At 59.3% G+C, this 57,369-nt stretch carries 54 protein-coding genes and 1 pseudogene (1 of these 55 cut by a window edge); 27 read left to right on the forward strand and 28 right to left on the reverse strand.

The window, feature by feature from the left end:
• Positions 1-97 precede the first annotated feature (97 nt).
• The 5 genes from RGM2987_RS20855 to RGM2987_RS20875 all read left to right on the forward strand — a co-directional run bounded on the left by RGM2987_RS20855 (position 98) and on the right by RGM2987_RS20875 (position 7,089).
• The gene (locus RGM2987_RS20855) at positions 98-1,015 is read left to right on the forward strand and encodes an alpha/beta hydrolase (RefSeq protein WP_245144715.1); all 918 of its coding nucleotides are present in this window, start codon (positions 98-100) and stop codon (positions 1,013-1,015) included.
• 51 nt (positions 1,016-1,066) lie between these two features.
• Positions 1,067-2,989, forward strand: coding sequence for an NAD(P)/FAD-dependent oxidoreductase (locus tag RGM2987_RS20860; protein WP_245144716.1), 1,923 nt, complete (start codon positions 1,067-1,069; stop codon positions 2,987-2,989).
• Positions 2,990-3,098: 109 nt separating this feature from the next.
• Positions 3,099-4,607, forward strand: coding sequence for an aldehyde dehydrogenase family protein (locus tag RGM2987_RS20865; protein WP_245144717.1), 1,509 nt, complete (start codon positions 3,099-3,101; stop codon positions 4,605-4,607).
• Between the two features lie 11 nt (positions 4,608-4,618).
• A complete protein-coding gene (locus tag RGM2987_RS20870) occupies positions 4,619-5,923 on the forward strand; it encodes an oxygenase MpaB family protein (protein ID WP_245144718.1) in 1,305 nt (434 codons plus the stop codon).
• Positions 5,924-6,033: 110 nt separating this feature from the next.
• Complete coding sequence (locus RGM2987_RS20875; protein WP_245144719.1) at positions 6,034-7,089, forward strand: outer membrane protein transport protein; 1,056 nt, start codon at positions 6,034-6,036, stop codon at positions 7,087-7,089.
• Positions 7,090-7,145: 56 nt separating this feature from the next.
• On the opposite strand, the gene RGM2987_RS20880 is transcribed toward RGM2987_RS20875, so the two are convergent.
• The 6 genes from RGM2987_RS20880 to RGM2987_RS20905 form a co-directional block, all read right to left on the reverse strand.
• Positions 7,146-8,192, reverse strand: a complete 1,047-nt coding sequence (locus RGM2987_RS20880) for a class I SAM-dependent methyltransferase (protein ID WP_245144720.1) — start codon at positions 8,190-8,192, stop codon at positions 7,146-7,148.
• A gap of 192 nt (positions 8,193-8,384) precedes the next feature.
• A complete protein-coding gene (locus tag RGM2987_RS20885) occupies positions 8,385-9,647 on the reverse strand; it encodes an OprD family porin (protein ID WP_245144721.1) in 1,263 nt (420 codons plus the stop codon).
• 94 nt (positions 9,648-9,741) lie between these two features.
• Positions 9,742-11,394, reverse strand: coding sequence for an AMP-binding protein (locus RGM2987_RS20890; protein WP_245144722.1), 1,653 nt, complete (start codon positions 11,392-11,394; stop codon positions 9,742-9,744).
• Positions 11,391-12,137, reverse strand: a complete 747-nt coding sequence (locus tag RGM2987_RS20895; RefSeq protein ID WP_245144723.1) for a nitroreductase — start codon at positions 12,135-12,137, stop codon at positions 11,391-11,393. The genes RGM2987_RS20890 and RGM2987_RS20895 overlap by 4 nt, the downstream gene beginning before the upstream one ends.
• Before the next feature lie 42 nt (positions 12,138-12,179).
• Positions 12,180-13,523 carry an MFS transporter gene (locus tag RGM2987_RS20900; protein ID WP_245144724.1) on the reverse strand — a complete coding sequence of 448 codons (1,344 nt, stop codon included), beginning with the start codon at positions 13,521-13,523 and terminating at the stop codon, positions 12,180-12,182.
• A 257-nt stretch (positions 13,524-13,780) separates the two neighbouring features.
• Positions 13,781-14,794, reverse strand: a complete 1,014-nt coding sequence (locus RGM2987_RS20905; RefSeq protein ID WP_245144725.1) for an AraC family transcriptional regulator — start codon at positions 14,792-14,794, stop codon at positions 13,781-13,783.
• Positions 14,795-15,004: 210 nt separating this feature from the next.
• Here RGM2987_RS20905 and RGM2987_RS20910 point away from each other — a divergent pair, with 210 nt between their 5' ends.
• Positions 15,005-15,463, forward strand: coding sequence for a MaoC/PaaZ C-terminal domain-containing protein (locus RGM2987_RS20910; RefSeq protein WP_245144726.1), 459 nt, complete (start codon positions 15,005-15,007; stop codon positions 15,461-15,463).
• Positions 15,464-15,519: 56 nt separating this feature from the next.
• On the opposite strand, the gene RGM2987_RS20915 is transcribed toward RGM2987_RS20910, so the two are convergent.
• The gene (locus tag RGM2987_RS20915) at positions 15,520-16,140 is read right to left on the reverse strand and encodes an NADPH-dependent F420 reductase (protein ID WP_245144727.1); all 621 of its coding nucleotides are present in this window, start codon (positions 16,138-16,140) and stop codon (positions 15,520-15,522) included.
• 154 nt (positions 16,141-16,294) lie between these two features.
• On the opposite strand from RGM2987_RS20915, the gene RGM2987_RS20920 reads away from it, so the two are divergent.
• Positions 16,295-16,747 (forward strand): helix-turn-helix domain-containing protein, encoded by a 453-nt coding sequence (locus RGM2987_RS20920; protein ID WP_245144728.1) that lies wholly within the window; start codon positions 16,295-16,297, stop codon positions 16,745-16,747.
• Positions 16,748-16,756: 9 nt separating this feature from the next.
• Here RGM2987_RS20920 and RGM2987_RS20925 read toward each other — a convergent pair whose 3' ends face one another.
• Together RGM2987_RS20925 and RGM2987_RS20930 are read right to left on the reverse strand one after the other, a co-directional pair.
• Positions 16,757-17,659 (reverse strand): LysR family transcriptional regulator, encoded by a 903-nt coding sequence (locus RGM2987_RS20925; RefSeq protein ID WP_245144729.1) that lies wholly within the window; start codon positions 17,657-17,659, stop codon positions 16,757-16,759.
• Between the two features lie 82 nt (positions 17,660-17,741).
• Positions 17,742-18,959 (reverse strand): MFS transporter, encoded by a 1,218-nt coding sequence (locus tag RGM2987_RS20930; RefSeq protein ID WP_245144730.1) that lies wholly within the window; start codon positions 18,957-18,959, stop codon positions 17,742-17,744.
• Positions 18,960-19,242: 283 nt separating this feature from the next.
• Here RGM2987_RS20930 and RGM2987_RS20935 point away from each other — a divergent pair, with 283 nt between their 5' ends.
• The 4 genes from RGM2987_RS20935 (at position 19,243) to RGM2987_RS20950 (ending at position 24,484) form a co-directional block, all read left to right on the forward strand.
• Complete coding sequence (locus RGM2987_RS20935) at positions 19,243-20,523, forward strand: c-type cytochrome (RefSeq protein ID WP_245144731.1); 1,281 nt, start codon at positions 19,243-19,245, stop codon at positions 20,521-20,523.
• Complete coding sequence (locus tag RGM2987_RS20940) at positions 20,520-20,993, forward strand: (2Fe-2S)-binding protein (RefSeq protein WP_245144732.1); 474 nt, start codon at positions 20,520-20,522, stop codon at positions 20,991-20,993. The genes RGM2987_RS20935 and RGM2987_RS20940 overlap by 4 nt, the downstream gene beginning before the upstream one ends.
• Positions 20,990-23,227, forward strand: a complete 2,238-nt coding sequence (locus RGM2987_RS20945) for a molybdopterin cofactor-binding domain-containing protein (RefSeq protein WP_245144733.1) — start codon at positions 20,990-20,992, stop codon at positions 23,225-23,227. Before RGM2987_RS20940 ends, RGM2987_RS20945 begins: the two co-directional genes overlap by 4 nt.
• 144 nt (positions 23,228-23,371) lie before the next feature.
• Positions 23,372-24,484 carry an alkene reductase gene (locus RGM2987_RS20950; RefSeq protein ID WP_245144734.1) on the forward strand — a complete coding sequence of 371 codons (1,113 nt, stop codon included), beginning with the start codon at positions 23,372-23,374 and terminating at the stop codon, positions 24,482-24,484.
• A gap of 55 nt (positions 24,485-24,539) precedes the next feature.
• Here RGM2987_RS20950 and RGM2987_RS20955 read toward each other — a convergent pair whose 3' ends face one another.
• Positions 24,540-25,433, reverse strand: a complete 894-nt coding sequence (locus tag RGM2987_RS20955; protein WP_245144735.1) for a LysR substrate-binding domain-containing protein — start codon at positions 25,431-25,433, stop codon at positions 24,540-24,542.
• A gap of 88 nt (positions 25,434-25,521) precedes the next feature.
• Here RGM2987_RS20955 and RGM2987_RS20960 point away from each other — a divergent pair, with 88 nt between their 5' ends.
• The gene (locus tag RGM2987_RS20960) at positions 25,522-26,448 is read left to right on the forward strand and encodes an EamA family transporter (protein ID WP_245144736.1); all 927 of its coding nucleotides are present in this window, start codon (positions 25,522-25,524) and stop codon (positions 26,446-26,448) included.
• Between the two features lie 61 nt (positions 26,449-26,509).
• Here RGM2987_RS20960 and RGM2987_RS20965 read toward each other — a convergent pair whose 3' ends face one another.
• From RGM2987_RS20965 to RGM2987_RS20975, 3 genes are all read right to left on the reverse strand, one after another.
• Positions 26,510-27,037, reverse strand: a complete 528-nt coding sequence (locus tag RGM2987_RS20965) for a hypothetical protein (RefSeq protein WP_245144737.1) — start codon at positions 27,035-27,037, stop codon at positions 26,510-26,512.
• 148 nt (positions 27,038-27,185) lie between these two features.
• Positions 27,186-27,461 (reverse strand): hypothetical protein, encoded by a 276-nt coding sequence (locus RGM2987_RS20970; RefSeq protein WP_245144738.1) that lies wholly within the window; start codon positions 27,459-27,461, stop codon positions 27,186-27,188.
• 219 nt (positions 27,462-27,680) lie between these two features.
• Positions 27,681-27,971, reverse strand: coding sequence for a DUF3077 domain-containing protein (locus RGM2987_RS20975; protein ID WP_245144739.1), 291 nt, complete (start codon positions 27,969-27,971; stop codon positions 27,681-27,683).
• A gap of 692 nt (positions 27,972-28,663) precedes the next feature.
• On the opposite strand from RGM2987_RS20975, the pseudogene RGM2987_RS20980 reads away from it, so the two are divergent.
• Positions 28,664-28,954, forward strand: a pseudogene (locus tag RGM2987_RS20980) (transposase); the annotation flags it as partial.
• 438 nt (positions 28,955-29,392) lie between these two features.
• On the opposite strand, the gene RGM2987_RS20985 reads toward RGM2987_RS20980, so the two are convergent.
• From RGM2987_RS20985 to RGM2987_RS21010, 6 genes are all read right to left on the reverse strand, one after another.
• The gene (locus tag RGM2987_RS20985) at positions 29,393-29,611 is read right to left on the reverse strand and encodes a hypothetical protein (RefSeq protein WP_245144740.1); all 219 of its coding nucleotides are present in this window, start codon (positions 29,609-29,611) and stop codon (positions 29,393-29,395) included.
• Complete coding sequence (locus RGM2987_RS20990; protein WP_245144741.1) at positions 29,604-30,014, reverse strand: hypothetical protein; 411 nt, start codon at positions 30,012-30,014, stop codon at positions 29,604-29,606. Before RGM2987_RS20990 ends, RGM2987_RS20985 begins: the two co-directional genes overlap by 8 nt.
• Entirely contained in the window at positions 30,011-30,175 is a 165-nt protein-coding gene (locus tag RGM2987_RS20995; protein WP_245144742.1) for a hypothetical protein, read from the reverse strand. The genes RGM2987_RS20990 and RGM2987_RS20995 overlap by 4 nt, the downstream gene beginning before the upstream one ends.
• A 279-nt stretch (positions 30,176-30,454) precedes the next feature.
• Entirely contained in the window at positions 30,455-31,072 is a 618-nt protein-coding gene (locus RGM2987_RS21000) for an alpha/beta fold hydrolase (protein ID WP_245144743.1), read from the reverse strand.
• Between the two features lie 184 nt (positions 31,073-31,256).
• The gene (locus tag RGM2987_RS21005; RefSeq protein WP_245144744.1) at positions 31,257-31,703 is read right to left on the reverse strand and encodes a DNA methylase; all 447 of its coding nucleotides are present in this window, start codon (positions 31,701-31,703) and stop codon (positions 31,257-31,259) included.
• Positions 31,700-33,175, reverse strand: a complete 1,476-nt coding sequence (locus RGM2987_RS21010; RefSeq protein ID WP_245144745.1) for an MBL fold metallo-hydrolase — start codon at positions 33,173-33,175, stop codon at positions 31,700-31,702. The genes RGM2987_RS21005 and RGM2987_RS21010 overlap by 4 nt, the downstream gene beginning before the upstream one ends.
• Positions 33,176-33,337: 162 nt before the next feature.
• Here RGM2987_RS21010 and RGM2987_RS21015 point away from each other — a divergent pair, with 162 nt between their 5' ends.
• Positions 33,338-33,838, forward strand: a complete 501-nt coding sequence (locus tag RGM2987_RS21015; protein ID WP_245144746.1) for a hypothetical protein — start codon at positions 33,338-33,340, stop codon at positions 33,836-33,838.
• Between the two features lie 192 nt (positions 33,839-34,030).
• A complete protein-coding gene (locus tag RGM2987_RS21020; protein WP_245144747.1) occupies positions 34,031-34,459 on the forward strand; it encodes a DUF2628 domain-containing protein in 429 nt (142 codons plus the stop codon).
• 63 nt (positions 34,460-34,522) lie between these two features.
• Here RGM2987_RS21020 and RGM2987_RS21025 read toward each other — a convergent pair whose 3' ends face one another.
• From RGM2987_RS21025 to RGM2987_RS21040, 4 genes are all read right to left on the reverse strand, one after another.
• Positions 34,523-35,509, reverse strand: coding sequence for an MDR family oxidoreductase (locus RGM2987_RS21025; protein WP_245144748.1), 987 nt, complete (start codon positions 35,507-35,509; stop codon positions 34,523-34,525).
• Positions 35,510-35,572: 63 nt separating this feature from the next.
• The gene (locus RGM2987_RS21030; RefSeq protein ID WP_245144749.1) at positions 35,573-36,574 is read right to left on the reverse strand and encodes an NADP-dependent oxidoreductase; all 1,002 of its coding nucleotides are present in this window, start codon (positions 36,572-36,574) and stop codon (positions 35,573-35,575) included.
• Positions 36,575-36,800: 226 nt separating this feature from the next.
• Entirely contained in the window at positions 36,801-37,256 is a 456-nt protein-coding gene (locus RGM2987_RS21035; protein ID WP_245144750.1) for a DUF2147 domain-containing protein, read from the reverse strand.
• Positions 37,257-37,281: 25 nt separating this feature from the next.
• Positions 37,282-37,686: a hypothetical protein gene (locus RGM2987_RS21040; RefSeq protein WP_245144751.1), complete on the reverse strand. Its 405-nt coding sequence runs from the start codon at positions 37,684-37,686 to the stop codon at positions 37,282-37,284.
• A gap of 104 nt (positions 37,687-37,790) precedes the next feature.
• Between RGM2987_RS21040 and RGM2987_RS21045 the strand changes: the two genes are divergently transcribed.
• Positions 37,791-38,474, forward strand: coding sequence for a TetR/AcrR family transcriptional regulator (locus RGM2987_RS21045; protein WP_245144752.1), 684 nt, complete (start codon positions 37,791-37,793; stop codon positions 38,472-38,474).
• Between the two features lie 30 nt (positions 38,475-38,504).
• Here RGM2987_RS21045 and RGM2987_RS21050 read toward each other — a convergent pair whose 3' ends face one another.
• Genes RGM2987_RS21050 through RGM2987_RS21065 form a run of 4 tightly spaced genes read right to left on the reverse strand, consistent with a single transcriptional unit; the run spans position 38,505 to position 43,548 of the window.
• Positions 38,505-40,091: a GMC family oxidoreductase gene (locus RGM2987_RS21050; RefSeq protein WP_245144753.1), complete on the reverse strand. Its 1,587-nt coding sequence runs from the start codon at positions 40,089-40,091 to the stop codon at positions 38,505-38,507.
• A 49-nt stretch (positions 40,092-40,140) separates the two neighbouring features.
• Positions 40,141-41,670 carry an AMP-binding protein gene (locus RGM2987_RS21055; protein WP_245144754.1) on the reverse strand — a complete coding sequence of 510 codons (1,530 nt, stop codon included), beginning with the start codon at positions 41,668-41,670 and terminating at the stop codon, positions 40,141-40,143.
• Positions 41,651-42,577 carry an alpha/beta fold hydrolase gene (locus tag RGM2987_RS21060; RefSeq protein WP_245144755.1) on the reverse strand — a complete coding sequence of 309 codons (927 nt, stop codon included), beginning with the start codon at positions 42,575-42,577 and terminating at the stop codon, positions 41,651-41,653. The genes RGM2987_RS21055 and RGM2987_RS21060 overlap by 20 nt, the downstream gene beginning before the upstream one ends.
• Positions 42,574-43,548, reverse strand: a complete 975-nt coding sequence (locus RGM2987_RS21065) for an enoyl-CoA hydratase/isomerase family protein (protein ID WP_245144756.1) — start codon at positions 43,546-43,548, stop codon at positions 42,574-42,576. The genes RGM2987_RS21060 and RGM2987_RS21065 overlap by 4 nt, the downstream gene beginning before the upstream one ends.
• Before the next feature lie 287 nt (positions 43,549-43,835).
• Between RGM2987_RS21065 and RGM2987_RS21070 the strand changes: the two genes are divergently transcribed.
• From RGM2987_RS21070 to RGM2987_RS21105, 8 genes are all read left to right on the forward strand, one after another.
• Positions 43,836-44,690, forward strand: coding sequence for an SDR family oxidoreductase (locus RGM2987_RS21070; protein ID WP_245144757.1), 855 nt, complete (start codon positions 43,836-43,838; stop codon positions 44,688-44,690).
• 46 nt (positions 44,691-44,736) lie between these two features.
• Entirely contained in the window at positions 44,737-45,414 is a 678-nt protein-coding gene (locus RGM2987_RS21075) for a Crp/Fnr family transcriptional regulator (RefSeq protein WP_245144758.1), read from the forward strand.
• A gap of 201 nt (positions 45,415-45,615) precedes the next feature.
• Entirely contained in the window at positions 45,616-46,857 is a 1,242-nt protein-coding gene (locus tag RGM2987_RS21080; protein WP_245144759.1) for an outer membrane protein transport protein, read from the forward strand.
• Positions 46,858-46,982: 125 nt separating this feature from the next.
• Entirely contained in the window at positions 46,983-47,990 is a 1,008-nt protein-coding gene (locus RGM2987_RS21085) for an aldo/keto reductase (RefSeq protein WP_245144760.1), read from the forward strand.
• Positions 47,991-48,263: 273 nt separating this feature from the next.
• A complete protein-coding gene (locus tag RGM2987_RS21090; RefSeq protein WP_280640013.1) occupies positions 48,264-49,277 on the forward strand; it encodes a response regulator in 1,014 nt (337 codons plus the stop codon).
• 3 nt (positions 49,278-49,280) lie between these two features.
• Positions 49,281-50,234, forward strand: a complete 954-nt coding sequence (locus RGM2987_RS21095; RefSeq protein WP_245144762.1) for a sensor domain-containing diguanylate cyclase — start codon at positions 49,281-49,283, stop codon at positions 50,232-50,234.
• Positions 50,235-50,718: 484 nt separating this feature from the next.
• On the forward strand, positions 50,719-51,507 hold the full coding sequence (locus tag RGM2987_RS21100) for an SDR family oxidoreductase (RefSeq protein WP_245144763.1): 789 nt from the start codon (positions 50,719-50,721) through the stop codon (positions 51,505-51,507).
• Between the two features lie 142 nt (positions 51,508-51,649).
• A complete protein-coding gene (locus tag RGM2987_RS21105) occupies positions 51,650-52,231 on the forward strand; it encodes a TetR family transcriptional regulator (protein ID WP_245144764.1) in 582 nt (193 codons plus the stop codon).
• A 380-nt stretch (positions 52,232-52,611) separates the two neighbouring features.
• Here the strand turns inward: RGM2987_RS21105 and RGM2987_RS21110 are convergent, their stop codons facing one another.
• On the reverse strand, positions 52,612-53,646 hold the full coding sequence (locus tag RGM2987_RS21110; RefSeq protein ID WP_245144765.1) for an alpha/beta hydrolase: 1,035 nt from the start codon (positions 53,644-53,646) through the stop codon (positions 52,612-52,614).
• 339 nt (positions 53,647-53,985) lie between these two features.
• On the opposite strand from RGM2987_RS21110, the gene RGM2987_RS21115 reads away from it, so the two are divergent.
• The 3 genes from RGM2987_RS21115 to RGM2987_RS21125 form a co-directional block, all read left to right on the forward strand.
• Positions 53,986-54,459 (forward strand): (2Fe-2S)-binding protein, encoded by a 474-nt coding sequence (locus RGM2987_RS21115; RefSeq protein WP_245144766.1) that lies wholly within the window; start codon positions 53,986-53,988, stop codon positions 54,457-54,459.
• A 12-nt stretch (positions 54,460-54,471) separates the two neighbouring features.
• The gene (locus RGM2987_RS21120; RefSeq protein WP_245144767.1) at positions 54,472-56,709 is read left to right on the forward strand and encodes a xanthine dehydrogenase family protein molybdopterin-binding subunit; all 2,238 of its coding nucleotides are present in this window, start codon (positions 54,472-54,474) and stop codon (positions 56,707-56,709) included.
• 71 nt (positions 56,710-56,780) lie between these two features.
• Positions 56,781-57,369, forward strand: partial view of a PatB family C-S lyase gene (locus tag RGM2987_RS21125; protein ID WP_245144768.1) — the 5' portion only. 560 nt of this gene lie beyond the right edge of the window; 589 of the gene's 1,149 nt are visible here — the first part of the coding sequence; its start codon is at positions 56,781-56,783; its stop codon lies beyond the right edge, outside the window.

Genomic DNA, 57,369 nt, shown 5'->3' on the forward strand with positions numbered 1-57,369 from the left:
TCGATTTGAATACTTCGTTAGTTGGCATTTCCCAAGCGACAAGTAACCGATTTGTTTTCATTGCACTCGTATTTGCAAGCGTTCCAAGGAGTACGTGATGTCGTTGGATATTGAATCTACCGAATTAATAAACTCGCTGATCCAGCTGGGTCTAAAGCCTATTCATCAAATGACCCCCGCTGAGGCGCGTAACGTGATGGCTTTTGCCCGCTCGGTTACACAAGAGCCTGCTATGTACCGCGTTGAAGATGTCCAGCTGGACACTGCCCGCTTGCGTGTCTATGTCCCCACTGAAGTCACTCGCGGCGTGATTTTGTACATCCATGGAGGCGGATGGGTATTGGGCGGGCTGGATGACTTCGACCACTTTGCTCGCTTGCTGGCGAAAAAGTCCGATTGCACGGTGGTGTTACTTGAATATCGCTTGGCGCCGGAGTTTCCATTCCCCGCGGCGTTGTTGGACATTGAGCTCGCACACCAATGGATAACGGACCAACGCCACAATTTGACCGGCCTGGATCGCCCTCCTCTGATCATCGCCGGTGACAGTGCCGGAGGTAATCTGGCCGCAGTCTCTGCGCAACGGGCGAGCAAGCGTGGCCTGCCCCGCTGGGATGCGCAGGTCCTGATCTACCCCGTCACCCAGTCGAATCTCGATATGCCCGGCTACCACGCCTCGGACCGGCAGTTGCTGCTCTCTCGGGAGGATATGCGTTGGTTTTGGAACCATTACTTGGCCGATGCCGGGCAACGTGCACTCCCCGCCGCCTCCCCGCTCGCCACAGACGATCTGAGAGGACTGCCACCGGCGATTGTAGTTACGGCCGAATTCGATGTGCTGCGCGAAGAAGGACAAGCCTACGTCGACCACTTGCAAGCAGCCAGCATCGAGGTCAGCCATAAGTGCTTCGATGGGCAGATGCATGGATTCATGACGTTCCTGACATTGCGCGCCAGTACGCAGGCGCTCGACTGGGTCGCCGATCAGATTGGCCGGCGACTGGACGCGCTCTGAACGCCCCCTGGTGTTGAGCACCGCCACCTAATAATAAGACCAGGTACAGATATGAATATTTACAACCGAACGCTTTCGATCCAGGCCCTTGATGAGCAAACGCTGAGATCCCATCTGGGCGAGGCTGACCTTCCAACACTGCTGATGTGCGTCGCTCATTTGACTGGCGATCTGAGCCTGCTCAAGCCCGCATGGAAGCCTGTGTTGGTAATGGGCGCCCCGCAAAGCGCACTGAGCGAGACCCAAGAGCAAGAAGTGCGTGAGCTGTGCGTGGAGAAACTGATCGAGTTCAGAGATAGCGGTCGTCCGGTTCCAACGCGCCCGACCAATGACGAACTGTTCACCATGATCACTTGGCTGATGGGACCGGGGGTGGAAGCCTATCTACCGATAGTGGCTGAGGAAATGGTCAACGCCGATGAAGACCTGCGTGCGCCGAGCTGGAACAAAGTACACGTTGCACCCGGGCGTGACTTTAAGGTTGTGATCATCGGTGCCGGTGAAAGTGGCTTGGTCGCAGCCTTGCGCTTGAAGCAGGCAGGGGTTGCGTTCGTGATTTATGAAAAAGGAGACGATGTAGGAGGCACCTGGCGTGAAAACAACTATCCGGGGTGCCGCGTCGATATTCCAAGCGTCGCCTATAGTTTTGCGTTCGCGCGAGCCACTTGGGACGACCATTACAGCCCTGCCCCACAGGTCTTGAGCTACCTTCAGGAAGTAGCTCGGCAGAACGGTTTATATGAGCACATCGTATTTAATGCTGAAGTAACCGATGCCCGTTGGAATCAGGCCAGCCAGCATTGGAACATCAGCATTAACCAGCCAGACGCAGCGCAGGAAATTGAGGCCAACGTGGTGATTTTTGCCGTCGGCCAGCTAAACCGCCCGTTGATTCCGGCGATACCCGGAATCGAAAGTTTCCAGGGGCAAGCATTTCACTCGGCCCAATGGGACCATGACACCGATTGGACCGGCAAACGCGTGGCAGTCATCGGCACGGGCGCCAGCGCGGTGCAGTTCATTCCCCACTTGGCTAGTACCGCCGCGGACCTGAAGGTATTTGCACGCACCAACAACTGGTTGTTGCCGACGCCCGATTTACACGAGCGCGTTTGCGCAGGAGCAAAGTGGCTGCTGGACAACGTGCCCAACTACAGCCTGTGGTTCCGGGCAACAGCGATTCTGCCACAATCCATCGGGTTTCTTCACGCCGTCACCGTTGACCCGGATTACCCCCCTACCGAAAAAGCGGTCTCTGCGATTAACGAACACTTGCGTCAAGAACTGGGCGGCTGGATGGAGGCGCAAATTGCCGACCGCCCTGATTTGCGTGATGCCTTGATCCCTGATTCGCCGGTTGGCGGCAAGCGCATCATCCGTGACAACGGTACCTGGATTGCGACACTCAAGCGCGACAACGTACGCCTCATCCGCGAACCGATCGAATCGATCAATCCTACGGGCATCTGCTGTGTCGATGGGACAATGCATGAGTTCGATCTGATCGTCTACGGCACTGGCTTCCAAGCTTCAAAGTTCCTGATGCCTATTCGGGTGACGGGGCGCGACGGTATCGATCTGCACACCGAATGGAAAAGCGACGACGCACGCGCCTATCTGGGCACGACCGTTCCAGGATTTCCCAACATGTTTTGCATGTATGGCCCTAATACCGGCTTGGTGGTCAATAGCACGATCATTCAGTTCTCAGAATTCACGGCGACCTATATCACCGATGCGATTCGCCTGTTACTTGAAGGTGGACACAAGAGCATGGAGGTGAGGCAGCACGTCTTCGAAACCTACAATCAGCGAGTCGATGAAGGAAACCGCTTGCGGGCCTGGGGCTTTTCCAAAGTCAACAGTTGGTACAAGAACAGCAAAGGCCGAGTCACCCAGAACTTTCCTTTCGAAGCGGCAGAGTTTTGGCGGCGAACCCATCAAATTGAACCCAGCGATTACCTGCTTTCCTGAAGCAGTGCGCTTACGCCGACAGCAATAAATAGGCATTAGCTGAGTGCGCTTATATGCATGGGCGCGGTGTTTCATCGTGGGCGGACCGCCACGATTTGCGAGGTATCCGATGAATACGAAAATAGAGCGTAGTGCGCTCGATGCCATTGGCGCCGAATCCCGGCGTTTTATCGAGTCATCCAAAGGACATTACATTAATGGTCGCTGGCATCGCCTCGGCGAAACGTTTGCAATTATTGATCCCTCGACCGAGCTGCAAATTGGCCAGTTGTATGAAGCCGATGCCGATACTGTCGAACAGGCAGTAGCTGCAGCCAGCGCCGCGTTTGAGGAGGGTTCTGCGTGGCGCACAATAGTGCCGTGTGAGCGCGAAATACTTCTGCACAAGCTTGCTGATGCGATTGCAGCAGACCGCGATACGCTGGCTGATCTTATCGCCATCGATCTAGGCCTGCCAAAAAGCGCCGCGTTAGCGTTTGAAGTTGCAAAAGTGATTGATGTTTTCCGCTACTACGCCGGTTTCCCCAGCAAGATCACAGGTGAAACCCTTGATATCGACCGGGCAATGGGGGACGCGGAATTTTTTGCCTATACCACTCACGAACCGGTCGGCGTCGTCGGTGCGATCCTGCCGTGGAATGCACCGTTATTGGTGGGCGCTTGGAAAATAGCGCCAGCCCTCGCCGCAGGCTGCACACTGGTGGTCAAGCCTGCGGAAGACGTTTCGCTGGTGATATTGCGACTTGCGGAACTGGCAAGTAACGCCGGCCTGCCAGATGGGGTGCTCAATGTTGTAACCGGCTGCGGCGCAGTGACGGGCCAAGCACTGATCGAGAACAGCGGAATCGATAAGTTTGCGTTCACAGGTTCAACTGACATTGGAAAGCGTATCTACAAAGCCGCAGCCGACCGCCTGGTGCGCGTCAGCCTTGAGCTCGGCGGGAAAAACCCCGTTATCGTTTTGCCCGATGTCGACATAAATGCGATCGCCCCGGCGTTGTGCATGGCTGCCTTCGCCAACTCGGGACAAATATGTGTTTCAGGCTCGAAAGTCATGGCCCACGCCTCGATTGCAAAGGACCTGGTTAAAGCAATGGCGTCATTCGCGGAGACGCTGGTGCCGGGTTCCCCATTCGACACTGACACCATCATGGGTCCGGTATGTTCGAAAAAACAATTCGATCGGGTGATGGCTTATATCAGGCAGGGCGAAGAGGAAGGAACATTAGTTGTCGCACAACAGCCGCCGACATCCCCTGGCTTCTTCATTAGCCCCACGATCATCACGGAACTTCCCCCACAGTCCAAGTTGTTGCACGAAGAAATTTTCGGCCCGGTGATTACTGTCGAAACCTGGACCGATGAGCGTGACGTTATCCAACAGGTGAATCGCTCGGCTTATGGACTTTGCGCCACGATCTGGGGCAACCACCACGGCAATGTGCAGAGACTCGCGAAAAGGCTTCGCACCGGCACGGTGTTCATCAACTCCCCAGCCTTCCCGCCCGCCAATATTCCCACCGGAGGATTTCGCCAATCTGGGGTTGGACGGGACCTGGGTAGAAAAGGTCTCGAAGGTTTTCTCGAACCGAAGTCCGTTATCGCTCGCATCAACTGAGGAACTTGATCATGTCCATGCTTGCAGAAAAGGATCGTGAGGTTGAAATCGCCTTGGATGAGAAATTCTTGTCCATGGGTGTAGGCAGAACAGCCCCACCGGGTGGTTTTTTGTACCCGGAGGCGTACGGCGCCAAAGCCGGCAACGACTTGCGCAAGGCTTTCAAGATGGTCACTGGCGTGAGTGCCACTTATGACGACAAGCAAGCCTTCAGGATTGCCATGTCGGGCTGGGTCGGAGATCCGTTGTCCGACACGGCAATCCTCAAGATTCGCCGGGAAGGTCGCGATGTACATGCTGTCATGCAAAGCTTTTTGAATGAGGGCATCAAGGGGGTCGCCAATGCCCCCGAAGAGCTGGAACAGATCTGGCAGCAAGTCAGCACGCCACCCCAATGGCTCGACTGGAAGCGTATTGAGAACGGAGCCAGGATATATCGCCGATTTGGCGTGGAAGGCCACAGGTATCAGGGCATCGGGTCATTGGATATGTACCGAGTTCTGTCGATTGCCAGAACCTTGATGTCAACCGGTCAATATGCCGACGATACTGCCTACAAGCGCTACCTGCTGACATGCAACTTCTGGACTCAGATTTCCGAGCCTGAGGGCATGAAGACATTCAGCGAGGGCTGGAAGGTAACACTGAGAGTACGCTTGCTGCATACATTGATTCGCCGCGCAGTATTCGGCTCCCCTCGCTGGGAACCCGAGCAGTTCGGGATGCCGATCAACCAGAGCGGCATGTTGACCGCGCCGCTGATTTCATCGGTCATGATGTGTAAGTCCTTGCAGATACTGGGCTACAAAGTGACTGATGAGGAAGTCGAGGATGTGATTCATCTCTGGCAGTATGTGGCGTATGTCATGGGCTACCAGCAGGACAATGTTTTCCCCTCGGACATCAATGGCGCGGTGCAGGCCATGCACGACTCGTTGTTGTTGAATCCTCCAAGCGAGGACCCGGATTGCATTCGACTCGGCCAATCTTTCTTCGACAGTTTCAAACCCGACAAAGATGCGGGCTTTCTACAACGCGCCCGTCAATGGGTCGACTACAAGATCGGCATTGCCCACTCCGCGTTTTTCGTGTCGCCAGACACTCGCAGGGCCATGGGGGCACCCAACCCGTGGTTCTGGGCAGCGCTTTATGTGTCCACCCAGTTTCCGAAAAATCGCATCCAGGATCTGCGTCGCTTGCGTAGCCCTGCCTATGCATCGGCACTGGATGAAAAAGTTCGCGCAGCGCGCAGACACTGGCTTCAAACCCAGCTCACGGACGCGGACATGAACTACCGGCCAAAATCAAAGTACTGACACGCGTTGCTGCAGTTAAAAATCTTCAATCAATAGACAGCCATAAATAAGTTCAGAACTTTTTCTGAGCCGACCCATTTCATTTATAACCATAAAAAGAGAATGAAAAAATGAAACGCTCTACTTGTGTGCACGTGTTTTTGTATCTTTTTCCTGGCGCCGTTTATGCCGGCGGGTTTGACGGACTGGCCCTTGGTGTGTCGCCGATATTTGAGTCTGGCACTTATGCCGAGCTGACCCACCACTGGATCAGACCCGACATAGAAGGCACCGACCCCGCTGGCAACAAGACGGGGAATCTGGTCAGGAGACTGGACAGCACCAGTGGCGCATTCAAATTCGATGTCAATGATGACTTTTCACTGGCGCTGTTGACCGACGAGCCTTATGCCCGCAGTCCCTACTATCGCGAAGGCCCAGCCCAGGGACTCAAGGCTTCGTATAAGAGTCGCGACTGGACGATCATTGGTCGTTACAAGCTGACGCCCGAGTTGAGTCTATTTGGTGGGCCATTCTCGCAATCCCTGGAGATTGCCGCCCACCTTCCTCAGCAGTTGACCGGGATTGAATACTCCCTGAAGTCCGATCCGGATACCCGTTATGGCTACACCGTGGGGATGGCCTATGAACCGGCCCCGTTTACCCGCGTCTCCTTGACCTACAAATCGAAGGTCCAGCACAAGATAGACGGTACAGAGAACGGAATGGATTCAACCATCCGGCAACGCACGCCTGAGTCAGTGGCATTGGATGCGCAAATGCCAATCAGCCAGAATACCCTGCTGTTTGGGTCGGTATATTGGGCCAAATGGACCGGGGTATCGCTTGCTCCTCCGGTGTACACGGCGACATTCGGTGCGCCGGTCAAGGTTTTCGAGCACAACACCATCCGCTACACGCTGGGCGCTGGATATCGTATCAACGACAGCGCGACACTGATTGGCGCTTTTATCTATGAAAAAGAGAACGAAGGATTCTCGCCACTCGCCCCCACCTCTGGCGTCAAAGCCCTCAGCTTGGGACTGAAATACGACGTGGGTCACGGCTTTAATATCACCCCCATGGTGACCTATAACAAGTTTGGGGATATGTCGAGTCCGGTATTTGGCGAGTATCGAGATAACTCGATGACGATTTATACATTGAAAACAAGTTATCAATTCTAGTTACATTCGGGAACGTGCACGGATTTCCAATCCGTGCACGACAATCCAGCAAGCCTTTACTTGCGAGCCTCCAGTATCAAATTGAACGGTGTTTCAGCCGCACGGCGCAGTTGGGTGAACCCTGCGGCATCAAACACCTCACGCAACCTCCCCTCCCCAGCCTGCGCTCCCAAACCCAGCCCCACTTCCTGGGACAACGAATTCGGCGTGCAGATGAACGTGGAGGCGGCGTAGAACAGCCGTCCGACGGGGTTTATGTTCTCGTCGAGTGTGTCTTTGGCATAGGGCTCGACCAGCAGCACCGAGCCGTCGGCCTTCAGGGCTCGATAGGCGTGCTGCGCGGCGCCGACCGGGTCGCCCATGTCGTGCAGGCAATCGAAGTAGCAAATCAGGTCGTAATCGTCACCGGGAAAGTCCTTGGCGGTGCTCTGGGCGAACGTAACCTGCTCAGAGACGCCAGCCTCCTGGGCGCGCTGCGTGGCGGTGGTGATGGACGGTGCGTGATAGTCGAAGCCGACGAAGCGCGACGCCGGGAAAGCCTGCGCCATCACGATGGTCGAAGCGCCGTGCCCACATCCGACGTCCGCCACGCGGGCGCCGGCGGTGAGTTTTTCCACGACACCTTCCAGCGCCGGCAGCCACTGCGACACCAGGTAAGTCTTGTAGCCGGGTCGGAAAAATCGCTCGGTGCCGCTGAACATGCACGGATGGTGCTCCCCCCACGGCAGTCCGCCGTCACCGCGCATGGCCGCCACCAACTTGTCCTTGTCGTGGAACATCGACGCCACCACCATCACGCCCCCCGCCGCGTACACCGGCGAATCCTCAATCGCCAGGGCCAGCGCTTGTTCTTCGGGTAACACGAACTGGCCGTCGCGGTGCTCCATGTAGCCGGACGCCACGTGAGCGCTGAGCCATTCTCGAATCAGCCGCCCGTTGCAGCCGGTCCTGTCGGCGAGCTGCTGGGGCGTTATCGGTTGGCTATCGGCCATGGCCTTGTACAGCCCGAGTTCATCGCCCAGGATGACGTTGGCGAGCATAGCCGAGGCGCCCATATCGGACACCAGCTTGCCCATGAACTCATTAAGTTTTGCCTCGTCCATTACGTACCCTCCTGTGAGAAGGCCACCGTCGACACGGGCATGCAGGACCTGAAAACTGTTGCGGTGGTCGGATGGATTGGCCTGCGGCCTTGATCACCGCAGGGAGAATCAGTCTAGTCCCCGACAAGCGCTTACGTTATCTGACGCGACGCCCGGCACCGCGGCGTCGCGTTCGTCCTTGCTGTGCTGCGATCAGAAACTCATCGTATAACGCAGGATCAAGCGGTTTTCGTTGGCACTGTCAGCGTAGGTCGAACGGTTGGTGGAGTTGCGCCATTGAACCCCCAGGCCCTTGATCGGCCCGCTCTGGATGACATAGGCAATATCAGTTACACGCTCCCATTCCTCGCCGTCCTGTCCCTCGGCCCGCAATGCCGCCGCTTGCCGGGTGCTCAGCAACGTGGGGTCGACGTCGTCACCTTTTACGTACCTCAGGGTCAGGGTCAGCCCAGGGATGCCGGCACTGGCGAAGTCATAGTCGTAGCGGGCAAACCATATCCGTTCATTCGGCGCCGTGAAGGTACTCACCAGCGACTCGGCAAACAGATAGGTGTCGCTGCCGTTCACGAAGGCAAAGGGCGTGTCTCCCCAAGCTTTCTGGTAGCCGCCGCCAATGGTGTGGCCTTTCAGGCTGTAGGCGAAGTAACTGCTCAATGTGCGGTTATCCACTTCGCCCAGGCTTTCATTTCCGCTTTCCCTGGCATCGAACACGCGCACGTCGGAAATGATCGCGCCGGTGGGCAATGGCTGATTGAGCTTCAATCCATAGAAGTTCGAGCGATAGAGATCCTCCAGTTCGGCGACGTGATAGCTCAATGTCAGGGTCGGGAGGACTTTGTAGTCCAATGCCAGGTAGTCGAAATGATCGGCCTCGGCAGCGCGGTAACCAAACGCGGTGAGGGATTCAAAGTCAGTGGAATTGCGCTGCCTCACGGCGTTCACCCGAATCGCAGAAACCGTCAGCGAATCGACGTCGTTGGACACCAGCGAGCCACCACGGAACACCTGAGGCAACAGTCGACTGTTGTTGCTCCATAACAGCGGCATCAGCGGGCTGAGGCCGCCAATCCGCAAGTCGCTCTTGCCCATGCGTGCCTTGGCCGTCAGGGTGTATTTACCGTATTCATCCTCGACGTTTCGCTGCCTGTTGTACGCCAGCAGGCCCGAACCGGTTCGATCGCTGCTGGAGTCGAGCTTCAGTCCAAACAGCCCCTGGGCGTCCAGGCCGAAACCGATCGTGCCCTCGGTGAAACCAGACTGGAGATTGAGAATGAAACCCTGCGCCCATTCGTCTCGCTTGTTCTGTGCAGCGCCCTCATTACGATAGTCGCGGTTGTAGTAGAAGTTTCTAAGCTCCAGGCTCCCTTTAGCATCATTGATGAAATCGGCGAACACCAAAGGGGTTGATGTAAGTGTTGATATTCCAACCAGGACCACCACAGGGGATTTCGACATACAGGCACCTTTTGTTTTTGTTGTGTGCGTGAAAGCCTGCCGCCTGAATAGGCGGCATCAATTTTTTTGAGGTCGGTGACCTACCCGCTCGTACTCAGCAGCCGGAAGCCAGGCGCATGATCGCCTCCTGGCTGCCGGCACGTTCGCGCAGCAGGAATTTCTGGATCTTGCCGGTGGCGGTTTTTGGCAATTCGATGAAAATCACCCGTCGCGGGCATTTGAAACGGGCCAATCGGCCCTGGCAGAAGCCAATGATTTCCTGCTCCGTTGGCGCAGGCACCCCGGGCTTGAGCTCGATGAACGCACAGGGCACCTCGCCCCACTTGTCGTCCGGTTGAGCGACCACGGCGGCGTGCAGCACCGCGGGGTGGGCATGGATCGCTTCCTCGATTTCGACGGAGGAGATGTTTTCACCACCGGAAATGATGACGTCCTTACAGCGATCGGTAATCTGGATGTAGCCGTTGTCGTGAACCACCGCCACGTCGCCGGTATGAAACCAGCCGCTGGCGAAGGCCTTTTCGGTGGCTGAGGGGTTTTTCAGGTAACCCATCATCACGGTGTTGCCGCGCATCATCAGCTCTCCGGTGGTTTGACCATCATGCGGGACCGGCACCAGCGTCTCGGGATCAGCGACCATCAAGTCTTCGAACACTGCGCCACGGGCGCCCTGGCGCACCCGCAACGCGCATTGTTCAGTCTCGGACAGGTCATTCCAGCCGTCCTGCCAGGTACAGCTGACCGGCGTCCCGGAGACTTCGGTGATGCCGTACACATGATCCACATCGAAGCCCAGCGCCAATACCGCTTTGAGCACGGTGGCGGGTGGTGGCGAACCGGCGGTCAATACCCGAACCCGCGTCTTCAAGGGTGCGCGCCCGGCGGTGTTCGCAATCATCGCCATGACAATCGGCGCGGCACAGAAATGGTCTACGCCGTGATTGTCGATAGCCTCGAATACCGTCTCTGCGGTGACCTTGCGCAGACAGATGTGCGTCCCGGCGGCCGCGGTAATCGCCCAGGTAAAACACCAACCGTTGGCGTGGAACATCGGCAGCGTCCACAAGTAGCGTGGCGCCCGTGACAGCGGCCAGTTGGTCATTTGCAACAGGCTCATCAGATAGGTGCCGCGATGGCTCGCGACCACGCCCTTGGGATCGCCCGTGGTGCCGGAGGTGTAGTTCAAGGCGATCGGTTGCCATTCGCTGACGGGCCAGGCACCGGCGAAATCGGGATCGCCCTCGGCCAGCAGACTTTCGTAGTCGGTTTCCCCGATGGCGGGCGCCAGCGGTGCCAGGTGATCGTTGATATCAATCACAACGGGGCGCTGTTCAACCAGTTCAAGGGCTGCGCTAGCCAGCGCTGCATACTCGCGATCCACCAGCAGCAGTCTGCACTCGCCATGCCGGAGGATGAAGGCAACGCCCTCGGCATCCAGGCGGTAATTGATGGTGTTCAGCACCGCGCCTGCCAGGGGAATTCCGTAGTGCGCTTCGAGCATTGCGGGCGTGTTGGGCGAGAGGATCGAAACCGTGTCGCCCTCCCCCAAGCCCCTTCTGGACAGGGCTGAAGCCAGGCGGTTACAGCGTTCCCGAGTCTCGACCCAGGTTCGCCGCAACTCACCATGCACGACGGCGTGCCGTTGTGGATGCACCAGGGCCGCGCGGTCGAGGAATCCAAGGGGCGTGAGCGCAAGATGGTTCGCCGCGCTGCGATCCAGCCCGCTGTCGTAGGTAGCCGATTTCATAGGACTGTCTCCTTATTATTATGGTGAAAGGTGGTGAACGCGCTGACCGGCTCTCGATCAGTGACCAAGGAGTTTTCAATGCTCGTTTCGTCGGCGTAACCCAGGCTCATCCCGCACACCAGCATCTGGTCGGCTGGAATCTCCAGCACCTGCGCGATCACATCGTGATACTTCAGGAACGCGGCCTGCGGACAGGTGTGCAACCCTCTGCCACGGGCAGCAATCATCACGCTCTGCAAAAACATCCCGTAGTCCAACAGGCTGCCTTGCTGCAGCACCCGGTCGATGGTAAAAATCAGGCCGACCGGCGCATCGAAGAACTTGTAGTTGCGGCCATGCTGCTGGTGCATGCGCCGCTTGTCTGCTCGGGTGATGCCCAGCAGGCTATAGAGTTCCCAGCCGACCTTACGGCGTCGGTCGATGTAAGGCGTGACCCACTCACGGGGGTAGTACTCATAGGCGTCCTGCAGGTGTTCGTTCAGTGCCGGATCACTGTCGATCGCGTCAATGGCCTTTGACAGGCGAGCCTTCACTTCCCCGGTGACCACATGGACCCGCCACGGCTGCATGTTCACGCCGGTGGCGCAAAAACGTGCGACATTCAGGATCGCTTCAATGTCGGACCGCGGCACCGGCGTCGGCAGGAAAGCCCGGATACTGCGACGCGTGGTAATCGCCCAATCAACCGTCTGGCTCAATAGCTGTGGCGAGAGCGGCGGTGGTAATACGCGGTTTATCGTCATGTCTTTCTGGCTCGTTTTCTTGAGAAGCGAAGAAGCATGGGTTCAACTGGACGGCACTGGGGCCTTTCTCGCCTGGGTTGAGTCCGCACGTGACTGGTTGATCAGGGTGACAGCACCTGCGCCAATGAGGCCGGCCACGCTGATCGCCATGAAGTTGTGCTCCAGCGGCAGGTTCAGTGACACCAGCCAGCCGATCAGCACTGGCGCGACAATGGCGCCGATCCGCCCGACCCCCGAGGCAAAGCCAACGCCCGCCGAGCGGATGGTCGAGGGATAGAAATCACCTGCGTAGGCGTAGGCCAGCAACTGAGTGCCCAAGGTCGACGCCCCCACCACGAACACAACCCCGAACAACAGCGTCGTCGAGCGCGTGAAGCCGAGTAACGTGAGGGCAACCGCGCCGACGATGTAGAAACACACCAGCACGTACTTGATGTTGAACCGGTCGCCCAACCAGCCTCCACCAAGGGCTCCGACGATCGCCCCGACGTTGAACACGATCACGAAGTTGAGTGCCGACCCCAGGCTGAACCCGGCCATCGCCATCAGCTTGGTCAGCCAGGAATTGAGGGCGTAGACCATGAACAGACCAGTCATGAAGGCAGCCCAGATCATCACGGTGCTGGGACCCCGTCCGTCCTTGAACAGGTTTCGCACCGGTGTGTCCTGCTTACCCAGCACCGCCGGGTTGCCGACCATTTCAGTCTGCTGGCTCAGAGGCAGCGTCGGTTCCAGGCGGCTGGCGATGGCGCGCAACTCATCCTGACGGCCGTTTTTCAGCAGATAGCCGATCGAGTCGGGCATCGTTTTGAGGATGAACGGAATCAGCAGCACCGGCAGCGCAGCGATGTAGAACACCCATTGCCAGCCATGACTCTCAATCAGCTGTTTGGACGTCACCGCCACCAGGATGCCGCCGACGGAGTAGCCGGCGAACACCAGGGTTACCAGGCGAGTGCGTTGTTTCAACGGCGCGTACTCGCCCATTTGCGCGGTGCAGACTGGCAGCACCCCGCCTATGCCTAGTCCTGCGATGAAACGCATGACGCTGAAGCTGACCGGGTCATGGGTAAAGCCGGCTCCCGCGGTGAAAAGGCTGAACAGCGCCACGCAGAAGGCGATCATTTTCGGACGGCCTATGCGATCGGCCAGCGTCCCGAGGAAAATCGCTCCGAGCATCGTACCGAAGAGCGCCGAGCCAGCCATGATGCCGGCACTGGTGGGGTCAATCTTCATGTCTTGCATGATGGCCGGCAGCGCCGCGCCAACAATCGCCAGGTCATAGCCATCGATCACCAGGATCAACACACACCAGAAGAGAATCAGCCCGTGAAAGCGATTCAGTTTTGACTCGCCCGCCAGGGCGTAAACGTTCACCGGTTGCATAGCGTGTCCCCTTCATTTTGTTTTTGTTGTGAAGTGCACTTGGGTCGCTGCATGCGCCCAGCTACTGGCAAGGCGCAACAACGCGCAGCCATCCAGTCAAGGCAAGATGGATGGGCTGCTGGTGGCGATCATAGGATTGGCGGCACGCGCAGCCCATGCCCGTGGACATCGTTTTGAATGACCGTTCTGGGCAGTCTCGGGGGCCGTGGGAAGGGAAAGGGACAAGCCCGGCAGGCGCCGGGTATTGGACGTTGACGCTACTGATCGAGTGTCCGGCGATAGGCGCCCGGGCTGACGCCGGTCCATTTCTTGAAAGCCCGGTGGAAGGCGCTGGTTTCCTGGAAGCCGGTCTGGGCCGCGACATCCGTCACCGTCAGGTCTGCCCGACACAGCAGGTTGATTGCGATGTCGCGGCGCAGATTGTCTTTCAGACGCTGGTAGCTGACGCCCTCGGCCTGTAATCGGCGTTGCAGCGTCGAGTAGGAGATTCGCAGGGCTTTGGACATCGCCTCAAGCTCGGGCCACTCTTCCGGGCTTTGCCCGCGTAGCCGCTGGCGGATCCGGGCGCTGATGCTGTCGTCGTTACGGTACTGCACAAGCAGGCTGGCCGGTGACTCCTTGAGGAACGCCGCCATGCTGGCTGGCGTCTGGGCGACCTTCAGTTCCAGAAAGCTGCGCTCGAACACGACCTGGGACACTGGAGCGCCAAACCGCAGGTTGTCACAGAAACGCATGCGGTAATCACTGTCGTCTGCTGGCCGTGGCGGGCGCAGGTCCAGTTGCTGGATGGGGATGCGCCGATTACCCAGCCAGCACAGCAGGCCATGCACCAGGATCAGCCAGGTGCCGTAGCAGAAAAGCCGCCGTTCCACGCCGTGGTCCTGGATGACGATCACCGCAGACTCTGCGTCGCAAATCAGCTCACCATACACGTCATCCAGAATCGCCCGCAGCAACGCCAGCATCCGCCGCAGGGCTTGACCCAGCGTCTCGCAGTTCTGCGAAACCTGACACATCAGCTTGAAACTGCCACGCCGCATAGGATGGCTGTCGATCGCGAAAAACTCATCGTCCAGCGCATCGGACAGGGCCACCCACAGCCGCGAAAACGCCGCCGCCGATACGCGCGCGTTGGGCGCCTGCAACAGCTCTGGATCGATCTGGGCCTGTTGCAGAACCGCTGACACGTCCAGCCCACGGGAGCGTGCCCCCAGCAGTGCCTCATGGACCAGTCCGATTGAGGTTGTTCCCTTGTCTGGGGAGAGCGACATGAAGTCTCCGTATGCCGGGTCCGCACCTTCACGGTGTTGCGCGAGCGGGTCTTCCAGCGTCGCACGTTTTTATAGTCGCACCAATAATCAACGAAAAACCAATGTCCTTGGGTGCCCTTACGCATCAACCGTGGTGAGGCCGTTGAGCATTGCTGGCGAGCGCCGCTGGTGAAACACTCAAATCAAAAACCTGCGAGACCAGAGGCTTCTATGAATACGAAGGCACTCTACTGGGAAGATTTCAGCCCCGGCAACGAATGGACCGCCGAACGTCCACAACCGGTGAGCCGCCAGGAAATAATCGAATTTGCCCTGATGTTCGACCCGCTGGATATCCATATCGACCCCGAACAAGCAGCGCGCGCTCCATTGGGCGTACATTGCGCAAGCGGTGTGCATACGTTCGCGATGGCGCAGAGGATGTTGTGCGACGCCTTTTTCCTGAAGACGAACCTGGTGGCCGGCGGAAAATTCGAAGCGTTAAAGCTGCTTCGACCGGTTCTCAGTGGTGACCGCCTGCGTTTGATATCACAGGTCCTGAAGGCCTATCCGCATACCCGTAAGCTAGATCGCGGCTGGGTGGTTTTCAAAGTCGAAGTCCTCAATCAGGACCAGAACGCTGTGCTGACCTACGAGACTGACGTGCTGATCATGCGCCGTCCGGCATGATCATCGCGACGGCCACAACGCCAGGAAGGTCATTGTGAGCCGCCACGCCCCTGCGGTCAGTCGATCGTCGGTAGGCGGAACCGTTCACTGAAGGTCAGGTTGACCCCGACAAGCGCTCCGCCGGTCTGCTGGAGTCGGCCGCCCTCTGCCAGGGAACCCAGATCGAGGCTGTAGAAACCGATCTCCTCGATCAGTTCGCTCACCACTTTCTTGGCCCCAGCATCGTCCCCGGACACGAAGAACGCCGTCTTGGGCTTCGACGCCGAAAAATCCGACATCCAGATCATCGGAATGGTGTTGAACGCCTTGACGACCTTCGCTCCCGGCGCGAGATCGGCGACGATCTCGCTCGACGTCCGACCGCTGATGTCGCCAAGCATCAACGGCTCAACACTGGCGACACGGTTGGTGGTATCCACGAGCGTGCGCCCTCTCCAGTCGCCGACTGAAAACAACGCTTTTTGTACATCCCACCATTTGACAGCAAGCACGACAAGGTCCTGTTCTGCTGCTTCCTTTGCCGTACCGGCCGTCGCGCCGGAACCCAACTCCGCAACAAGGCCGGCGAGCGACTCAGGCCCGCGGGAGTTGCTAAGTACAACCTGGTGACCTACCGATAGGACGTGTTTGGCGATTGTTTGGGCGACAGGCCCAGCGCCGATAAAGCCGATTTTCATTTTGAGTATCCTTGCTGAGAGATTAGTTCGTTGACCGTCGAGGCGACCTGATCGCGAGCCAAGACGTACGAGCTATCCTTCGCTTGTTACTTGCAAAATACAAGTGATAAGCAAAAATTTACTTGCTTGACGCAAGTGATGCTAAGATCGCGCCATGAAAAAAACCTGTAAAAGTGACATCCGGTCGCATTGCGCGGTGAACTATGGCGTGGAGATTTTCGGCGACCGATGGTCGCTGCTGATCGTTCGCGACATGATTTTTGTCGGCAAAAAGACCTATGGGGAATTTCTGAAATCGGAAGAGCGAATCGCGACCAATGTCCTCGCGTCCCGCCTTGTTCTGCTTGAAGAGCAAGGCATCCTCTCGAGAAAGCCCAGCCCCGACGACGGGCGCAGGGATTTCTACACCCTGACCGAGAAAGGCCTGGACCTCATACCGGTGGTGCTCAACATTGTTCTTTGGAGCGCCAAGCACGATTCGGAGTCGTACATACTGCGCCGCGCGGAGTTCCTCGCTCGACTGAGTGAAAACCCGATACAGGTGAGCGAAGAGGTGAAGGCGCTGGTGCGCAATGGCGGGTGTATCTTTGCTCAGGGCAGCGACTGAGTGACCAGGTTACCCCGCCCTGAGCACCTCCTCCAAAAACTCAATAAACACATTGATCCGGCTCGACCCGCGATGATTCGGCAAATACAGCGCATTGATGCATCCACTGGCGCTGCCGGGGTTGACCTCGTATTGCGCCAGCAGCCGAACCAACCGTCCCTGGGCAACGTCATCACGCACCAGCCAGTCGGCGAGCAGCGTCACCCCGCCGCCGGCGATAGCGGCCTCGCGCAAAATGTCGGCGTTGTTGCTGTGCAGTCGCCCTTGTACATTCAGTTGGACGGTTTCGTCATCGGCCTGGAACGTCCAATGCAGGTGCGAGCCGCTGTAATCGAAGCGCAGGCATTGGTGCTCCAGCAGGTCGTGGGGATGGCGCGGTGCGGGGTGGTGCTTCAGATAGTCCGGACTTGCCAATACCCAACGTTGAAAAGCCCCGACCCGTTTGCTGACGATGTCTTCGCTGACCACCGTGGAGCCCAATCGCACCGACACGTCGATCTGCTCGCTGAGCAGATCGCTGACTTGGTCACTCAGTGACAGGCTGATTTCCAGGCCTGGATAACGTTCAAGCAGACGGTTCAGGTGCGGGGCGATGATGCGACGGCCAAACTCCACCGGTACGCTGACCCTGAGCCGGCCTTGCACCTCGCTGCCACGGTCAGCGACGAAGGCATCGGCCTCATCGACGGCGTCGAGGATCGCCACGGCTTTGTCGAAATAGCTTTGCCCAGCGGCGGTCACGCTGATGTGGCGGGTCGTGCGGTTGAGCAGGCTGGCGCCCAGTTCCTGCTCCAGCCCCGCCACCTGGCGCGTCACCGAAGACGTCGACAGGCCGAGTTTACGCGCTGCCGAGGAATAGCCGCCGCAGCGTACGGTTTCGACGAACATCTTCAGTGCCAGCAACTTGTCCATAAGGGAATTCCGATCGAAAGCAAACGGTGACGATTGTGCATCACCGTCCGCTTGTCGTCTTGTCCCATGCAACGTCATCGGGTTATTGGCCATCAACCGGCGCTGCTGTGAACTGACGCGAAAGAAATATCACCAGCGCCAGGGCTGGGACCGCAGCCACCAGTAACGCCGACAGGCTCCAGCCAAAATGTTCATAAAGCGCAGTGGCGACCAGCGAACCCAATGCGCCGCCAACGAAGATACTGGTCATGTACACCGAGTTGAGCCTGGCCCGGCTGTGTGGGTCCAGGGCATACACCTCACGCTGCCCGAGCACCATGCTCAACTGCACGGCAAAGTCCAGCAGCACCGCACACACCACCAGCCAGACATAACCGCTGCCCGGCAAGGCGGCGATCAACAATGAAACCGGGGCCAGCAGCAAGGCCACCAGGGTGCCGATGCGAGCGTGACCGGCATCGGCCAAGCGACCGGCAATCGGCGCGGCCACGGCGCCCACCGCGCCGACCAGGGCAAAGATCGCCACTTGGGTCTGACTGAAACCGTGGTTGCGCATCAGCTCGATGGGCGCGATGGTCCAGAACAAGCTGAAGCTGGCGAACAACAGGCCCTGGTACAACGAACGCTCGCGCAGCACTGCATAGCGTTTGGCCAGGGCAAACACTGAACCGATCAACGCACCATAACTGGCCTGATGCGTCGGCACGCGACGCGGCAGCGCCACAGCGGTGATCAGCGCAATGACGGCCATCAGTGCCGCGGCGCTGAAGAACACTCCGCGCCAACCGAACGCTTCCACCAGCAGGCTCGATACCGGCCGCGACAACAGGATGCCCAGCAGCAGGCCGCTCATGATGTTGCCCACCACACGGCCACGTGATTTTTCAGGGGCCAGGTGCGCGGCCAGCGGCACGAGGATCTGCACGGCCACCGAGGTCAGGCCGATCAGCAGCGAAAACACCAGGAACATCGACGGCGAATGGGACAACCCGGCGCACAGCAGGCTGGCGCTGGCCGCCAGGGTGAAACCCACCACCAGCCGACGGTTTTCCAAAAGGTCCGCCAGTGGCACCAGCAACAGCAGGCCCAAGGCGTAGCCAAATTGCGTGAGCGAGACGATCAGGCTGGCATTGGCGCTGGACAAGCCGATCTGCAGCGCGATCAGTTCGACGATGGGTTGGGCGTAGTAAAGGTTGGCGACCACCGCGCCGCAGCAAAACGCCAGGAACGCGACCATCAGGCCGGAGAGTGAAGCAGTCGATTGGGGATCGGCCGTGGCCGCAGGATTGCCCGTGAGCATGATGACACCTCGTCAATGGGAGAAAGTGTCTGCAAGGCTACGCACGCGCTCGGCGTTGGAGAATCCACGGTTCGAGCAACTGACTGATGCGCCGCACGCAACGAATCCAGGCGTTGCTTTTGGCGCAACGGGCCTTTGCGCGAAGTGCCGATACTCGGTTGCGCTGCCCTTCCCTACTCTGGATCACCTCGCCCCCAGGGTCATTCAAGGAGCTTGCCGTGATCTCGAATCAATCGTTTTTCACCTCCCCCGGAAAGCCCCCCTGCATCAGTGGCACATCCGCATGAACAGTCAATGGTTGAAATCCAGGCAGGTTTTGACTGCACTGGCCGCCCTCGCCCTGCTCGCCTCCACTGCTGCGGTGCTGCTGATGTGGCGTCCAGCATTGGCACCCATCGAGCGCCCACATACCTTCGACCGGGCGCAACTGCAACGCGGCGCCCGAGTGGTGGAAGCTGGCGACTGCGCGGTGTGCCACACCCGCCCCGGCGGTCAATACCTGGCTGGCGGGCTACCGCTGGTGACGCCTTTCGGCACGCTCTACAGCACCAACATCACCCCCGATCCACAAACCGGGATCGGCCAATGGTCCCTGCAAGCCTTTGAACGGGCGATGCGTGAAGGTATATCCCGCGACGGCCATTTCCTCTACCCGGCTTTTCCGTACGTGCACTACCGGCGCATGAGCGATGGCGATCTGGCCGATGCCTACGCCTGGTTGATGAGCGGCCCTGCGGTGCACGCCCCGGCGATGGAAAACCGCATGAACTTCCCAATGAACATTCGGCCCCTGGTGTCGTTCTGGAACCTGCTGTTCCTGCATGGCGAGCCGTTGACGCCTGTTGTCCAGCAGTCTGACGCCTGGAATCGCGGTCGCTATCTGGTTGAAGGTCCCGGTCACTGCGCAGGTTGTCATTCGCCGCTGAACCTGATTGGTGCCGAGAAATCCGGCCAAAGCCTGGCAGGCGGCAGCGTGGACGGCTGGGATGCCCCATCACTGCTGGGCTTGGCGCGCCAGGCCGATGGCTGGAACAGCGAGCAACTGGTGCGTTACCTGCGCGGCGAAGTGGTGAGTGGTCATGGTACGGCCGCCGGCCCGATGCGCCCGGTCAGTCTCAGCCTGGCTCGCTTGCCGGCCAGCGATGTCGAGGCGATTGCCAACTACCTGCTGAGTCTGAAAACCAAGCCAGCGGTAAAGGAAATTTCGTCGATACCGGTAGAACCCGATGCTGCCGAGCAGGCCTCGGGCGCTCTCGTATTTGCTGGTGCCTGCGCCGGGTGCCACGGCCCGGCCGCTCCGATGCGCGAAATCGATGAGCGTCCGGCGCTGGAGCGCACCTCTGCGTTACGCGCCGCCAGTTCGCGCAACTTTCTCAAGAGCGTCCTAGAAGGGCTGCCGGCCAATCCAGGAATGCCCGGCCCGGTCATGCCGCCCTTCGCCGCCAACCTCGATGACAACCAGCTCAAGGCCCTCGCCGCTTATCTGCGCCACCAGGCCAGCCCCGGCCAGCCCTGGACGGATCTTTCTTCTACTGTCGACGCGATACGCAAGGAGACGAAATGACCCACGTCACGCTCAACGTCAACGGCTCGGACCATGCCCTGGATCTAGAACCGGACATGCCTTTGCTCTACGCACTGCGCAATCACCTCGGGCTCAATGGCGCCAAATACGGTTGCGGCCTGGGCCAATGCGGCGCCTGCACGGTCATTGTCGATGACCGTCCGGTATTTGCCTGCCTGACACCCTGCGCTGGGCTTGAAGGCAAGAAAGTCCGTACCGTCGAAGGCTTGGGGTCCGCCGAGCAGCCCGGTGACCTGCAACAGGCGTTCATCGACAAGCAGGCCGCGCAATGCGGCTACTGCATCGCCGGCATGCTGATGCGGGCCCAGTCGCTGCTGGAGCGCAACCCCACGCCGGACGAGTCAACCATCCGCGAGCACATGGCGGGGAATCTGTGCCGGTGCGGCACCCATCTGCGCATCATCGAAGCCATCAGCCTGGTTTCAGGACAAAACGGGAGCGCAGCATGAAGCCCCATCCCGAAGTCGATCTGGGGCGCCGGGCGTTTCTGCGTGGAGGCGCCTTGCTGGTGGCCTTCAGTCTGTTGCCCGTCACTCGCAAGGCCTGGGCGGACACCGAAGTCGACACGCTGGGCACCGTGGTGCTGGCCCCCGAACTCCCTGGCAGCCTGCGCACCAACCCGTTCCTGGACGCGTGGATACGGGTCGATGCCGAAGGCATTACCGTCTACACCGGTAAAGCCGAACTGGGCACGGGCGTGAAAACGGCGCTGCTGCAAATTGCCGCCGAGCGCCTGGATGTGGCGCCGTCGGCCATCCACATGCTCACCGCCGACACCGCGTTGTCCCCGAATGAGGGCTACACCGCAGGCAGCCATACTATTTTCGACAGCGGCACTGCGTTGTTCAACGCGGCGGCGCAGGTTCGTCAGTTGCTTCTGGAATCGGCCGCACGTAACTGGAACACCACAGCGGCTTTGCTGACCACTCGCGATGGGCTGATCGAAGGACCTGACGGTCGACGCATGCGCTACGCCGATGCGGTAAAAAACGTCGATCTGCACCTTTATGCCAAGGCCGAGTCGCCCGTGCTGCCGCCGGCGCAGTTCAAACTGATCGGGCAATCGGTGCCGCGCCTGGATATTCCGAGCAAGGTCAGCGGCGGCGCCGCTTTTGTCCAGGACATCCGCTTGCCCGGCATGCTCCATGCCCGCGTCATCCGCCCGCCTCGCCCGGGTTGTCACCTTGAGGCGTTTGACCAGGCGTCGATCAAGTCGATGGCCGGCGTCATGCAGGTCATTCGTGACGGCAACTACCTGGCCGTGGTGGCCCGGGATGAATGGCAAGCGATCAAGGCCATGCGCAGCGGTTATGAGTCGGCGCACTGGAGCGGTGGGCAAGCGGTCCCCGACTCGAAGAACATCCACGCCCTGCTGAAAAAACTGCCGGCGCGCCGTTACCCCATCAGTGCCCAGGGCACGCCAAGCATCACCACGGGCAAACAGTACAAGGCGCAGGTCACCAAGCAGTACCTGATGCACGGCTCCATCGGCCCGTCTTGCGCGGTGGCCTGGTTCCAGGACGGCACGCTGACTGTCTGGACCCACACCCAAGGCGTCTTCCCACTACGGGCCGGTATTGCCGAATTGGTTAACTTGCCTCCCGAGCGCGTGCGCTGCATCCACACCGAAGGTTCCGGTTGCTATGGCCACAACGGCGCGGACGATGCGGCGGCGGACGCGGCGCTGATCGCCATGCGCATGCCCGGCACGCCGGTGCGGGTGCAGTGGATGCGTGAACAGGAGCATCTCTGGGAGCCGTACAGCTCGGCAATGGTGACGCAAGTCGAGGCCAACCTGGATGAACGCGGGCGCTTGCAGGATTGGGCCTATGAGCTGTGGACCACACCGCACAACGAACGGATCGTCAACGCCGGCCGGTTACTCCCCGCCCGCCTGCTGCCCCGCCCCTTCGTGAGCGCGCCATCGATGCCGATTGCCCAACCCGAAGGCGACGGCGACCGCAATGCCGTGCCGCTGTACACGTTGGCCTCCACCCGCATCGACATGAACTTCGTCACCGCGATGCCGTTTCGCACCTCAGCGATGCGTTCCCTGGGCGCCCATATCAATATCTTCGCCATCGAAGCCTGCATCGACGAACTGGCGGCCCAGGCCGGGACCGATCCAGTCGCCCTGCGCCTGGCGCATCTGCAAGACCCTCGGGCCCGGGCGGTGATCGAGCGAGTTCGCGACGCCATCGGCTGGCCGCAAAAAAGCCCCGAGCCAGGTTCCGGCATAGGCTTCGCTTTCGCCCGTTATAAAAACATCATGGGTTACTGCGCCCTCGCTGTTCGCCTGCAAGTGCATCCACAGACCGGCGAAGTGCAGATCGAACAAGTCGTCACGGCGGTGGACGTCGGCCAGATCGTCAACCCCGACGGCCTGCGTAACCAGGTCGAAGGCGGCATCCTGCAATCCACCAGTTGGACGCTCTATGAACAGGTCACTTACGACGCTGGCGGCATTCGCAGTTATGACTGGAGTGGTTACCCGATCCTGCGTTTTACCCAAGTACCCAGGCAGGTCGATGTGCACCTGCTCGATCAGCCAGGGCAGCCCTTCCTCGGTGCCGCGGAAATCGTTCAGGGCCCCATGGCCGCCGCGATCGGCAACGCCGTGGCGAACGCCACCGGTCGGCGCTGGTTGAGCCTGCCACTGACTCGCGCCGAGCAAGCGTCCTGATGCCAGGAAAGCACCTGCGGCGTTGCGTTTGACGCAATGCAGCGATGAGTCTTGCTCGGATTATCACAGGCCGCCATGTTGATTAACTTAGGGACCAACCGGTGCACCGCCGCACCGCTCACTCTGTCCGAACTGGAGAACACCATGACTCAGCACTTGTTCCAGCCCATCGCCCTGGGCCCTTACACCCTGCCTCACCGCGTCGCGATGGCACCACTCACACGCTCCCGCGCCGGGCAACCGGGCGACATTCCGACCAGCATGAACGCCGAGTACTACCACCAGCGTGCCAGCGCTGCGCTGATCATTACCGAAGCCACGCAGATCTCCCGACAGGGCCAGGGTTATGCCTGGACGCCGGGCATCTACAACGAGGAACAAGTCCAGGCGTGGCGCCAGATCAGTGATCGGGTGCACAACGCCGCAGGGCTGATCTTCATGCAACTCTGGCACGTGGGCCGCGTCTCGCACCCCAGCTTCCAGCCCGACAACGCCCTGCCCGTGGCGCCCAGTGCGTTACCCGTGCCAGGCAAGACCTTCATCGTCGACGAAAACGGCGCCGGCATCTGGGGCGATGTACCGGTGCCGCGGGCGCTGGAGGCCGAAGAGATTGTCGAGATCGTCCGTGACTACCGAACCGCCGCCCGTAACGCAATCCGCGCCGGAATGGATGGCGTGGAAATCCACGCCGGCAATGGCTACCTGCTCGACCAATTCATCAACAGCAACAGCAACCATCGTCAGGACGGCTACGGCGGCAGCATCGAAAACCGTGCACGCCTGTTAGTGGAAGTGGTTGCGGCGGTGAGTGATGAAATAGGCGCCGAACGTGTGGGCGTTCGCCTGACCCCGATGGGCCGCTTCATGGGCATGGGTGACGAAAGTCCGGAAGCTACGTTTGGCTACATCGTGGGCGAATTAAATCGCTGGAAACTGGCCTACCTGCACTTGGTCGAACCGGCTGTGGTCGGCACCGTCAAGGACGAGAACTTCGACCCACGCTGGGATGCGATCATCGGCCAGTTGCGCCAGCAATGGCATGGCGTGCTGATCATCGCTGGCGGCTATGACCCCGCCTCCGCTGAGCGGGCGTTGAAGGACGGCCGCGCCGACATCATCGCGTTCGGCCGGCCATTCCTGGCGAACCCGGACTTGCCACGACGGATTCGTGAGGGGCTGACGCTGAATACGCCGGATCCGACGACTTTTTTTGGCGGTGATGAGCGAGGCTATGTGGATTATCCAGCTTATTCGTAGCATACGGTGCAGAGCACGAACGGCCTGAACCGGAAGGCGTGTTGGCAAAACGTCTTCAGGTTTGGTTCGCTTCCCGTGTGAGGAAGTTTTCAATGTCCTCGCTCAGAAAATCCAACAGTACACGCTGCGCCGAATTTTCGCCTTCCTCCAGGTTGGAGGTGAACAAGCCAAAATCCGCGTATGGCGCCGGCGGCAGGCCTTCCCTGGCACTTAGAATCCTCATCGAATCGTGGCGCACATGCCCCGTCAGCATGACCGCCACACCCAATCCACCCTCGACCGCCGCTTGAATCGCCAACAGGCTGGTACTTTTACACGCGATGCGCCAAGGGATCCTGGCCCGATTCAAGGCCGCGAACGCTTTGTCCTGCCATGCACACGTGCCAACAAATGCAATCACCGGCAGAGGCGTCTTGCGCCAGTCGATCTTCAAGTTTCTTGAACCGACCCAGCGCAGTGGCTGAGTCCAAGTCTTGACTGCAGAGGCGTCTATCACACCCGGATCACCGATCACGATGTCCAGCTCTCCCTGGGTCAGCATTCGGGATAACGCCTTGCTGGAATCCACGATCATTTCCAGGACCACATCCTCGTAGCTGGCGCAAAAGCGTTGCAGTACAGCGGGCAAGCGCCCCACAGCAACGTCCTCCAGCAATCCCAGGCGAACCGTACCCGACACATGACCGTCGCTAAGCAGACGCTGGGCATCCGCCCCCGCCTCGAGGATACGTTGCGCATAGGGCATCAACATCTGGCCCGCCCCCGTCAACGTGGCGCCTCTGGGGGAGCGTTCCAGAAGACGCTGCCCCAACAGCTCCTCCAACCGCCGCAATTGCATGCTCACCGCAGCCTGGGTCCGAGAAAGTTTATGTGCGGCCGCGCTCACGCTGCCGGTCTCGATAACCGTCACGAACGCTCTAAGCAGATGGCTATCCAGATCACGCAGCATAAAAATCCCTTAAGCCAACATAAATACTATTAGATTTGTTTATGGCCGCCATCCTACTAGAGTCAGGTTTTCAATTGGAGTCAATAACGTGAACGAAAGCGCAGCGACCGGCCCACTAGCGTCTCCCTTGCCCTCGGTAGAGGACAAGGTTTCGTTGCAGCCTGCCAAGGCTTCGAAAGTCAATCTGATGGCTGTGCTGATGGCGGTGATTGCCATGTGCTCTGTGCAATTGGGCGCCGCCCTGAGTGCGCCAGTCATGGAAACTTATGGGTCCGTCAGCACCACCTGGTTACGCCTGTGTATCGCCGCCCTGTTATTGGCGGTCGTGGTACGCCCTTCGGTCATGCGCTACACCTGGCAACACTGGATCGCAGCCACCGGGCTGGGCGCCGCCATGGCCTGCATGACCTTCTGCTTCTTCGCCGCCATCGCCCATGTGCCCCTGGGCCTGGCCGTTGCCATCGAGTTTCTCGGACCACTGTGCGTAGCAGCCGTAGGCCTGCGCAAGGGCTGGGGCCTGCTGTGGCCCGTTCTCGCGGCGACCGGGATTGTGCTTATCGCCCGACAAAATGGCGATTGGACGGCGGATACACTGGGCCTGACGCTGGCGGCAGGCGCCGCATTGGGATGGGCCGGCTACATCTTGCTGATGAAGCGTGTGGGAGGTCTTTTCAAGGGAACGGAGGGATTATCCACCGCACTCATCGTCGCCGCGCTTCTGGCGACGCCGTTTGGCCTCATGGAAAGTGGTGGGCATGTCCCGTTGGAGCAACTGTTTTATGTAAGCGTTCTGGCTCTCTTGGTTCCTTTGGCGCCCTATGTGCTGGAGCTGAATGCGCTACGCCGGATGACCACCTCTGCGTTTGGCATCTTGATGAGCCTGGAGCCTGCGATTGGTGTATTGGCTGGGTTCTTGATCCTGCAGCAGTCGATGTCAGGGTTGCAGTGCCTGGGGACTTTGCTGGTGATAGGGGCGAGTGTTGGGGCTTTGCGGTCGCCTGGGAAGACCCGCTGAATTAGTCTGAACATGCAGGAATCGGCCGCCACCCTATCAAGATGATCTCGAATGTTTTGTGTCACGTCTCGCTACTGGAGACACCAAATGAATTAGCTTGAGCGGTGCTAGGCGATACAGCCATTTCCAAGGCAATTCTCGAATAATTCACACCGCCATCAGCAGCCGGTTGCTGCTTTAACTCATCTAAAGCATAAACAACACTAGCTCTACGGCCGATCTTAAAAAGTTCAACATCACGCTTATCATTCACATAGATGCCTACATTGATTACCGTGCCATCACCAAGCTTCAAATCAAGCATATTATTTGCCTCAATTTTATCTTGGCCTGCGACATATACCCGCAAAACAATGCCAGAAACGAAGACGAGTGGCATTCTTCGCTGGTGGAGATTATCCCACCACGCCGATGACCCGAAAAGCCCATAGGTTCCTTTAAGTCCCATAAGTGGTTTGTTTTCATCCAATGTCAAATTTTGAGTCAGCACCAATCTATCTTGATTCACTTCCAAGTCACGCTTTAGACAATAAACCAACCTCAAACATTGACCATCCTTATTTAAGCTCAAAAAATTTGACGAAATCAACAGTCACCTCCTCTAAACTTACATCCAGCTGTGTTAGAAGCCTACAGCAGCACCAGTCCATTATTGCTCCCCCGCCCAGGGCTGTAAAATTTTCTATATTAAATAGCTTCAGACAATAGATTCCACCTTTTTCGCTAAGGTATGTGATTTATCCTAAGATCAATTTCCAGCTTCCACTTCTTGCCTCATCTTTCGATAAATTCATGACGTCCCTGGTCTCAAGAGCTTTTTGGTCAAGATTCGATTGTTGATTTAGCATGTCGCGTACGCCGATTATAGTTAAAGTCTGGCGAACTTCACTACCGGAAACCAGATAAAACTGTTTGCCTATGATATCGGTATTTGAGCTAAAGCCTTTACACACCAGAATCGTAACTCCGCCTAGCATCTCAAATTTTTCTGTTACGCTTATTTTAGTTTTCAATTATTAGAATCCATACTTCCCAGAGCTGTAAGATTTTGGTATTGCAGATTTCAAACCTAACATGCCTTGATGCCTGATCGGAAAGTATTTTACGCAAATCTCGGGGGGGGGGCGGGGACAAACCACGATTTTAGTTCCTGTATCGGTCCGCTCATATCGTGGTCTACCCCGTTTTCTCCCCGTTCCGGCGAATCTAATACCTGCTGTCTCGGTTTGTCATTAGCTATTGGAGCGCTTTGATTCCTCAGGCCTAACCGTCATGACTTTCACCACATCATCAATCACTGCTTTGCTCATCTCCATTAAATAATGAGCGGCCCAAGCATGACGATCCGTTTTCCGTTCGAAAGTTGCGTCCTCTGCAAGCCGGTAGGCGAGATGCAGGAGATCTGATGCTTGTTGCAACGCTTCATTTAACGGAACACCGCCGTTAACGCGGAACAGCGGACGGTCGGAGCAATAATGGAATGGGGTGTAGCCAATGGTTTTTGCATCTGCCTGTTCGGTCATTTGCTATCTCCACTGACTAAGATGCAGCGGGACCGCGATACAGAGCTGCGGAGCAGATGAGGCTGTTTTCTTAATCTATTAATATGCATTTTTCAACTCCCTTGATTCGAAGAGCTGCCGTATCCGTTACCAAGCGAATGGGTGGCAGCTGTGCGCAGGTTGGTAAACCGGGGAATCAAGGAAACCGGCACGTCAAAAGACGTCCCACGCACAGCTGCCATAAAACAAAATCGCAGGCCTGAAAGCCTGCAATCCTGTCCGTGCACTGTTACGCCTTATTCCACCGGGTTACCAAGCCCGGTCGCTGAATGTGCAGCGACATCCAAAGCGTAACGCGACAGAAAACCTCCGGCGAGAGGCTTAGGGCCAGAATAGTGCTTTTGGTGGGATTTTCAGAAGTTTCCTACGTGAGAGCCCAATATTCGGAGAAGCAAGGCCCGAGGAAACGGATGCCCCTCAGGCCCTCAGGCGCTTTCTTCAATGAGCTTTGAACGAGCGCTGGAGAAACTACTTGCGCTCGACGCAGCACTCGGGAGGACTCCCTCAGGATCTGTCCCCCTTCCCTTTCAGCAACCAGTTCCCAGGCTGCATCGGGAATTTCGTACCGTTTCGCCATCGTGGCCTCCTGCCTTCGATGGGCGCGAACGCTACCAAATATCAGTGTTCAAGTGCGGTGACGGCGGCTTCAAAGGATTTCGTACAGAACCTACGAAGCTGAAGCTCTGCGTCGCTACTGTGACCGTTACGGATGCAGCCGGTCGTCCCTCTGCGATCCATGAAATGCAAACCCAAGCCCGGCTTGCCTCGCTTGTCTGATCGGCCAAATATCGGCAGCGAAACATCATCGAACGCATGTTCGACTGGCTGAAGGAAAGCCGCCGCATCGTCACACGCTTCGACAAGATCGAGAAAAGTTATGCAGCGATGGCCTCGTTAGCTTGTGCCATGCGGTGTTGCGACATTCCTTTTCATGCAGTGCCTAACTCTTCAGGAAGACCTCGACGTTTACCACTCCAGTCTTGCGATCAACTCGGGTTCGACTAATCACCTTTGCGTACAACGGCTGCTCGGAAGGAATGTATATCTCAAACACGCCCTCGCCCTCGGTTTCGAATTTCCCCAGCGTCCAATTGGACTGATCCTCTTTCGACGGTTCCGGATACTCACTTAACGCCAGACGCATAGCCTCCTTAGCGATTGGCTCCATTTCATCCAAGCTCATCAACTTCTTTGTCACCATGGCTTCCACCCATTCAAGCTATCACCGTTCGGCGGGTGACGAGCGCAGCACGCCAGCTTCAAATCCCGGATGCGTGTGTGAAGACCAGCGCCAGCCTTGATCAGACAGTTGGGACACAGAAAACGTGGTCTGTCCCAATTTCTTCCACCTATTTCTTCAAAACCCACCCCAGTTTTCCTGTTTACTTATGTGATTTATTATCAGGAGAGAATTTTGGGTTCAAAATAAAATTGCCCACAATAAACCCTTTCTCATTAACTTTCCAAGCACCGACTACAGCTTCCGGAGGGACCGCGTCGTTTGCCCCGTAGTGACCATATATTCGATATACCCAACCATTTGGATTGCGCGTCGCCTCTTCAACCTCGCGAGGCTCAGGCAGTATTTTTACATTATTCATTACACAATGACCTCAGCCACTCACTATAAAATTCGGTCTGCTGCCCAACAGTACCAACGAAGGAAGAGTCTACACAATCAAATATATCCACCAGATCATCTCGCCGCGCCTGCTTACCAAGCTTTACTAAATAAGCTTTACGACCACCACTCATTTCCCGCGACATCCCTGATACAACTACATTTTTACGAGAGCCATTGCATAGTAATTTATGCCCTTGCTCTTCAAGCGCGGTCCTCAAGAGAAGCAATGCCTTAAACAAGTCATCAGACTCATAACAAGTTTCGCCTAAATCCGGTTGAGAGAACGAAACCGCCCATGGTTCCGAGATGGCAATTTTTACGAGACACTTCCGCAGCGATCCATCTTTAAAAAGAACCTCCAATTCTTTAATCTTATTCATTTTCTGAAATTCGGATTAAAAATAGCGGTAGCTTGGTCCAAAGTACTCACGACATAAATATCACCTGAGCCGACTTCTCCCGGCATAGCTACTTCTAACTCTTTTTGAAATGAGCCTTTTGAACCAGGAGCCGCTATATGAGTGCGATCATTTGCGCGCATCTGTTCTTTCCCCGTTGACAGTGCTGATGTTATAGATTGAGCCCTATGGGACGAAAGCTATAGAATCATTCGTAATCAGCGCAACCATGAAGCCAATGATAGCTTCGGGAATATCAATTCTTTCGAACCAGCCGTCAAGTTGGCTACCCGTGAACGCGATCCGGTTACGTTTCGTTACCCCACATGGCTATTGGCCGAGGAACCCACTCACAGCCGCCAATACCCTCTGCGGCCTCTCCCGATGAGGCACGTGCCCATACCCTTCAACAATCAAGCACTCTACCCGGCTCGTCGATAGCATGGCGATACGCACCGGATGCTCCACCGATCCATACTCATCCTGTTCCCATGCAGCGCCAGTACCGGGCACTGTACCTCGCCAACCGTGCCCTCAATGGTCCATCCCCGAAATGTCTCCGCCAACCAGGTCCTGGTCCAGGCGCTTGGGACCCATTCGGCCTTGTCGCCGTGATACTTGTGCAATCGTGCTATTTGCCCTGGCTGTTGAAACTGCAACTCGGCCGCGCGGATGCCTTGCAGGGTGCGCTCTTCTACAAACGCCTGGGCGGCGATGGTGATCAGTGCTTGGCAATCCTGCGAATACAACGAAGCACAAGCCGCGGCCATGGCGCCGCCAACGCTGTGGCCGAGGGCTACGAACTGTCTGATTTGCAACGCGGCCTTGATGTAGCCGAAGAACCGCTCGGCTTCGTCGCGGATGAAATGCAGCGGTAATGAACCCGGGTATGCATCGGACTGGCCGAAGCCGAGCCGGTCGTAGGCGATTACTTCCCGCCCGGTGGTTTGGCACAGTTGCTCAGGAAAGTCCCTCCACAGGGCGACACACCCCAGGGAGTCGAACACCGCGGCGGTCAGCAGGCTGAATTGCCCGGGCACTGCCGCACACCCCCCCGCCACATGCCTCGCAGCAACACCAGCATCACGGCGGCGAACGCCATGTCGAAGCCGTAGGTGTGCAGGTCGCCGAGCGTGGGGCTTACCGGCCAGGATGAGGTTACGGTGGATAGCTTCACCGATGCCGGCTGACCATCGAGTTGCCCCATTTAGCCTGCGAGCGTCCTTACCGGGTCTGATCGATGGCTTCCAGCACAGCCCTGGCCTCGCGCATGAAAATCTCCAGGGTCTTGGGCCCGATCCCGTCAAACGTCAACAGCCATCGCTCCACATCTGGCAGCCCTTCGGTACCGTTGTGCATCGCTTGCAAATGAGCGGGCAGTTCAGCCGCCAAGCGTACGCCCAGGGTTCGCAAGCGTCGGGCCGTTGATTCGTCATAGCGGGCATACCCCGCCTGTCCCAGCAGCCTGACCAGCTCACGATGAGCACACTGGCCGAGCTTGGCAGGCGCATCCAGGCCATGCTGGTCAACCAGGATCCGATAGGCCTGCAACGCGACGGACGAGCGTATGCGTTTGCCCAGCAGGAAACTGGCGAGCAACCATTTGTACAGACCATGATGGTGCTGGTCGGCGATGTCGATGCCCAGATCTGTTGCACTCACCGAAATCAATCTTTAAATGCCCCTGAGTCCTCGGCGGCATGGGGGATGCTTATCTGCCCTTCTTTCCCGGCTTCCCGATAGCGCGCCTCCAACACTTCGGCCAGGCGCTCCTTGGCCTGCTCTTCGCCGTGGATGAGGCGGATTTCCTTGGGCCACTCCTTCATCCGGGTAACGAAACCGACAAGGTCCGCCTGGTCCGCGTGGGCTGAATAGCCGCCGACGTTATCGACGCCCGCGCGGATGTCGATGCGGCAGCCGTCCAACATCACAAATCCGCCGTCGGGCCCGTGAGTCATGATGTCCCGTCCCGGCGTTCCCTTGCCTTGATAGCCGACAAACACCACGTTGTGCCGGGGATCGCCGAGCATGGCCTTGAGGTAGTTGACGATGCGTCCACCTGAACACATGCCGTTGCCGGCGATGACGATGGCAGGTCGTGCGGTCTGGGTGAGGTGGTCGACGATGCGCAGGTGTTCGTCGTGACTGTCGACGGTGATGAGTTGCTTGAAGGACAGCGGCTTGCGGCCCTCCTCCAGCCGTAGCCGGGCATCTTCATCCCAGAAGCCGCGCAGCTCCTTGTAGACGCTGGTGAACTGGCCGGCGAGTGGCGAGTCGAGGATGATCGGGATCTGCGGCCAGTCGATGTCGAGCGCGTCGTCCTTGCTGCGTTTGCCCGGTTCGCTGGTGCTGGCCGCGTCCTGCTCATGGAGGATTTCTTCCAACTCATACAGCAGCTCTTGGGTCCGGCCAATGCTGAACGACGGAATCAGCACTGTGCCCTGATCCCTCAATGCACGCTCGATGGCGACCTGCAAGCGCTCGCGCCGGTGCACGCGGTCTTCGTGGCGGCGGTCGCCGTAGGTACTTTCCATGATCAGCAGGTCCGCACGCTCGGGTGGTATCAGGTCCGGCAGGATCGGCGAGTGAGGCGCCCCCAGATCGCCGCTGAATACCACGCGCCGACTGCCAGCATCGGGCCGGCTCATCTCGAATTCGACATAGGCCGATCCCAGTACATGGCCCGCTGGCTGCAGGCGCACCTTGCACTCGGTCTGATCGGCCTCGTGCAGCGTGAACCAGTTGCCGTAGGGCAAGGCGATGATCCGTTGTTCCACCACTTTGAGGTAGCGCTCCAGCTGTTCCTGGTCGCGGCTGATTGTCAGGCGGAACGCGTCTTCCAAGACGATCGGCAACAGCCGGGCCGAGGGTTCGCTGCACAGGATCGGGCCCTCGAAGCCCGCCGCCAGCAGATTCGGAATCCGCCCCACATGGTCGATGTGCACGTGAGTGACGATCAGGGCCTTGATGCCTTCGATGGAGAAATCCAGAGCGAGCCTGTCGTCGCTACCCTGTCCCTCATCCTCGCCCTGGAATTGGCCGCAGTCGATCAACACACTGCAAGTGTCGTTCATCCACAGTTGGTGGCACGAACCGGTGACGCCTTCATGGGCGCCATGGTGGATGATTTTCGGATGAGGCATGAGGCGTCCTTGAGGGCGGATGGATTCACTGGGTCTTGAAGTCGTAGACATCAGTCGCTGGCGGCCTGTTCAATCGTGTACGACCGTGCAAAGCGCAGACAATCATCAAGGATTTGGCGATACTGTCGGCCCTTGCCCATCTTCAAGAAAAGGACTTCGCTGATGAAACACGCGGTTGCCGTCGCCCTCCTCGCTTTTGCCCAGCAAGGTTTCGCTGCTGAGCCCTTGACCAACACCGAACAGGAACCCGCCGCGCCTGGCGTCGCCTACGAAACGGTCACCGTTGGCGAAGACAGCGCCGGTCCTTTCACGACCCAGAGCATGGACCTGGGCACCGCGTTGAACTACCCATCCCGAGCGGGCGTAGTCAACGTGATGGAGTCCATCGTCGAAGAGCCCGAATACACCGGCTATGTTGCCATCGAAAAGGCCTACAAATTCGGCCCGACCAAGTATGTCCTGGTCATCTCCACCGGCGAAGGCGGCAATGCCTGCCCGGCGTCCACCTATGTGTTCACCTTCGATACCAAGACCGAGCAGGTTGACGGCAAGAGCGTCGTGGAAGGTTGCTCCGAAGGTGTAGAGGCGCTGGCGCAAGGCAACAAGCTCACCATCAAGAAAGACGGTGCGCAGACGGTGGTCTACAACGCGGTGGTGGAGTAAACCGGCACGCTTTGACCCAGCATCAGTGACGCGCTTCACAGAACCGGCCGCCAGTCAGGCATTTATCCAGGCCAGCCTTTATAAAGCGTCGAGCGCTAACGCGCCGGATTGCGCCTGGATGTAAAACACGGGCGCGCAGGGACATCCCGGAAGAACAACCAGCAACTCATGGAATATCAGGAGCCGTCAAAAATGAGCACCACCGAGCAGGCCCAAGCCAGCGGTAAGTACAGCGCCAAGTGGCAGGCGCGCTTCAATTTCTTCGAAACCTATGGCGCGCCAAACGACCCGCGTCACAAGGCTGCCCTCAAGGCGCTGCCAGGCTTCAAGGAAAAAATTCTGATCAATGCCAACGTCATCGCGTTTTTCTTCGGCCCGATCTATCTGTTCGTCCTGGGGCTCTGGAAGAAAAACCTTGCCCTGCTCGGCATCTTCCTGGGGATCAACATTGTGTTGAGCGTGATTTTCGCGATCCTGGGCATGGAGTTTCCACGTGCGCTGAGCGCCGGCCTGAACGGCGCGGCCTCCGTCATGTATGCCTTGGCGACCAACTACGCCTATTACCTCAAGGAAGTAAAAGGCGAACAAAGCTGGAATCCGTTCCAGGGCATGCGGTTCTGATCGCAGGTTCGTTCAGTCAAAAGCCCGCGCACTCATCACAGCGCGCGGGCTTTTTTCATCCCGTCACGCGTTGACGTCAACCACCACGCGACCGCGGACTTTTCCTTCGAATATCCGACCTGCCACCGCAGGCACCTCTGCGAGGCCGACCACTTGCGTAGTCCTGGCGAGCTTGCCCAGGTCCAGGTCGCTTGCCAGTCGCGACCAGGCTTGCAGTCGGGCCTCGCGGGGGGCGTTCACCGAGTCGATACCGGCCAGGGTCACGTTGCGCAAGATGAAAGGCAAGACCGACCCTGGCAGATCCAGGCCCTGAGCCAGGCCGCAGGCTGTCACCACGCCACGGTACTGGGTCTGGGCCAGAACGTTGGCCAGCGTATGACTACCCACCGAATCCACCGCACCGGCCCATTTTTCAGGTGCAATGGGCGCTCCTTTTTCGGAGAGCGTGCGGCGGTCGATGATCTGTGCCGCGCCCAGGCCGGTCAGATACTCGTGCTCATCGATACGCCCGGTGGACGCCACCACGCGATAGCCGAGGCCTGACAGAATCGCAATGGCGATGGAGCCCACGCCGCCATTGGCGCCCGTGACGAGGACATCCCCACGCGCCGGGGTGATCCCGCCGTGCTCAAGGGCCAGCACCGACAGCATCGCCGTGTAGCCGGCCGTGCCGATCGCCATGGCGTCCTGGGTCGAGAACACTTCCGGGATCTTCACCAGCCAGTCGCCATTGACCCGGGCTTTCTGGGCAAAACCGCCGTGATGGGTCTGGCTCAACCCCCGACCATTGGCGAGCACCCGATCTCCCACAGCGATACCCGGGTGCTGCGACGCTTCGACCACGCCGGCGAAGTCGATGCCGGCGATCAACGGAAACTGTCTGATGACTTCGGCGCGCCCGCTGATGGCCAACGCGTCTTTGTAGTTGACCGTTGAGTACTCGACCCTGACAGTCACGTCTCCTGGCATGAGGTCCTGCTCTTGCAGGTCGACGATCGACGCCGAAACCTGGCCTTCAGACTTTGTTGCTAGCAGCGCTTTGAATGTCATTTGGTTCTTCTCCTCGACCTGTTGCGGTCAATGTATAGGTGAGTACATGTTGCCGGCAGGCACTCACTTGAGCGTGACGATGACCTTGCCTTTGGCCCGACCTGTTTCCACATAAGCCAGGGCTTGCTGGGTTTGCTCGAATGGAAAGACCCGGTCCACCACCGGCACGATGGCGCCGGCGTTAACCAGAGAAGTGATCTTGTCCAACTGATCACCGCTCGCCCTCATGTACAGGAATGAATAGTTCACACCGCGACGCTTGGCCTTTTTCCGGATGCCATAACTCAACAGGCCCATGACCAGCTTGAGGAAACCTGACAGCCCGGCACTGCGGGCGAAGTCTGCGTCAGGCGGTCCGGAAATCGAGATCAATTTCCCGCCCGGCTTGAGCACCTGCAGCGATTTCTCCAAGGTGTCGGTGCCCAGGCTGTTCAACACCAGGTCGTAACCGTGCAGAACCTTTTCGAAATCGTCTTTCTTGTAGTCGATTACCAGGTCCGCGCCGAGGCGCTTTACCCATTCGACGTTGGCGGTGCTGGTGGTGGTCGCGACGTACGCACCCAGGTGTTTGGCCAACTGGATGGCCATGGTGCCCACGCCACCGGAGCCTGCGTGAATCAGCACCTTCTGGCCCCGCTTGAGGTTGGCTTTTTCGACCAGCGCTTGCCACGCGGTCAATCCCACCAGGGGAATCGATGCGGCCTGCTCCATGGTGAGGTCTTTGGGCTTCATCGCCAGAGAACCTTCCTTGACGGCGATGAACTCGGCGAAAGCGCCAATGCGGTTGTCATCGGGACGGGCATACACCTCGTCTCCCGGCTTGAACCGTTGCACCCGGGATCCCACCCGGACCACCACGCCCGCCAGGTCATTGCCCATGATGAGCGGCAGGCGGTAAGGCAGGATCATCTTGAACTCGCCATCGCGAATCTTCAGATCCAGCGGGTTCACACCGGCGGCATGGATCTGGACCAGCACATCGTTGTCGGCCAGAACAGGCTCCGGCATTTCGGTAACCTGTAATGCAACCTTTTTCCCATAGCGATCGATGGTGAACGCTTTCATGATGACTCGGTACTCCTGGAATCAGAATTCTTTTCTTGTGGTGCGCGCAGATCGGTCCGGAGCGTGCCGATCACCGAGCCATTCGGGCAATCGTCATGCATAACAGCTTTATGATGATGACCGACCTCTTAATATTCAACGATTTGATTACAGATGACATCTATGATCCGGGCCAGCGGAATTGATGAAGCGCCCGCGCTTCTGCGAGGGGCTTCGTTCAGGAGGTTTATTCCTGGCGGATCCAGGTCTGCGAACGCCCGAGCAAGGACAGGCCGATATAGCCACGCACATCGAGCTTGCGCCCATCCTCAGCCAGGCGAAGCGTGCTGCTGTAGACCTTGCCGTTGTCCGGATCGAGGATCTTCCCATCGGTGTATTCATCGCCGTCCTTTCGCAGGTCGGTCAGAATGGTCAAGCCCACGATTGGAGCGTTCTTGTTGGCGCCATCACACTTATCGCACTTGGGATCCGGGTTCTCACCGGGGGCGGGAAATACTTTTTCGATTCGCCCCTCCAACGTGCCGTTGGATTCGGTGATTCGAATGAGCGCCCTGGGTTTGCCACTGGCGTCATCAATGTTTTGCCACAGCCCGACCGGTGAATTGTCCGCAGCCCAAATCGCCTGGGACATGACGGCTGCCAGAGAAAAGCCCAGGATGCTGATTGTGTTCCGAATGCGCATTGCTGAATCTCCTTGATAGGGCATGTCAAATGATGCCCTGTTGCTTGGCGCTGCTGTCCGGCACACGGGAGGCATGCAGGAACGCAACGATGAGGGCGGCCTCAACGACAACCGCGGACAGAATCCCCGAACTCACATGGCCCATCGCAAGCTCAACGACGCCCTGGACGGCCAGAATCGAGCAGGTCACGATGAAGCCCGCGATCAGCGCTGAACGTGCCACCGACGGCCCGGCATTTCTCGCCGCGAAAAACATCACGCCAATCCCCGCATACAGCGCTGCCCCACGGCGACCCACCAGCCCGACGGCATCGGAAAACTCAACGCCCCAGCTCGCCAGCAACAAGCCGGGCGCAAACAGCCAGGTGCACGCCAGGGCGAAGAACAGCAGCGCAGTAAGAACAGCCAGATTTTTGAAGGTGATGGACATTAGGATCCCCGCAATTGCCTATAAGGGTGGATCGGGCACGCTGCCCTTTCCGCATATAACAGTGTTATTTGATAAACATAACGTCGTTATGGCAGTATTGCAACATGACTTCTGATAATTCCCCTCCCAGCGCCCCTACCCGCCTCGTCGAGGCAACCATTCGCGTGCTTGCGACTCGCGGCCCTTCCGAGGTCAAGGCTCGTTCGATATCGAGCGAGGCCGGTTTGTCGACCATGGGAGTCTATACGCACTTCGGCGGTGTGCCGGAGCTGTTGCAGGCCGTTGCCGATGAGGGCTTCAAACGGTTGACCGAGGCCTTCAAACGGGTCCCCGTCAGTGATGATCCCGTGGCGGACCTGTGCGCAATGCTGTTGACCTGTCGAGATGTCGCGCACAGCAACCCCCACCTCTATGACTTGATGTTCGGCCTTTCGATTGATGGCAGGTATAGCCCTTCAAGAGGCGCTATGACGCCGATCACCGAGGGCCAATCGACGGCATTCAAGGCCACCTATGCCATTGTCATCGAGGCGTGCACCCGATTGGTGACCGGCAAATTCGTCCGTAAAACCGACCCGGCCCTCATCGCACACCAGCTCTGGAGTGTCGCGCATGGGTTCATCATGCTCGAACTCGCCGGGCACTTCGCGCACATGGACAACCCTGTGCAGCAGATCATGGTTGCGACCACCAACAACATCGCGATCGGGCTGGGGGCCAAGCGTGAGAAAGTCGAAGCTTCGACTGCGGGCGTCATCGCCCGGTGGGAAAGCCTCTCGGCAGGATAAAAGGCGGTGCTGCGTCACCGCCCTTTTTCTTTACTGCAAGTCGGTCACCTGCGTCATCGCGTACTCGGCGAGGGCGGTGATCGTCAGGGCCGGGTTGACCCCGGGATTGGCCGGCATCGCGGCCCCATCACAGACCAGCATATTCTCGTAGCCAAACACCCGCAGGTTCCGGTCAATCACACCGCTTCGCGCATCGGCGCCTATGACTGCCCCGCCCAGGACATGGGCGGTAGTCGGAATGTTGCCCAGCGCTTCGAGCACATTGCTCTGTGCAATACCGCCCGTGTGCCGGGCCAGCCATTGAGCGGCCTGGTTGCCCATCTCGATGTAGGTCGGATTCGGCTTGTCGAGATTTTGCTCAGTGACAAGGCGATAGCCGCGTCCCAGCCAACGCTTGCGGGGGCGCAGCGCGATGGCGTTGTCCAGCGACTGCATCACCAGCAGCATCACCATGTGCCGGCTCCAACCCAGGGGCCACAGGGACTTGAGCCATTGCACAGGATGCAATACAACGTTGCCCAGCCACTTCAGCGGTCGTGTCACACGGTTGCCCTTTCCTACCAATAGCGTGCACAACAGGCTCATGAAGTCCGCGTTGCGACCATAGGTGAGGAATTCGATATGAGTGTCCTGATCGACGTGGACGCTGCTGCTGGCGGTGACATCGTTCCAGGTCCTGCGATCTTCGGGCAGGCGGACATTCAGAACCGATTCACTGTTGGTGCGCACCAGCTCACCGAGGCGCTCACTGATCCGCGGCAACGAACCTCCGTGCTTGCAGTTGGCCAACAGTTCATTGGTGCCAAGAGACCCGCCGGCAAAGACTACGCCCCGAGTGGTATAGGTGCGCCGATCAGCGGCGAACCAGGCACCGGGACGCTGGGTAGTGACCTGATACCCATCACTGCCATCGGCGGCGCCGAGCGGCATCACATCCACGACCTGGTGCTCGGCCAGTATCTGCACACCGCGTTTTTGTGCGAACCACAGGTAGTTTTTCACCAGGGAATTCACCGCCCCGACACGGCAACCCACCATGCAGGCGCCGCACCGTACGCACCCGGTACGCTCAGGCCCCTCCCCGCCGAAATACGGATCCTGGACCGTCTTGCCCGGCTCCCCAAAAAACACGCCGATGGGGGCCCGGGTGAAGGAGTCTTCAGTGCCGAAGTGTCGCGCCATTTCCCGAGCCAGTTGTTGATTGGTGGAATCGAATGGCACGGTTTTTACGCCGAGCATGCGCTCGGCGGTTTCGTAGTGCGGCTTCAGCAATTTCTCCCATTGGCCCAGCGTCCGCCATTGTGGATTGTCGAAAAATGCCTGTTTGGCTCGGTACAACACCCCTCCGTAGACGGTACTACCGCCGCCGACACCTGCCTGGCTGGGAAAAAACACATGGCGAAACAGCGCCATGCGCATGATCCCCTTGAGCCCCAGTGCCGGCGCCCAGAGGTACTTGTTCAACTGCCACGCGGATTCGGGCAGGTCTTCGTCGCGATAATGCCGGCCCCGCTCGAACACGCCCACGCGGTAACCCTTTTCTGCCAGCCGTAGCGCCGATACGCTGCCACCAAATCCCGAGCCGATCACCAGCCAGTCAAAGTCTGTGCTTTTCATCGAGTCACCTCCTGCCTCTTCAACGCCCGCCCGCGATGGCGGGTTGTTTTCAACCGCCAACGGGAGCGCACTCGGTCAACATTGCCCGCAGCTTGAGCTTGTCGACCTTGCCCATTGCGTTCTTTGGCAGGCTGGCAAGGACGATGAGGGTAGCGGGCCGCTTATAGCGGACCAGGCGATCGGCACAGTGGGCGTCCAATTCCGACGGGGTCGCGCTGCAACCTGCGCGAAAGGCGACATAGGCGACGACGACCTCGCCCAGGGTCTCGTGGGGGGCGCCGATCACCGCGGCTTCGAGCACACCCGGAAACTGGAACAATGCGTCCTCGATTTCCTTTGGATAGATGTTCTCGCCGCCACGAATGATCATCTCCTTGAGGCGCCCCACAATCGCCAGATAGCCGTCTTCGTCGATCCGCCCCATATCGCCAGTGTGCAGCCAGCCATTAATGAGGGTCTTGGCGGTCTCCTGAGGTTTGCCGAGGTAGCCGCGCATGACGTTCGGCCCTTGCACCAAAACCTCGCCGACCGCGCCCTGCGGCAGGTGCTGGCCGTTCGGATCAGCGATGGCAATACGTTGCCCGACAAAAGGCAGGCCCACCGTGCCGACCTTGCGAACCCCGTCGACGGGGTTGATGGTGGAGGCACAGGTGCCTTCCGAAAGCCCATATCCCTCCAGCAGCGCAAAACCGAAGCGAGCTTCGAATTTGGCCAGCAACTGCGCCGACGCCGGCGCCGCACCGCAAATGCCATAGCGAAGGCTGGAGGTATCGGGTCTCACCTCCTCCGGCAGCGCGTTGAGCATCGCGTAGATGGTCGGCACGGCGGAAAAATACGAGGGGCGCAGCAGCTCCACATCCTCAAAGAAACTGTCGATGTTGAACCGCTTGCGAATCGTCACCCTCCCCCCGCTCAACAAAGGGATAAGCGTGCTCACCACAATGCCATTTACGTGAAACAGCGGCAGGATCAGCAAACAATGGTCGGCAGACGTGACGTGTAGCGAGTCGCGCCCCATGTTCGACATGGCCATGATGTTGGCATGGTCGAGCATCACGCCTTTGGGCAGGCCGGTGGTGCCACTGGTGTAGATCAGCAGCGCCAGCGCAGCCGGATCATCGAACGGTTCGCCGGTATAAGGCGACCCAGTTGCCAGGTCATCGGCTGACAAGGCCTGGACACTCGGGACCACCTCTTCACCGCTGGCATTGACCAGCAGCCTGGCCCTGGAATCGACCAATTGGTGGGTTGCTTCTTTGTGGGTCAAGCCAGGATTTATCGGCGTGATCGCAGCACCCAAGCGCCACGCGGCGAACATCGCGACGACAAACTCCAACTGATTGGGCAACATGATTGCCACCACATCCCCGACGCCAACCCCTTTCTCGACCAATCTTCCCGCCGCCGAGAGCACTCGGGCATGGAACTGGCGGTTGGTCAGGCTGGCGTTGTCGTCGGCGATGCACAGCGCATCCGCTGCTGAGGCCCTGCGCAAATCGGGTAGCTTGGAAAAACTCATTATTGTTGTTCTCTCTGTGAAATTGACTGAAGCGCTCGACTCAATGGGCAGCAGAGCCAAGCAGGTGCTTGGCCAGGAACCGGGTCTGGTCCGCTACCAGTTCCTCGAACGCCTCGCCCAGGTAGAACTCGAAGTGTCCGGCGCCGTAGAGCCGGGTTTCGCCGAATGGCGCCTTGCGCACCAGGGCAATCGTCTGTTCGGCGGGCGTCACGGTGTCCGTCGTGCTGACGCAGAACAGGATGGGAAACTTCACCTTCCTTGCGGCGCGTCCGGGGCGATAGGTCAGGATCTGCGGCAAGACCCTCGCCGCGACGTGATTGACGAACACCGTTCCCTCCGGCACCAGCGCCAGATAACCCGGCAGCGCGTCGTGGGCATTCATGAGGGCAGGTTTACCGGGTGGCGCGGCAATTGGCACCATCACGGGCGGGCGTCCAAGTAATTGAGCAACAAAGTCTCGCAAGAGAACTGGGGTGACCTGCAACGCACCCTTGACCCCTAATGCCGCGGCGGCGGCCACGCCATCGGTGAAGGGGCATTGGCTGATTGCGGCCAATAGCTCGGGATGTCGGCTGGCGACGGTAATCGCGTGGCCACCGCCGAAGGAACTGCCCCATACCGCGACCCGGCGCCCATCGACATCAGCGCGACGCTTGACGAAGTCCAGCGCGGCGTCCCAATCCGCCAGCTGCCGCTTCACCGACATCAACTGCCTGGGCTGGCCTCCGCTGTCGCCAAAATAGCGGTAAGTGAAGGCCAATGTGGCGATCCCAGCGGCGGCGAACCGCTCGGAAAAAGCATCCAGGCGCATCTCGCGAATCGCACCAAGCCCATGCCCGAGCACCACGATAGGTGGTTTCTCCACGCCCACAGGCAAGTAGAGCCAGGCCGAGCAGTAGCTTTCCCCCGAATCAAAGTGCACGTCTTGCCGGCTGACCTGGTACGGAGTTCTTGCTGGCTGATTCATTTGCGGCTCCCTTCGCCCGGTAGAGGCAACGAACCCTGGTCGAACGTCTGCGCAAAAATGTCCGGGTTATAGAACGGCGTGTTGCCGTCGCGATCGGTGCGTTGGAGGTACTCGATCATCAACGATTGCGCAGTCTCGGTCGGCGCAATCTTGATGAATTCGGTACGCTCGACGTGCAGCCCTTCTTCAAGAGAGCTTGAGCCGCCCAGATACACCGCGCGCTTGATTGCCTCGATGGATCCCCGGTGACGGGAACCCAGGTAGCGTGCCATCTCGACCGCCCGCTCAAGCAGCCCCTCGGGCGCCACTATCTCGTCGATATAGCCTATTTCCAGGGCCTTCTCAGGCGATACCGGCCGGCCTTCGAGAATGAGCATGAGCGCTTTGTGGTTGCCGACCAGTCGCGGCAATCGCTGCGAGCCTCCACCACCTGGCAGGATGCCGAGAAGCACCTCGGGCTGGCCAATGAAAAAGTCCCCGGCGGCCATCAAACGGGCGTCGCAAGCCAGCGCCAATTCACTGCCCAACCCCAGGGCGGACCCGTTCAACGCGGCAATGAAAAGGACGCCGCTGCGGTTCATTCGTAGAAAGGTCTCGTGCAGTTTGTCCAACTGCATGCCGCCATCCAGCGGCGTGAAGGATGCAACCGCCGCCAGCGGCGGGACTCCCCTGACGGTCTTTGCAGTTCGAGCAATCACCGAGGCGGACGCACGTCCCACCAACGGAATACTCTTTCCGCCTTCCTGCAGCCAACGCACGTCCGCATGGCCGATGAACCGCTCAGGATGAGTGCCGGTCAGCACCACGGCTTTGACAGAGGTATCGGCCTCGACCTTATCCAGCAGCGACGCCAGTTCTTCAGCCATCTTCAGGCCCATCAGAGCATGTGGGCCACCGTACAGCCTTGCAATCAGTACCGAGCCTTGCCGCTCCACATCAATTCGCTCAGGCAGTGCATGCATCGTCGTCATTTCTTGGACCCTCTTGTAATCAGCGCACCAGGCTCTCTGCGCCTTATTTGTAATGTCCGGCGTTGAACAGCGATCCGTTGCGCCGGGCGCGGAAACCATCCATCCGGGCTATAACGCTGTTATTTGCAGAACATAACACTGTTATAGTATGGTCGCAATACGCCCATTCCCGGCACGGCCTTGATGATGCGGTGCGCTGGGTGACTGCATTTGCGGCATTCACTGCAAGCCTCACACATGAATCAGGCCAAGCCGGACCCTACTAAAAACAATACGGGACAAGATCCATGACAATGAAAGCGCAGGTCACCGTGGTACCGAGCAACCCAGGCATCGACCATTCGACTGCTGATTCGGTGGCGCAACCGAGACCGGCCATCTTCATCACCGGCGCTGCTTCAGGCATCGGGCGAGCCTGTGCCGAGTTGTTTGCCCGACGCGGTTGGTTCGTCGGCCTATACGACGTTGACTCAGAGGGGGTCGCTTCAGTCGCGGCCACGTTGGGAGCCGGCAACACGATCTGCGGAGCACTCGATGTCTGCGATCCGCAAGCATGGCAACGGGCGCTTGCGGATTTCTGGTCCCACAGCGGCCAACGCCTTGACGTGTTGCTCAACAACGCAGGCATTCTGACCGCAGGGCAATTCGACGCCGTTCCGTTGGCCCGCCATCACGCGATGCTGGCGGTGAACGTCCAAGGGATGATCAACGGTTGCCACAACGCCTTGCCCTATCTGCGGCAAACCCCAGCCTCCCGGGTCGTCAACATGGCCTCGGCCACAGCGATCTACGGTCAGCCGGAACTGGCCACCTACTCGGCGAGCAAGTTCGCCGTGCGTGGCTTTACCGAGGGCCTGGACCTGGAATGGCACGCCTTCGGTATTCGCGTGAGTGACATCTGGCCCAGTTTCGTGAGAACGCCGATGGCCGAGGGTTTCGCCGGTATCGCCAGCGCCAAGTCCCTTGGCATTCGCCTTACCCCCGCTGACGTCGCATTAACGGTGTGGGCCTGCGCCACGGACAAACGTCGCATCCGCAAGACCCACTGGACAGTCGGCATGCAGGCGTGGCTGTTGTCTATGGCAGCCCGCCTGGCACCGCTTGCGCTGACCCGCCTGGTGGTCCGGCACCTGGCTCGCTGAAAAGCACTGCCGCTCACGTCCCGCCAGCGCTGGAGTAGCCCACACAATGCGAAGCTACAACTGGATCGATGAACTGACGCCAACCGTTCGAGACGCCGTCCTGCGATGCGCCCATCCCAGGACGGTCGCCGATTCGAAAATCCTGTATCAGAGCGGTGATCGCGTCACGGAGATCTTCCAGATCGTCTCTGGCGCGATTCGCAAATGCATCATCACCGAGGACGGTCAAGAGGTGCTGCTCCACGTCTATGGACCCGGCGACATCGTCGCCGACTCTCCGGTGGCCAGCGACGAGTCATCCCCCGTCACGCTGACGACGCGTGGCGAAACCCGCTTGCGGGTCTGGTCGGCCAGTGACTTGAGACAGTTGCGTGACCAGCATCAAGAAGTGGACATGGCGCTCGCCTGCCAGATCAGCCGCCGCCTGCGCGACGCACTGCGGCTGATCGAGGAGCTACTGACCTTACCGGTCGCGGCCAGGATAGCGTCGCGCTTCGCCCAACTGAGCGACCTGGGCAAGCCTTCGGAGCGCGGCGTCGACCTGATGCTCTCCCAGGTCGACATCGGCCTGATGGTGGGTAGCACCCGACAAAGCGTCAGCCGGGTGGTCAACGAATTAAGGGAGCTGGGCCTGATAGAACCGCTGTACGGCAAGATCATTATCAAGGACCGGCCAGGCTTGAACCGTTACGTGCGCGAGCACCATCGCTCGAGTGAAAAATAGCTCGCACAATGTAACCTGGAAGACGTTTTAGACTACGGACAGCCCCTACCATCGACTTCGAAAGCGCCATAGCAATCACAATAATCCAGGCGCTTGCGGAGACTTCTCATGTACGCACCAACGCTCGTAACCCCTTCCGCTTTGCTCACGTCCCTGACGCCCTTTAAACCCCACAGGATTATTCTCCAAGGTATTTTCGCCTTGTCTGCCTGTGCGTTTTCGCTGACTGCTTTCGCCAATGGCCTGGCAATCAACGAGCAAAGCGCAAGCAGTGCCGGCGTTGCCTATGCTGGCCGGGCCTCTTCGGCACTGGATGCCAGCACGGTCTACGGCAACCCGGCCGGCCTGAGCAAGCTCAAGCGTACCGAAGTCAGTGGTGGTTTCGCGGTGGTCAGCGCCAAGGTCGATATCACAGATGTCCAGAGCGGCGCCTCGGGTAGCAACGACGGCGACTCAGTGCCTCTGATTACGGTGCCTTTCGGCTATTTTTCCACACCGCTCAATGAGGACTTCACTTTTGGCTTGGGCGTTTATGTCCCCCACGGTCTGGTCAACGATTATGAGCGCAACTTCCAGGGCCGATACCACGGCAGTTATAGCCTGGTAAAAGTGGTCACCTTCCAGCCGACGCTGGCCTATCGCATCAACGACCGCGTCACCATCGGGGGCGGTCCGACCATCAATCGCATAGAAGGCGATCTGCGCAACAACCTGGCGACCGGCGCATTCAATGCCGGCAAAGACACCCAAATCCAGATCAAGGGCGACGACACCGCGCTGGGCTACAACATCGGCCTGATGGTCGATCTGAGCGACGCCACCACTTGGGGCCTGGCCTACCACTCCAAGGTCGACTATCACCTCACAGGCCATACGCAAGTGAGCGATGCACCGGGCGCACTCGGCCTGAACGGCAAATACAAGACGTCCATGGATGCAACGCTCCCAGAGTCGCTGAACACCTCTTTCACCCACCGTTTCAATGAGCGCTGGACCGGTTATCTGGGCTCAACCTGGACGCGCTGGAGCCGCCTGCCAAAGCTTGAGGCGAAAAACCAAGGCGTGCCGGCGCTCGGGCAGCAACTGGGATTCAATACCATCGGCGAGGAGCTGAACTGGCACGACACGCTATCGTTTGCCGTAGGGACCTCTTATCAGCTGGACAAGCAGTGGGTCCTGCGTGCAGGTTTCGCCTATGACCCCTCGCCGACCACCAACGCCGATCGCGAAGTCCGTATTCCAGTGGGCAATCGCCGCTCAGTGACCCTGGGTGTCGGTTACTCACCCGATGCTGACATGACCATTGACGTCGCCTACGGTTACCTTTGGGAAACCAGCAGCTCGGTCAGCCAGGCCGACACATCTGGCCTGCAACCGGCCTACAGTGCCAAGTACAGGAACAGCGCCAACGCCCTCGCGGCGCAACTGACGTATCGGTTCTAGAGACGGCGACCGGCCATGCGCATCACTCATGTTGCGTATAGCAATAATGATTCACCAAGAGTACCGTCAGCCGGACAAGGGGCCTCTACCATTCAGGCAGCCAACCCTCGGCCCAGGAGCCAGACATGAAATACACAGCGTTCGGCAGGACGGGACTGCGGGTTTCGCAGGTGGCATTGGGCACTGGCAACTTTGGTACAGGTTGGGGTTATGGCGCCGATCCGGAGGCGAGCGAGGCGGTGTTCAATGCCTATGCGCAGGCCGGCGGTAACTTCATCGACACCGCCGACATCTATCAGTTCGGGCAGTCCGAGGAGTTGCTCGGAACGCTGTTGAAGGGACGTCGGGAAAACTTCGTGCTGGCCACCAAGTACACCAACGGCGCGCAGCCGAACGCTGACCGGCTTGTCACCGGTAACAGCCGCAAGGCCATGGTGGCCTCCGTGGAAGCCAGCCTAAAGCGCCTGCAAACCGATCGGATCGACCTGTACTGGGTCCACCATCCGGATGGCGTGACGCCCGCTGAAGAAATCGTCCGGGGTTTCGAGGATCTGGCGCGTGCCGGCAAGATCCTCTACGCCGGACTCTCCAACTTCCCCGCCTGGCGGCTCGCGCGGGCGGCGACACTGGCGGAACTCAGTCGCGTGATCCCCATCGCGGCGGCACAGTTCGAGCACAGCCTGGTACATCGCGAGCCCGAAGCCGATCTGTTCCCGGCCAGCCAGGCGCTCGGCCTGGGCATTGTCACCTGGTCACCGTTGGGTGGCGGCATGCTGACCGGCAAATACCGGGCAGGAGAAAAAGGTCGAGCCGAAGGCTTTGGCGGTCGGGTGTTCCAGCCGGAAAACTCCGCGCAGCGTACGCAGATTCTCGACACGCTGTTGTCCATTGCCCAAGAGGTCGGCGTCAATGCCGGCCAGGTCGCCATTGCCTGGGCCGGCACCCATGGCGCCATCCCGATCCTGGGCCCACGATCTCAAGCGCAGCTGACTGAAAACCTGGGGGCGCTGTCGATAGCGTTGTCGGTTGAGCAGATCCATCGGCTTGATGCCGTGAGCAACCTCGCCCCGTCGCCCCCCGCAAGAAAGCCGCTCCCCTGGGCATCGGATGATACGGTTCAAGTCGTGGCTTGAATCAGCCAGAAGCCTCCGGCCATCGGGGTAATCGACGCATGAGCGCACCGATGGCCAATGCTCGATAGCGCAACGTTGTCCTCTCCTCGCAGACATTGTCTGACGCGCGCACATGTCCTGACGGGAACATTTCGGAACTCCCGAAGAACGGGATGCCTCCAATGTATTAACAAGACTGGATCCTCCAGCCAGCGCACTCCAGATCAGCAAAACCGCTGCGCCTTGGCTAGTCTTTGCGTACTTATGGCATGATGCCCCGTAGTACTTTCCCTGATGAGAGCCGCGTCTGTGTCAGTGATTCCCCTAGTGGTATGTGACGATTCGAACATGGCCCGCAAACAAGTGTTGCGGGCGCTGCCAGCGGACTGGGCAGTCTCTATCACCGAGGCCAGCAATGGTCGCCAGGCCATGGACGCCATACGCAAGGGCCTGGGCCAGGTGGTGCTGCTCGACCTGACCATGCCGGAAATGGACGGTTACCAGGTGCTTGGCGCCTTGCGTGACGAAGGCCTGAAGGCGCAGGTCATCGTGATTTCCGGGGACGTCCAGGAAGAAGCCGTACGCCGCGTGCTGGAGCTGGGCGCGCTGGCCTTCCTGAAAAAACCTTTTGACGAAAGCGAGCTGCGCCAGACCCTCAATCGACTCGGGCTGCTGACGGACCACCGCCAGGCGCCGCAGCCTGATCGCTTGATACCCAACACCGCCATCAACTTCAACGACGCGTTCCGCGAAACCGTCAACGTGGCCATCGGCCGTGCGGCGGCCCTGATCGCCAAGGTCCTGGGCGTTTTCGTGCAACTGCCGGTGCCGAACGTCAACGTCCTGGAGGTCGGCGAGTTGCACATGGCATTGAGCGATGCCAGCAGCTCGGATCAACTCACTGCCATTTGCCAGGGCTTCATCGGCAGCGGCATCGCCGGCGAAGCGCTGCTGATGTTCCACGACTCGGAAGTGGCCGACATCGCCCAGTTGATGCAACGCCAGAGCGAAGATTATTCAGACCTTGAGATGCTACTCGACCTCTCCAGCGTACTGATCGGGGCTTGCCTGAGCAGCATCGCCGAACAGATCGACGTGGTGTTTTCCCAGGGCCACCCGCAGATCCTCGGCCAGCACGCGGCCATTGATGAGCTGATCCGGGTCAACCAGAAACACTGGAAAAAGACCCTGGCGGTGGAGATCAGCTACAGCCTGGAGGGCCACGATATTCGCTTCGACCTGCTGCTGTTGTTCACGGAGGATTCCATCGAGCGCCTGACCCACAAACTCGCCTACCTGATGAGCTGAGCCATGCACAATCCTGTTGATCTGAACGAGTTCCACTGGTTGCTGGCCATCGTCCAAAGCATTGATGTCGGCGTTGTCGTGCTCGACCGCGATTATCGTGTCCAAGTCTGGAACACCTTCATGGAGAACCGCTCCGGGGTGCAGCCCAAGGATGCCCACAACCAGCATTTTTTCAGCCTGTTTCCCGAGGTAGACCGCCAATGGTTCAGCCGCAAGGTCGAAAGCGTGGCGGCCCTGGGCACTCCGGCGTTCACGGTATGGGAACAGCGCCCGTACCTGGTGCGGTTCAAGAGCTACCAGCCGATCACCGGCCAGGAAGAGTTCATGTACCAGAACACCACGCTGCTGCCGCTGCGCTCGCCGGACAGCAAGATCAACCACATCTGCCTGGTGATCTACGACGTCACGGACGTTGCCACCAACCGCCATCAGTTGCAAAACGCCAACGCGCAATTGCAGAAACTCTCCAGCACCGATCGCTTGACCGGCCTGTACAACCGCGGCCACTGGGAAGAAGCCTTGAAGGCCGCCTATGCCCGACACCAGCGCTACGGCACCATGTCCAGCCTGGTGATGTTCGACATCGACCACTTCAAGCGAATCAACGACACCTACGGTCACCCGGCCGGAGACAAGGTGCTTGAACAGATCGCCGAGCTGATCCGCGAGCACGTACGTGACTCCGATGTCGCCGGGCGTTACGGCGGTGAGGAGTTCGGCGTCGTGCTTTCAGACACCGACAAGGCCGGTGCCCGGATGTTTGCCGAGCGCCTGCGCAAAGCCGTTGAAGAAATGGACGTGCCGTACGGCGACAAGGTGATCCGCTTGACCATCAGCCTGGGGGTGGCCGACCTGGGCAAGCCCTCCATCACCCACGCTGACCTGATTTCCTGGGCGGACCAGGCGCTGTACACCTCGAAGAAGTCCGGGCGTAATCAGGTGACCGTCTCTGAATAGGCGGCATAGCAAACGTATGAGAAGCGTCCGCGAGGCGCGCTTGCCTGCCCATCAGAAACTCAACGAAACGAGCAGTCTCACCCGTGGTCTAGAAAAATAAGCCCACCTGAAGAGAGTGTTCTCATGTTGAAATTTCTTGGCGGTACCGTTGGCATCATTTTCCTGATTGGCCTGATCGTGGTGATTGCGCTGTTCAAATTCATTTTCTGATCTGCCTGCACTTGCTTCAGATCACACTCGTCGGCGGCCTGTCCAAGGCCGCCAGTTGTTTACCCAGATTATTGCAATACGCCCCTGACGCTCAGACGTCTACGCTTCTGGCCCCTTCCCTCCTGTTCAAGCCCCTGCGCATCAGTCGCAGCCCCCGGACTGTGCATATTTGATGCCGATCATAATCAAAGCGTTGACAGTTTAGATTTCAACCGTAATCATAGCTGCGTCTTCCCGATCAAACCCAACGTCTACCCCATACAGGAAAACCAGCATGGCCACGCTTTCGAAAGTCCTCATCACCGGCGCTTCCAGCGGTATCGGCGCTGTCTACGCTGAACGTTTCGCCCGCCGCGGCCACGACCTAGTGCTCGTGGCACGCGACAAGGCCCGCCTGGACGCCCTGGCAGTGCAACTGCGCGACAAACACGCCGTGGCCGTCGAAGTGCTGCAAGCTGACCTGACTCAATCCGCTGACTTGTCGGTACTCGAAACCCGACTGCGGGACGACGCCAGCATCGGCATCCTGATCAACAACGCCGGCATGGCTCAATCTGGTGGCTTCACCCAGCAGACCGGCGAAGCCATCGAACGCCTGATCACTCTCAATACCACCGCCTTGACGCGACTGGCAGCCGCCGTTGCGCCGCGTTTCGTGCAGGCGGGTGAAGGCTCCATCGTCAACATCGGCTCGGTGGTGGGTTTGGCACCTGAGCTGGGCATGACAGTCTACGGCGCCACCAAGGCCTTCGTGTTGTTCTTGTCCCAGGGCATGAATGTCGAGTTGTCTTCCAAGGGCGTCTACGTACAGGCGGTTCTTCCAGCAGCAACGCGTACGGAAATCTGGGAGCGTGCGGGCATGGACATCAACGCGCTTCCTGAAGTCATGGACGTTGAAGAGTTGGTCGATGCCGCGCTCGTCGGCTTCGATCGCCGGGAACTGGTCACCATTCCGCCGCTCCACGTGGCCGGTCGCTGGGACGCGTTGGAAGGCGCCCGCCAAGGGTTGATGTCGGACATTCGCCAGGCCCACGCGGCCGAACGCTATCGCCCTCAAGCCTGAGCGCGAGGCAAGCCCTGGGCGCATGGCCCAACCTCGCCCAGGGCAGCCCGGGCCGGGCTTCAATGAGCAGCCGTCACTTCGATTACGTCTGACATCAATGTACACTGGCCCACACAGTTGTCCGAAACAAGAGGCATAGGGTATGAGAGTCACGAAAGCACAGGCGCAGGCCAATCGAGCACACATCGTGGAGACGGCCTCCGCCCTGTTCCGTGAGCGAGGCTTCGATGGCATCGGAGTGGCGGATCTGATGGCCGCCGCCGGGTTCACCCATGGCGGGTTCTACAAACACTTTGGCTCCAAAGCGGATCTGATGGCGGAAGCCTCCGCCGCCGGCCTTTCAAAGTCGCTGCAGGACAGCACCGGCATTGGCCTTGCCGGGTTCTTCGAGCACTACGTCTCCCGTGAACACCGCGATGGCCGCGGCACCGGCTGCACCCTGTCCGCCCTTTGCGGTGATGCTGCGCGTCAACCGCAAGAGGTCAAAAGCACATTTGGCGATGGCCTCGCACAAATGTTCGCAACCCTTGAACGTGGGGCAGCGAAACAGAGCGACGCGGATCAACCACATGTACGAGCGACAATGATCAGCGCGATGGCCCAGGCCGTCGGCGCAATCATCCTGTCCCGGGCCTGCCCGGACGATTCACCGCTGGCGGATGAAATCCTCGAAGTCTGCCGCAGCGCGATTCTCGAATCGCTGGTACCGCCTGTGGAGGACTGACCAATCGTCTTCTGCGTACGGTTTTCCCCTCGACTTCCAAGGCTTGCGTCCAGCGACCGATACGTTCGGCCTCATCGCGAGCAGGCTCGCTCCCACAATTTTTCGATGTACCTGAGGATTTGAAGCTCAACGCGATCCACTGTGGGAGCGGGCTTGCCCGCGAAAGCGGCGGATCAGCTTGCATCAATGTCAGACGTACCGAAGCCTTCGCGAGCAAGCCCGCTCCCACAATTTCTCGACTGCCTGCGGATTTGAAGCTCAACGCAGATCCCCTGTGGGAGCGAGCTTGCTCGCGATAGCGGTGTATCTGCCGCTGAGAGGCTGCAGGTGCAACCATCACCTGCGAATCCCCTCATGTCGCTCTGCTTTTCGAGCCGAAATCAGAGGTGGTCGGCATCGATCACCGCCTGGGCGAAGGCTTGCGGCGCTTCCTGCGGCAGGTTGTGGCCGATACCTCCGTCGATCAGGCGATGCTGATACTTGCCGGTGAAACGCTTGGCGTAGGCCTCGGCCGGCGGATGCGGCGCACCATTGGCATCGCCTTCCATAGTGATGGTCGGCACGCTGATGGCCGGGAATGTCGCGAGTTTTTTCTCCAGTGCGTCGTACTTGGCCTCGCCCTTGACCAGGCCCAGGCGCCAGCGGTAGTTGAAGATCGAAACGGCGACGTGATCAGGGTTCTGCAAGGCCGCGGCGCTGCGCTCATACGTTGCGTCGTCGAATTTCCATTTGGGCGATGCCAATTGCCAGATCAGCTTGGCGAAATCGTGGGTATTTTTCTCGTAACCCAAGCGACCACGCTCGGTCGCGAAGTAGAACTGGTACCACCATTGCAATTCGGTGGCCGGCGGCAGCGGCGTCTTGCCGGCCTCCTGGCTGCCAATCAGGTAGCCACTCACCGCCACCAGCGCCTTGACGCGCTCCGGCCAAAGCGCGGCAACGATGTCGGCAGTCCGCGCGCCCCAGTCATAGCCACCCAGCACCGCTTGCTTGATGTGCAACGCGTCCATGAAGTCGATCAGGTCGCTCGCCAGCGCCGAAGGCTGGCCGTTACGCAAACTCCTGGCAGACAGGAAGCGCGTCTCGCCATAGCCCCGGGCGGACGGAATCAGTACCCGGTAGCCCTTCTCGGCCAATGCCGGTGCAACGTCGGCGTAGCTGTGGATGTCATAGGGCCAACCGTGCAGCAGGATCACCACCGGCCCATCGGCAGGGCCGAGTTCGGCATAGGACACATCCAGCAACCCCGCCTTGATGTGTTTCAACGTGCCCAGGGACGTGTGACTGCCGGGCGTGATGGCGCCGATGGTGCTCGCCGGCAAGTCGGCGGCCGTGGCCTGGGACACGTTGGCAGCCACAGCGCTCAGGCTCATGACCGCGAACACTGACGCACGACTGAAATTCTTCCATTGCATGACGATATCTCCGGCGGTGGGTTTGCCTGTGAGACGACCTGTGCTGTCTCGATGGATCCCATTTGACGCCGGTCAGGTATCGCGGATGTGTCACCGATGGCCTGTGAAGCAACAGCGCGTATCGGCGGATGGGTTGGATACACAGAGATACATCTGCAATACCAGCCGCACAACGGCTATGGGCATGCAGGACGTGCAACACTTTGCTTGATTCCTTGCGCTGGGCCAGGCGTTCAACGATTGCATGATCAGGCAATCATCCACCCGGATCGTGCAATCGGCCCCACGGATTTGTTCCTATAGTTAACCTGAGCCAAACCATCCGGAGCTGGTCCGACTATGAGCGCCCTGAACATCAATGGCCGTGAGTACACGGTTGACGTAGACCCTGGTACCCCGATTCTCTGGACCCTGCGCGATACGCTGGGCATGACCGGCACCAAGTTCGGTTGCGGCGCGGCGTTGTGCGGTGCGTGTACCGTTCACCTGGATGGTCAGGCCATCCGGTCCTGCGTAACGCCCATCGCGGCGGCCGAAGGCAAGAAGATCACTACCATCGAGGCGGCCACCGATGGCGGCGATCCGGAGGGCACCGCCGTCTACGAGGCCTGGGTCAAGCACGATGTGGCGCAGTGCGGTTATTGCCAGAGCGGCCAGATCATGAGCGCGACCGCATTCCTCAAGGCCCAGCCCAAGGGCAAGCAACCCACGGCGGCCGAGATCGACTCGGCCATGGCCGGCAATATCTGCCGTTGCGGCACTTACGCCCGTATCCGCGCTGCGGTGGCTGACGCTGCCAAAACCCTTGCCTGACTGGAGCCCGACATGTGGAACGATATTTTCCCGGGCGAGCTTCCCGGTGCGTTGCGACACATGCATGAACGCGATGCAATCGACGGCCCCGCCACGCTTGCCCGGCGTAGCTTCCTCAAGATCGTCGGCATCGGTGGCCTGGCCTTGGGCGCATTTCCTCACCTGGCCCTGGCGCAACAGGACGACACCGCCGGCGCATCGCTCAAGCCGCAACAACAACCCTCTGCATTCGTGCAGATCGCGCCTGACGGCCAGATCACCGTGACGATCAACCGGCTGGAGTTCGGCCAGGGCGTGCAGACCGGCCTGCCGATGATTCTCGCCGAAGAGCTCGATGCCGACTGGAGCCTGGTACGCAGCCGCAACGGCAACAGCGACGCGGCCTATCAGGACCCGATCTTCGGCCTGCACCTGACTGGCGGCTCCAACTCGATCAAGAACAGCTACACCCAATACCGCGAACTCGGCGCTCGCGCCCGGGCCATGCTGCTCGCCGCGGCAGCCGCGCGTTGGAACGTGGAGGTCGCAAGCCTGAGCACCCAGGCCGGTACGGTGCTCGGCCCGGCGGGCCGCAAAGCCAGTTATGGGGAATTGGCCGAGGCGGCAATGGCACTGCCCGTACCGGAAACGGTCACGCTCAAGGCCCCCAAGGATTTTCGCCTTATCGGTCAGGCCACCACGCGCATCGATGCCAAAGCCAAGAGCAGCGGCCAGCAGGATTTCGGCATCGACCTGCATCTGCCTGGGCAGTTGACCGCCGTGGTGGCTCGTCCACCGGTGTTCGGCGGCAGGATTGCCTCATTGGATGACAGCGCGGCACGTGCGACCAAAGGGGTCAAGGCCGTGTTGCGCGTGCCGCTCGATGGCGGTGCGCAAGGCGTGGCGGTGATTGCCGAGGGTTACTGGCAGGCGAAACTGGCGCGTGATGCGTTGAAGCTGGAATGGGACCTTTCCGCTGTCGAGAAAGTGGACAGCGAACAGCAAGTGATCCGGTACCGGGAGCTCGCAAGCCAGCCAGGGCCGGTGCATTTCGATGCCGACATGACCCCACTTGCCGGGGCGCCGCATCAACTGGAGGCAGAGTTCCTGTTCCCCTACCTCGCCCATGCCCCCATGGAACCGCTGAACTGTACCGTACAGGTTGCCGACGGGCGCGCCGAGCTGTGGGTCGGCACGCAGTTCCCGGGTGGGGACAGTGCCGCCGCTGCCAAAGTGCTGGATCTCAAGCCAGAGCAGATCCGCATGAACGTGCAAACGGCGGGCGGAGGTTTTGGCCGCCGGGGTGTGCCCAGTGGCGACTTTGTCGTGCTGGCGTGCGAGGTGGCCAAGGCCGCCCGCGCCGTCGGGCTGACGGCGCCGATACGTACCCTCTGGAGCCGTGAAGACGACATCAAGGGCGGCTACTACCGTCCCATGCACCTGCACCTTGCGCGTATCGGCTTTGACGACAACGGCACGGTGCTGGCCTGGGATCACGTCCTGGTCGGGCAATCGATCCTGACCGGCACCCTGTTCGGTGGACGAGTGAAAAACGGCATTGACCCTACCGCGACCGAAGGCATGCGCGATCCTTACCCGGTGCCGATGCGCCTGACGGTTCATCACCCGACACTCAACGTACCCATACTGTGGTGGCGCAGCGTCGGCTCCACCCATACCGCCTTCGTGATGGAAACGTTGATCGATGAAATCGCCCGTACGACCGGACAGGACCCGGTGGCTTACCGGATGAAAATGTTCGCCGATCAAAAACCGCGCCATCGGGCTGCGCTGCAACTGGCCGTGGACAAAAGCAAATACGGCCAGCGTCAGTTACCGGCGGGACGCGCCTGGGGCGTCGCGGTGCATGAGTCATTCAGCTCGGTGGTGGCTTATGTCGTCGAAGCCTCGGTGCAGGAGGGGCGGCCGGTGCTGCATCAGGTGACCGCCGGGGTGCACTGCAATCTGGCGGTGAACCCGCGCAGCGTCGAGGCCCAGGTACAAGGCGCAGCCCTCATGGGCCTGTCGATGTGCCTGCCGGGCGGTGCAATCACGCTTAAGGATGGCGTGGTGCAGCAGAGTAATTTTGCTGACTTCAGCGTTCCGCGCATCACCGACATGCCGCAAATCGCTGTGCATATCGTCCCCAGCGCCGAACCGCCCACGGGCATGGGGGAGCCAGGCCTGCCGGCACTGGCCCCCGCGTTCGCGAACGCCATCGCGAGCCTGACGGGTAAGCCGATGCGTCAGTTGCCGTTCAAACTGGCGTAGCGGGCGCTGGTCAGCCTTGCAACTTGCTTTATCATGACGGCCATCTCACCACCCCAGCTGATGGACCCATCATGACATTCGATTTCGACACGGTACTGGAACGCCACGGCACCGGCAGCACCAAGTGGAGCCGCTACCCGGCGGATGTGTTGCCGATGTGGGTGGCCGACATGGACTTCCCTGCCCCGCCAGCGGTCATCAAGGCGCTACAAAAGCGTCTTGAACACCCGATGCTCGGTTATAGCGTGGCCCAGGACAACTTGCGGGCTGCGGTGGTGGCTGATCTGTGGGACAAGTATGCCTGGCGCGTCGAGCCCCAGCAGATCGTGTTCCTGCCGGGTGTCGAGCCGGGTTTCAACATGGCACTGCACGCGCTGGTGGAGCCGGATCAGAATGTGGTGGTGCAGGTGCCGAACTACCCGCCGCTGCGCAACGCCCCGGATCACTGGAAACTGAACAAGGTCGAGCTGCCGTTCAACCCGGTCGATGGCCAGTTCCACACGCCCCTGGCCGACTTGCGCGATGCGCTGCAGGGCGGTGGCGCGTTGTTGCTGAGCAACCCTCACAATCCGCTGGGCAAAGTGTTTGATCGGGACGAGCTGCAGGCCGTGGCCGACATTTGCCTGGAGCAGGATGCCTGGATCATCTCTGACGAGATCC

It is taken from the genome of Pseudomonas sp. RGM2987 (assembly GCF_022952855.1).
GTDB lineage: Bacteria > Pseudomonadota > Gammaproteobacteria > Pseudomonadales > Pseudomonadaceae > Aquipseudomonas.

Bases quoted from the DNA above. Each gene is read 5' to 3' on its own strand.
- RGM2987_RS20855 (WP_245144715.1), top strand. From the start codon at position 98: ATGTCGTTGGATATTGAATCTACCGAATTAATAAACTCGCTGATCCAG.
- RGM2987_RS20860 (WP_245144716.1), top strand. From the start codon at position 1,067: ATGAATATTTACAACCGAACGCTTTCGATCCAGGCCCTTGATGAGCAA.
- RGM2987_RS20865 (WP_245144717.1), top strand. From the start codon at position 3,099: ATGAATACGAAAATAGAGCGTAGTGCGCTCGATGCCATTGGCGCCGAA.
- RGM2987_RS20870 (WP_245144718.1), top strand. From the start codon at position 4,619: ATGTCCATGCTTGCAGAAAAGGATCGTGAGGTTGAAATCGCCTTGGAT.
- RGM2987_RS20875 (WP_245144719.1), top strand. From the start codon at position 6,034: ATGAAACGCTCTACTTGTGTGCACGTGTTTTTGTATCTTTTTCCTGGC.
- RGM2987_RS20880 (WP_245144720.1), bottom strand. From the start codon at position 8,192: ATGGACGAGGCAAAACTTAATGAGTTCATGGGCAAGCTGGTGTCCGAT.
- RGM2987_RS20885 (WP_245144721.1), bottom strand. From the start codon at position 9,647: ATGTCGAAATCCCCTGTGGTGGTCCTGGTTGGAATATCAACACTTACA.
- RGM2987_RS20890 (WP_245144722.1), bottom strand. From the start codon at position 11,394: ATGAAATCGGCTACCTACGACAGCGGGCTGGATCGCAGCGCGGCGAAC.
- RGM2987_RS20895 (WP_245144723.1), bottom strand. From the start codon at position 12,137: ATGACGATAAACCGCGTATTACCACCGCCGCTCTCGCCACAGCTATTG.
- RGM2987_RS20900 (WP_245144724.1), bottom strand. From the start codon at position 13,523: ATGCAACCGGTGAACGTTTACGCCCTGGCGGGCGAGTCAAAACTGAAT.
- RGM2987_RS20905 (WP_245144725.1), bottom strand. From the start codon at position 14,794: ATGTCGCTCTCCCCAGACAAGGGAACAACCTCAATCGGACTGGTCCAT.
- RGM2987_RS20910 (WP_245144726.1), top strand. From the start codon at position 15,005: ATGAATACGAAGGCACTCTACTGGGAAGATTTCAGCCCCGGCAACGAA.
- RGM2987_RS20915 (WP_245144727.1), bottom strand. From the start codon at position 16,140: ATGAAAATCGGCTTTATCGGCGCTGGGCCTGTCGCCCAAACAATCGCC.
- RGM2987_RS20920 (WP_245144728.1), top strand. From the start codon at position 16,295: ATGAAAAAAACCTGTAAAAGTGACATCCGGTCGCATTGCGCGGTGAAC.
- RGM2987_RS20925 (WP_245144729.1), bottom strand. From the start codon at position 17,659: ATGGACAAGTTGCTGGCACTGAAGATGTTCGTCGAAACCGTACGCTGC.
- RGM2987_RS20930 (WP_245144730.1), bottom strand. From the start codon at position 18,959: ATGCTCACGGGCAATCCTGCGGCCACGGCCGATCCCCAATCGACTGCT.
- RGM2987_RS20935 (WP_245144731.1), top strand. From the start codon at position 19,243: ATGAACAGTCAATGGTTGAAATCCAGGCAGGTTTTGACTGCACTGGCC.
- RGM2987_RS20940 (WP_245144732.1), top strand. From the start codon at position 20,520: ATGACCCACGTCACGCTCAACGTCAACGGCTCGGACCATGCCCTGGAT.
- RGM2987_RS20945 (WP_245144733.1), top strand. From the start codon at position 20,990: ATGAAGCCCCATCCCGAAGTCGATCTGGGGCGCCGGGCGTTTCTGCGT.
- RGM2987_RS20950 (WP_245144734.1), top strand. From the start codon at position 23,372: ATGACTCAGCACTTGTTCCAGCCCATCGCCCTGGGCCCTTACACCCTG.
- RGM2987_RS20955 (WP_245144735.1), bottom strand. From the start codon at position 25,433: ATGCTGCGTGATCTGGATAGCCATCTGCTTAGAGCGTTCGTGACGGTT.
- RGM2987_RS20975 (WP_245144739.1), bottom strand. From the start codon at position 27,971: ATGACCGAACAGGCAGATGCAAAAACCATTGGCTACACCCCATTCCAT.
- RGM2987_RS20985 (WP_245144740.1), bottom strand. From the start codon at position 29,611: ATGAATAATGTAAAAATACTGCCTGAGCCTCGCGAGGTTGAAGAGGCG.
- RGM2987_RS20990 (WP_245144741.1), bottom strand. From the start codon at position 30,014: ATGAATAAGATTAAAGAATTGGAGGTTCTTTTTAAAGATGGATCGCTG.
- RGM2987_RS20995 (WP_245144742.1), bottom strand. From the start codon at position 30,175: ATGCGCGCAAATGATCGCACTCATATAGCGGCTCCTGGTTCAAAAGGC.
- RGM2987_RS21010 (WP_245144745.1), bottom strand. From the start codon at position 33,175: ATGCCTCATCCGAAAATCATCCACCATGGCGCCCATGAAGGCGTCACC.
- RGM2987_RS21015 (WP_245144746.1), top strand. From the start codon at position 33,338: ATGAAACACGCGGTTGCCGTCGCCCTCCTCGCTTTTGCCCAGCAAGGT.
- RGM2987_RS21020 (WP_245144747.1), top strand. From the start codon at position 34,031: ATGAGCACCACCGAGCAGGCCCAAGCCAGCGGTAAGTACAGCGCCAAG.
- RGM2987_RS21025 (WP_245144748.1), bottom strand. From the start codon at position 35,509: ATGACATTCAAAGCGCTGCTAGCAACAAAGTCTGAAGGCCAGGTTTCG.
- RGM2987_RS21030 (WP_245144749.1), bottom strand. From the start codon at position 36,574: ATGAAAGCGTTCACCATCGATCGCTATGGGAAAAAGGTTGCATTACAG.
- RGM2987_RS21035 (WP_245144750.1), bottom strand. From the start codon at position 37,256: ATGCGCATTCGGAACACAATCAGCATCCTGGGCTTTTCTCTGGCAGCC.
- RGM2987_RS21040 (WP_245144751.1), bottom strand. From the start codon at position 37,686: ATGTCCATCACCTTCAAAAATCTGGCTGTTCTTACTGCGCTGCTGTTC.
- RGM2987_RS21045 (WP_245144752.1), top strand. From the start codon at position 37,791: ATGACTTCTGATAATTCCCCTCCCAGCGCCCCTACCCGCCTCGTCGAG.
- RGM2987_RS21050 (WP_245144753.1), bottom strand. From the start codon at position 40,091: ATGAAAAGCACAGACTTTGACTGGCTGGTGATCGGCTCGGGATTTGGT.
- RGM2987_RS21060 (WP_245144755.1), bottom strand. From the start codon at position 42,577: ATGAATCAGCCAGCAAGAACTCCGTACCAGGTCAGCCGGCAAGACGTG.
- RGM2987_RS21065 (WP_245144756.1), bottom strand. From the start codon at position 43,548: ATGACGACGATGCATGCACTGCCTGAGCGAATTGATGTGGAGCGGCAA.
- RGM2987_RS21070 (WP_245144757.1), top strand. From the start codon at position 43,836: ATGACAATGAAAGCGCAGGTCACCGTGGTACCGAGCAACCCAGGCATC.
- RGM2987_RS21075 (WP_245144758.1), top strand. From the start codon at position 44,737: ATGCGAAGCTACAACTGGATCGATGAACTGACGCCAACCGTTCGAGAC.
- RGM2987_RS21085 (WP_245144760.1), top strand. From the start codon at position 46,983: ATGAAATACACAGCGTTCGGCAGGACGGGACTGCGGGTTTCGCAGGTG.
- RGM2987_RS21090 (WP_280640013.1), top strand. From the start codon at position 48,264: ATGAGAGCCGCGTCTGTGTCAGTGATTCCCCTAGTGGTATGTGACGAT.
- RGM2987_RS21095 (WP_245144762.1), top strand. From the start codon at position 49,281: ATGCACAATCCTGTTGATCTGAACGAGTTCCACTGGTTGCTGGCCATC.
- RGM2987_RS21100 (WP_245144763.1), top strand. From the start codon at position 50,719: ATGGCCACGCTTTCGAAAGTCCTCATCACCGGCGCTTCCAGCGGTATC.
- RGM2987_RS21105 (WP_245144764.1), top strand. From the start codon at position 51,650: ATGAGAGTCACGAAAGCACAGGCGCAGGCCAATCGAGCACACATCGTG.
- RGM2987_RS21110 (WP_245144765.1), bottom strand. From the start codon at position 53,646: ATGCAATGGAAGAATTTCAGTCGTGCGTCAGTGTTCGCGGTCATGAGC.
- RGM2987_RS21115 (WP_245144766.1), top strand. From the start codon at position 53,986: ATGAGCGCCCTGAACATCAATGGCCGTGAGTACACGGTTGACGTAGAC.
- RGM2987_RS21120 (WP_245144767.1), top strand. From the start codon at position 54,472: ATGTGGAACGATATTTTCCCGGGCGAGCTTCCCGGTGCGTTGCGACAC.